Source organism: Lentibacillus songyuanensis (genome assembly GCF_039548255.1).
GTDB classification, from domain to species: Bacteria; Bacillota; Bacilli; order Bacillales; family Amphibacillaceae; genus Lentibacillus_C; species Lentibacillus_C songyuanensis.
The window spans coordinates 1-57,013 of sequence record NZ_JBCLVH010000013.1 but is presented as its reverse complement, the minus strand read 5'-3'; the positions used below and the strand labels follow the sequence as shown (position 1 = coordinate 57,013).

The following is a 57,013-nucleotide window of genomic DNA, read 5'->3' as shown; positions in this document are numbered from 1 at the left end:
GGTGCTTGGAACCATGGCTTCATGACATCTTGTGTTACTAACTTACTATCATACGGTCCGACAATTGCAGGCATGTGATAATCGGCCGTTGTTTCGTTTCCCTGTTCAATATATTGGAACTCAGCATGATAATCCATAGCCTTAAATACACCACCCGCTACACTAAACCCGATAAAAATAAACAAACTAAATAAAATGATTTCGAGCCAGAATGTGCGTTTACTTGCCACCGATTGATCAATTTGTCGAATCAGATAGATCAAACCAGCTACAAAACTGATCGATAAGATGGCCTCGGCAATGGACACCGTTGTTACATGAATATACAACCAATGACTTTGCAATGATGATATTAATGGCGAAATATCTGTTGGAAAGATACTCGCATAGGCAATCACTATCAGCGCAAGTGGTAGAGCAAATAAGCCCAGAACGGTTAATTTGTAAATAAAGTAAAGAATGACAAACGCTAAGACAAGCCCCATTCCAAAAAACGTGACAAATTCGAACATGTTACTAACAGGGACATGTCCACTAGCAATCCATCGGCTTACAAAATAAACAAGCTGAGATGCAAAACCAATTAAGGTCAACGTAATTCCGATTTTTCCAGCGATACCTTGATTATGCTTTTCCTTATCCTGCTTAATCGTTGCCCCAAAGAAAACAGTAGCAATCAAATACAGGAAAAATGCGGTATATAATGCTGTGCCACTAATCTTTAAATAATCCATAGAAATCCTCCTCTATAACGAAAAGTCTCAAACCAATAAACCGAATCGGCGAGGCGTTAGCAATTCACAATAAACACTCCGGGATGCCCTTGCTTATGGATTCCGCCGCTTAACGGCCCCGCTATACTTTTTTTAATCCAGTTCGTTATCATTATCTAGTTCTTGTTGGTCAATTACCATATTAATATTGGTTCCTTCAATAGCTTTTTCAATATCTTTCTTGATCCCAAACCAGTTTTTGTTTGTATGGGCGGCTACAAGTAATCCATTGTCGTTTGGATGAATCCAGATTCTTCGATGTTGCCAATACATTCCCTGAACCACGCCAAGCAAAAAGATAATCGCGCCAAAAACAAAAAATGGAATAGTATAATCTTTTTTCACATCAATTCCACTAACATCGTGAAGTTCATAGTCAGCTAACCCAAGCTTGTATTGATTTTCCTTTGTCATCGGATCATTTTTTCCGATGCCAACAAAGCTTTTTTCTGCTTTGTCACTACCCGGTGAATAAATTGATAATTCAAAAGCCGGATTTCTTGGATATTTAGATTTTGACTTTGCTTGACCGTCTTCCTCAAAATAATCTGGGTAATACTCATCAACGACAACCTTAGTTCCGTTATCCAATTTATACTCTGGCTTTGGGGAATCCAAATCAATTTTAAACTGACCAAGCACACCCTTAAGGTCATATGCTTCTACACCCAACTGATATTGAGAATCCTCTCCAGATGCTGAAATACTTCCATCTAAACTAACAAAACTCGTTTCTGCCTTATCACTATCGGGCGGATAAACAAAAAACACAAATGCTGGATTTTTTGGTTTATCACTGTGTGAGTCTGGTTCGCCCCCCTCTAAATAATAATCAGGATAGTATTGTTTAACGAGCACACGATAACCATTATCAAGCTCGTACATTTCTTTTTGATTACTTAAATCAATTGTAAAAGTTCCAAGCGTTTTATTATTCTTACCAGCCGTATGCAGCCCAAATGTTAAATTTTTAAATTCTATATCTTTGGTATCTGATTTTAAAATATTAAACGACATACTGGTAAATTCATTTTGCTGATAACCAGATTGATACAACGTATATTTATCAAATTTCAATGGCTGATTCATTCGAATCTCGCCTTCAGTAACTTTTTCTAAATCTGGTTCCTCGCCTGGAATCGAATCGCCTGTTTTTTTGTAAATAACTGCATTAGTTTGATAGTTCTTTGCGACGTCACCTTGCTTTTCGAGAGCATCCCTGAATTTACCGTTAGCTTCTTTTGGATCCCATGTTTCAAGAATGAAATCTTTGTTCTCAATATAGTATTCCCCATTCGTTGATGGAATAACGGTACGCTCACCTTCTCGAACCCATACATAATCATCTGAGAATAATATAGGGGTCATCCGTAAAATGGCTGCTAATAGAATGATGATTAGACCAATATGATTCACATATGGACCCCAACGGGAAAAACGTCCTTTTTCTGCTAGAATATGACCATTTTCATCACGGACTTTATAGCGTTGTTTTTTTAGCGCTGCTTTTAATTTTTCCTTTTCTTCTGGGGTTACACTTTCCGTTTCACTGTATAAGCGCTGTCGGCTTAAAAACGTTTTATGCCGTTTTGCTTTTTGCCGTTTTAAGGCTTTATAAAGCGGCACAAAACGATCTAAACTACAAATAACTAACGAAACACCAATTAACGCGATTAAAATCATGTACCACCAGGAACTGTATAAATGATGGAAACCAAGCTGATAATAAATTTTACCTAATATTCCGTACGTAGATTCATAATAAACCGCTGGATCGCGCGAAACAGCATTTTCTGGTATGTATTGTTCCTGGGGGAAAAGTGTTCCCAAAGCCGAGGCAACAAGCGCCAAACAGATTAACCATACCCCAACCTTAACTGACGAGAAAAAACTCCATATTTTATCAATAATTGACTTATTATACGTCTGGGATCTTCGAGCGCTTCCATCATAACGCATATTAAGTAACTTTTGGTTGTCGTTACCGTCAATGTGTTGATTTCCTTCAATCGGTTTGCCGCATGCTTCACAAAGCACGGTGCCTTCCGGATTGATGTGCCCGCATTCGCATTTTATGTCATTTACACTCATAGAAATATCCCTCACATTACTTATTTGGGCTCAATTTTTTTCAAGTGACCCTCTAGTTTATCCAATGTCAATGCCCCTTCAACTGTGTCGACCACCTTGCCATCCGGGTTGATGAAATACGTACTGGGGATCGGCCCAACGCCATATTGGTCCAGCACTTGGCTTTTGTCGTCGTGAAGTACTGGGAATGTCAAATCATATTTATCGATAAACTTGTCGATGACGATTTGTGTCGCATCCAGGCTGACAGCTACAATTTCTACTCCTTTTTCCTTGTATTTGGGATACAACTTTTCCATGTAGGGCATCTCCGCTTTACATGGGTCACAGTACGTAGCCCAAAAATTAAGCATTACGCCTTTTCCTTCCAAATCACTAAGCTGAATTGATTTTAAATCATTGTTTTCGTTCACTTGATTTAATTTAAAATCAGCGGCATGACTGCCTGTCGTCACCTTCGCTTCATCTTTTGTTAAATTAGTAACCAAGGCATAGGCCACCGCAACCAATAATATCGCTAAAATAACTGATCTAAATATTAAACGGTTACGCTTTTTCTTTTGTTTGTCCGGCCTTTTTTTATTATCTGCCATAGTAGCTCACTCCCCACGTTATTATAACATGTCAAGTCCATGTTAAATTTGACTATTATTCAACAATTTCAGTGGCGGATTGACGCATCATTTTTACTTCATGAGGTGTCAACGGTCTGAATTCACCGGATTTTAATCCTTTTAATGTCAACATCCCATATCGCTCTCGCTTTAATTTCATCACCGGATAGCCAAGCTGTTCCATCATGCGCCGGATATGGCGGTTTTTTCCTTCACGCAACGTCATTTCGATGACTGTTGTATTAGCTTCCTTATCGGTTGACAAAAGTTTATATCCAATAATTTTTAGTTTATCCTCATCTACTCTAATTCCATTTCGAAGCCGGTTCATTTCTTTTTTAGTGGGTATTCCTTTTACTTTGGCTACATAAACCTTGTCCACTCCATAGCGCGGATGCATCAATAAATTGGCAAACGCTCCATCATTCGTTAACAAAATGATCCCTGAGGAGTCATAATCCAGTCTGCCAATTGGAAAAATCCGTTCTTGCACATCTGGGAAAAAGTCGGTAACTACCTTTCTATTCTTGTCATCTTTCACACTTGATATAACGCCACGAGGTTTATATAGCAAATAATAAACGGGTACTTCTTTCTGCAAGGGCACTCCATTTACCTCAACCTCATCATGTGCTGACACTTTTGTACCAAGTTCTGTCACTATTTTTTTATTCACCTTTACTTTTCCATCAACAATAAGCTGCTCAGCTTTCCTCCTTGATGTTATGCCGCTTCTCGCAATTACTTTCTGCAAACGTTCTTCTGTATTCATTTCTATCACCAGGTTCCTTTAAATTTGATAATAATGTTATTGAATGTTCCCTAGCCATTTTACCTTGTAACGCCCATCAACACAATAATAGCGTTAACGAGTCGTTAACGCTACCATAAAGGTTTATCTCGCCTTAACGGGCAGTGAGACTCCCGCTCAAGATCTTGGGACAAAAAAAGATATGGGGGAGAAGTCTTGCCCGTTAAGGGTAAATTCTGTTTATCCAAATATAATAGTGACGATGATAATCGAAGCAATTATACCAATTAAGTCTGCGATCAGTCCAACCTTTAATGCATACCGCATTTTTTTAATTCCGACTGCACCGAAGTAAATTGTTAATATGTATAAGGTTGTATCCGTACTGCCTTGCATGGTGGATGCAAGCCGGCCAATAAATGAATCCGGTCCGTTTGCATCAATTAGTTCGGTTGTGATACTTAAGGCAGCGGTACCAGAGATCGGCCTAATGAGTGCAAGCGGTACAATATCGGCAGGAACCCCAATCATACTTAACAGCGGTGTTAATAAACCGATAAATGCATCTAAGGCTCCAGATGCTCGTAAGATAGCAATGGAAACAATCATTCCTACTAAAAAAGGAAGTAAAGAGAAGGCCATTTTGATTCCTTCTTTTCCTCCCTCAACGAATACTTCATAGGTTGGAACCCGCTTCCATGTTGCCACAATCAGAACGAACATAATAAAGCACGGGATGAGCCATGTACTCATTAACGTGATGACTGCCATCGTTATTCCCTCCTCACACTTCGATGGTAAAATATCCGATCCACGATTACAGCGCCAAGTGAAGATATGAGTGTTGCAATAATTGTTGTTCCAACGATTTCCGTTGGTGCTGCTGACTGATAATGCATCCGAATCGCAATAACTGTTGTCGGGATGATGGTTAAACTTGATGTGTTTAACGCTAAAAATGTAATCATCGACCTTGACGCTTCATCTGTCCCACTTAATTGCTTCATTTGTTCCATCGCTTTGAGCCCCATGGGAGTTGCTGCATTCCCCAGTCCAAAAATATTTGCTGTGATATTAGATAAAATGTAGCCCATTGCCGGATGGTCTTTTGGTATTTCGGGAAATAATTTAGACACAAACGGCCGGAATAACTGTGCTAATTTTTGCAGGATTCCTGCCTTTTCCGCTACTTTCATCATACCGAGCCAAAATACCATTACACTGATTAGACCGATAGAAATGGTGACCGCTTCTTCTGCACTTTCAAACAGTGCTTTATTTACCTCTTCCATTTTTCCAGTTATCATCGCGTAAAAAATCCCGATGATAGCCATTGATGCCCAAATGATATTAACCATATTAATCTAACCCTACCATTTGTTTTAGTACGGATATTGTATCGGTCAGCAACGTGTCCTTGGACGCTTGCCGTTTTCTATTTAATACAGATACCTCACCTAGTGGTTTCTGGTCTAAATAAATGACAGTTTTGCCAATTTGTTCCTGGCTTGCCTGCAATGGTTGCTTTAATAAATATGTCTTCATCCCAATGTGTTCTTGTTCATGTGCATCCAAGGGATAAAGCACATCGTGCGGGACATAGCCTGTAGCTGTTTGATTGGAATTCTTCAGCTGGTATGTCTTTTCTCCCTTGTCCAGAACGGATGTCATATGGTATTTATCAAACGCCCAATCATACATTCCGATATGGTCCTGCCAATCATCCGGGTCATTTAGAGTCACTGCTATTAGTTCCATATCGTCTTTACGAGCTGCTGATACAAGGGTTCGCCCAGCAACTTTCGTAAACCCTGTCTTCCCGCCGATGCAATAATCATAATACGAAGTTAATAGTTTATTTTTATTGCGCCAGGCATATTCTTTGGTGTCCGCTTTGTAAGTAGTTGTACCAGTAATCTCTCTAAATTCGCTGTTATTCATCGCATAGCGCATAAGCAGTGCCATATCATATGCAGTGGAATAGTGCGTTTTGGAATCCAATCCATGGGGGTTATCGAAATGGCTGTTTGTCATTCCTAACCAACTCGCCTTTTCATTCATTAAATAACTAAATCCTTCCACACTGCCACCGACATGTTCTGCGATCGCTACTGCTGCGTCATTGCCGGAACGAAGTATTAATCCGTAGACAAGATCCTTTAACTTGATCTTTTCTCCCTGCTCCAAATAGATTGATGACCCCTCGGCATAGGCGGCCCGTTTGGAAACCGTTACCGTCTCGTCCATTTTTCCGGACTCAATGGCAATCATGGCGGTCATGATTTTAGTAATACTGGCAATGGGCCGTTGTTGATTGGCGTCTTTTTCATAAAGCACTCTGCCTGATGATTGTTCCATTAAAATAGCCTGATCCGCAGACGTACTAGGCTTGGCCTGTCCATTATCAGGAAATACAAGCATGCATACGAAAAGAAACATCATCATTACAAATATCCAACGCATCATGGGGATCCTCCCGTTGTTTTTGTGTCTATACAGTCTATGCTGGGCAAACTGTAATATGATAAAAAAAACCCCTGCATTCAATTATGCAAAGGTTCATTCAGGCTTGGATTGATACGTATCTATCCCTGTGTGAAAGTTTTCAAAAAATAAATCTGCTTCATGCTCAACGGCATCTTGATCAACCTCTTGAGGTAATGGCGGTAATTCATCGAGTGAGGTTAACCCAAAATAGGTTAAAAAATCCTTGCTCGTGCCAAATAATATTGGCCTTCCCACCCCATCACGCCGACCAACTTCTTCAATTAGTGATCTGGACAGTAAGGTTTGTACTGGACGATCACTTTTTACACCGCGAATATCCTCAATTTCCGTTCTGGTTATCGGCTGTCTATAGGCGATAATTGCTAGTGTTTCCAGTGCCGCTTGTGACATTCTGGATGATTGAGGTGTTTCTAGCAGCTTTTTAAAATATTCACTATGCTCCGGTTTAGTTGTTAAATGAAACAACTGATGTGATCGCATAATCATAATCCCGCGGTCGGTGTTTTCATATTCGTAAGTTAATTCCTCCAATATATGCTCAATGGTTGTTGGATCAACTTCCAGTATGTGTGCGAGCTGTTTTACGGTTATGCCGTCATCACCGCTGGCAAACAACAGCCCTTCAACAATTGCTTTTAATTCTGACATGCTTACCACTCTTTCTCAATATAAAATGAAACACATTCAGCGCGATTGACGGGCTAATTATTCCCACCTTCTTTTTTATATCCGTACGCTTAGATGTAGAGGGATTACTGCCCATTATACGCGAGAAAATACATATAATTCTGCAAGCTGTTTTTCTTGCTTACAGTATACTTGTTTGTCTTTCATTAATTCCAGTATAGCGATAAAGGTTACAACAATATGTGAACGCGAACGATAGGTAAACAGATCATCAAAAAGAACGCCATCCCGTTTACGTTTGACCACTTGGATTACCTCTTCCATTCGTTGTTCAAGAGAAATATCAATGCGACTTATTTTGGTTTCCAGTGGTTCTTTCCACTTTTTACGTTCTAGCATGTTATTTAATGCACCGAGCATATCGTAAATGGAAACATCGCCTTGTACCACCGGCTGCTTGTTATCGATATCGGTAAACTGGACGGGTGAACGGGTGAAAATTTGGTTCGAATCCTTTTCTTTTTCTTTTAATGTTTCCGCGGCTTGCTTATATTTTCGATAGGCAATCAAGCGATCCATCAATTCATCTCGTGGATCCTCTTCATACGTATCGTCCTCTATGTCAATTTCCTGTTTTGGCAACAGCATCTGGCTCTTGATTGCTAATAAGGTGCTAGCCATCACCAAGTATTCACTAGCCACATTTAATTCTAACTGCTGCATGGTGTGGATATACTCCATATACTGCTCTGTGATCTGTGCTACAGGTATATCATATATATTTATCTCGTACTGATTAATTAAATGCAATAATAAATCGAGCGGTCCCTCGAACGAATCAATTTTCACCTGATACGCCTGATTCATCGTAATCCCTCACCTCCCATAATATAGTGAAACAGGTGTTACCAATCTAAAAAAATAATGAATCTGTCATATGCGCCTATACATTATCCCGATGATCTACATACGTTATTAACGTAAGATAAATGTTGACTAAAGACATTTATTCTCAAGTTCAAAAGGAGGAATTTCATTATGGGTGCAGGTTATGGCGGTGGATTTGCGTTAATCGTCGTATTGTTCATTTTACTCATCATCGTTGGTGCTGCTTGGTTATAGAATGATAGCCTTGCATGCATAAGCCATCAATCGTTTATAAACAATGAATGGCGACAAAGAGCCAACCCGATCATAAAGGGTTGGCTCTTTACGTTGATCATGTCGATGGTCGATTCCAGTTAGTAATAAGAAACGATTACATGAGACGACTTCACATGCTTAATCATTATCGCCTTCATCATCGTCTGAATTACACTTATTATAAAAGTTCTGGATGCGTTCATCTGCACAGACGGCATATTTATCCTGATACATCATATTGATTTCGTTGATCATTTTCTTACCGATCCCGGAATTTCGATGGGATGGATTAACCGATATGTGCTGGACAACCGCATTAAGATCATTCTCAATTCTTATACCAATTGCACCGAGCACATCATCTTCTTTTTTCCATAGAAAAAGATGCCAATCGGGATTTGTGTCATATTCTTTTATGGTCTGTTGCAATTTCTTTACATCTTTTTCATGTGGCATAAAAGAAAGTAAACCCATTGCAATTTTTTCCAAATTCTTCTTATAACGAATTAACATAAATACCCCTCATTATGATAAAGTTCAAGCACAGAAAGAAAACCTATCATCCGACAAAATAAAAATTTTGATTCTGTTGTATAATACTATTAATGTGCATGAACTACATCGTATTGTCAACTGTTATGGGTATACCGTATTAAAAAACAAACACAACCCAATAGATGACGCCCCATACCAGACCGATTACAAGTAACAATGTAAATAAAATCCAATTCTTTTTACGCTGATTCAACACGTTTCATCCTTTAAATCATCATTGACAAATTTTTACTTTACTATACCAGTCCAGCATGTAAAATTTTTGAACATTCTTTTTTTATTCCTATTCATTTGAATGTTGCGCCTGGCGACAGATAGTTTGGACAATGGTATAACCATCTGATTGTTTACCATTTAACCGGAATGGAATCATATTAATCAAACCCAACCAAATATTAAACAAAACGAATGCGCGGACGGGCCCATATGAAAAGCCTACCAAACAAAAAACAACCGTGGCAGCAATTCCATTACCGATGGGACCACATAAGCTAATCCAAATGATTTCCATTGGTTTGTATGGTTTATCTCGTTTATTGTAAGCTAAGCCACCTAAAAAAAATAATGTATGAATTGAAAACTGTATTTGTTTATAGGATAATGCTGCAATCTTTTTCCCTGATCCGAGCGATAGTATGATAGAATCAGCTTTTGCCCATTTTGCCCCAAATACATGCCCTAGTTCATGTACAAATGTGCTGATTGGCGCAATAATAAATATGAGCAGCAGCACAACATAAATGTCCATACCTCACATCCTACAGCTTTCCAATTTAGAACGTTAGAAGTCCAATTTATTCTTCAAAAACATTAACTTCTTTCATAACATCTCCATTTTTCATTGCTTTTGCATATTCAATACCGGAAGTTACTTGACCGAAAACAGTATGCACTCCATTCAAGTGTGGCTGTGCTTCATGAACAATGAAAAACTGGCAGCTTCCTGTATCTTTACCGGCATGTGCCATTGATAACGACCCTTCGACATGTTGATGCGGGTTTCCTTCTGTTTCGCATTTAATGGTATAACCAGCGTTTCCTGTCCCATTTCCATTTGGGCATCCACCTTGGCTGACAAATCCAGGAATCACTCGATGAAAAGTTAACCCATCATAAAATGATTCGTTTGCCAATTTTTCAAAGTTCGCTACCGTACCCGGAGCTTCCTCTGGATATAATTCAAATTCAATTTTATTCCCATTTTCCATCAAAATATAGCCTTTTTTAGCCATCACTCTATCCCCTTTACATTTAAATCATAGTTAATCTTATCATTAATTTGCTGTTTTTAAAAGAATTATAGCAAAACATGCCTATTTCGATGATTATCCAGGCCTTATTCTTGTTAATTGACGCTATTCATAGGATAAATCGAACTTTACAACATCCTGATAGGTCTCTCTGGCAACAACAAGTTTTGCGGTTTCATTCTCGACAAACACAACAGCGGGTTTCGGAAATCGATTATAATGATTAGCCATGGAGTATCCATAGGCTCCCGTTGAAAAAACGGCTAAAACATCACCATCGTCAATGTCCGGAACTGGCAAATCCCAAATAAGCATATCACCGGATTCACAGCATTTACCAGCAATCGAAACCGTCTGTGTTGAGGAAAGCTCTGCCTTATTGGCAATAATCCCTTCGTATTTTGCCTGGTACAACGCTGGACGTAAATTATCCGTCATTCCCCCGTCAACTGATAGGTATTGTCGAACACCCGGGATCTGCTTCATTGCACCAACTGAATATAACGTAATCCCTGCGTTCCCAGCGATTGCACGGCCTGGTTCAAGCCAAATTTCTGGAAGAGGAATGGACGAATCTTCACAAAGCCGTTTGACCGTACAAACGAGATCTTCCACATACAAATGTAATGGAAGCGGGTTATCCGCTTTGGTGTAACGGATGCCAAAGCCTCCACCGAGGTTTAACACCTCCGGAATGTAGCCAAATTGTTTGTTCCATTTCGTAATTTCTTCAAATAAACGTTCCGCTGCAACCAAAAAGCGATCCGTTTCCACGATTTGGGAGCCGATATGGCAATGCAATCCTTTAAATCGAATATGCTCGTGATGATGCAGCAGTGCAAAAGCACGATCCGCTTGTCCATTTTGTAAATTAAAACCAAATTTGGAGTCTTCATTTCCTGTCAAAATATACTGATGGGTTTCCGCTTCAATACCAGGTGTTACCCGCATAAGCACATCCATTTTTTTATTGTGTTTTTTTAATAGCGTATCCAGTAGTTCAATATCATGAAAATTATCAACAACGATACAGCCAATCTCATGCGTAATGGCCATTTCAATTTCATTCCTGCTTTTGTTATTTCCATGCAGATGAATCCGGTCCATCGGAAATCCTGCCTGTAAAGCGGTATATAGCTCCCCCTCTGAAACAACGTCCAGGCTTAGGTTCTCCTGCTTAACAACTTGGAGCATGGCAATAGAGGAAAATGCTTTACTCGCATAGGCTACTTGTGCCTTGACCCCCATCTCGGCAAATGTCTGTACAAATGCACGGCAGTTTTCACGAATTAGGGAAACATCATATACATATAAAGGGGTGCCATATTCGTTGGCTAAATCAATTGCATCAATTCCCCCGATTATTAAATGTCCTTGTTCTGTTGTAAATGGGTGATTATCAATTATCATGCACGTCCTCCGTCCTTTTCAAATCCAAAAACACGATAAGTACAGGCGTCCATCACACGCCGGTTAAAAAGCGTAAAACTGATGGACGCCAGCCATTCAGGATTAAAAATTTTAACTTTATGAAAAGAACTTTATCACAATAAAGCGAAAATGAAAAGGAAATCGCAGAAAAAGTTTGCTTACCCGTCATTCTTTTCGATATGGACTGGTTGACGATACGTATTACGCGGATGTACAATGCTTGGCCGTTCATTTTCAAACGGCATTGGGATTCGCAATAGAATATGCATTATTGCCTTGGCATTAAACGGGATAAATGGCCAGAAATAAGGTGTTTTTAACGACTTGAGGCTTACCAGGAATAAGATGAACACGGTAACCCCAACCACGAATCCGTATAAGCCAAAAAATGCTACAGCAAGTACTAAAAAAATACGCGTTATTTTATTGGCAACGCTTAATTCATAGCTTGGTGTGACATAATCTCCGATTGCACTTATAGAGATATATAAAATTGCTTCCGGACTGAGCATCCCCACATCAATCGCAATTTCTCCAATTAGTACGGCCGCGATTAACCCCATTGCTGTTGATAATGGGGTGGGCGTATGAATCGCTGCCATTCGGAGGAATTCTATCCCTAACGCACCTAAAATAATTTGCACAACCATCGGGATATTTCCTTCATCATTCGGTCCGATAAAAGCTAATGACTTCGGCAATAGTGTCGGATCCATGGTCAATAACAACCACATTGGCAGAAGAAAAATAGCCGCAAAAATAGCCAGGAATCTTGCCCATCGTATAAATGTCCCAACCGCGGGCCGCTGTCGATACTCTTCTGCGTGTTGTACATGGTGAAAATAAGTAGTAGGAAAAATAATCACACTTGGTGATGTATCCACCGTGACGAGCACATGTCCTTCCAGCACATGATGACAGGCAACATCTGGACGTTCCGTATAGCGAACCATTGGATATGGATTCCATTTATTTTTGATCATGAATTCTTCCAATGTTTTATCGGCCATGGACATGCCGTCGATTTCCACGTCACGAATCTCATTCTTGATTAAATCTACTAGGTCCATGTCAGCTACATCCTGCAAATACGTAACACACACGTCCATTTTTGAACGTTCTCCAATTTTTAACATTTCATTACGAAGTCGCTCATCCCGAATTCGTCGTCTGGTTAGTGATGTGTTTTCAATAATGTTTTCGGTATAACCATCTCGTGAACCGCGCACTACATGTTCTGTGTCCGGTTCCTCGGGGGTACGTCCAGGATAGTGACGTACATCGATAACAAAGGCATCATTGTAACCATCAATGAAGATAACAATTAACCCGGACAGCATTTGATCTACTGCCTCATCCATTGATTTAATTCGTTCTACCTGTTGATGAATCAAGCGATTTTCGATAATCTCTTGGGCCTTTTTTCGGCTAATCTCATTATCATTTATTTCAACAAGCACTTTTAAAATTTGAACGATGACGGAAGAGTCGACTAGTCCATTCAAATAGTAGAGCTGAACTTTTGTTTTTAATACAGTAACTTCCCGAAATCCTACATCAAATGAAACATTAATCCCAACATGTTTCTCCATATATTTTTCTGTATCATGTATATTTGATGAAATAGGACTTTTGTTCTCTTTGGTATTTGACATTTCTTTACACTCCCTACTTACTTGCCTATCTTACAAAAATCAACCACTGGAACAACGAACCGGTAACCTTGCCGAATACGATCGCCATCAGCAGCCATAATAAATACGGTTCTAATCCAATTCGCTTGGAAAGAAGCGGAAACACATTCAATACTTCTGTCAATGCAGCAGCAAGCATGCCGTTAAAAATACCATGAAATACGCCCCAGATCACTAAGATAATCAACGGCTGACTCCATGACATATTGGTAAATGATAAATAGGTACCAAGTAGAAGACCAGCAATAATACATGCACTATAAGCAGGAATAAGCGTGTCTGTTTTACTAAGCTGGACAAGTCTGGGGATGATTCCCAGTACAGTTATGAAGCCAACAAACCCTCCGCCAACACCAAGCCCACTGGCAAAGCCAATGATAATCTCAGCGATAATTTGCAATCCATGACTAATCATTCAACTTATTTTCGTAATGCATGACGTATTGATGCAGGTCCTGCTGATAATTAAACAGTTCAATTTCCAGTGGGCTCGGTTCTTCATTAAACCGTTTTTTAAACCAATGGTTAAAAAACAATAGCATCCCTACCCCAAGACCAAAGGAATAAGGTACCTGAATCCAAAGTGGATATTCACTATGTTTTCCGGTTAGCAAATAGTGTAGTTTTTGCTGCACTTCTTGCATGCTGACATCATAATGGAAGTTCATGATCGTCATAGCTGTCCCAACGAACAGAATAAGCCAGACGAACGAAGCTAATAAGACAGACGGTTTCTTTTTTTTCTTAACAATCCAAATGATGGTTTGAGCCGGTCCGACCAGCTGGAACTCTATATCGGGAAAAGACTTTCGTAGATGATCAATAATAATAAAACCATCAATAATGACGATGTTTCGATCTTTTTCGGTAATACGATACAGGCTTGTCTCTTCCATCTCTTGCTTATGTTCGGAAGATGTTGACAAATATGCAATTTCCTTTAACAAAATCGTCTTGGCTTTTGTTTTTTCCAGCTTCTTTTTCATGCGAATATACACAATATCTGTCATATGTATCACCCCACAAAGGTAGTATTCGTCATTAGCGTATTTTTATAACAAAAAAGAGGTGAGGATATAACGAAACCTTGTATAAATGACGAATGACTATAAGATGGGAAGTTTAGAACATTACTTTTTCGAGTGAAGTGTCATACGTAGTTGATGGAAACTGCGACGTAGTGAATATTGATTTCCGACTAGATGTGCTGATGCCGGACTAGTATAGCCTGTTTACTGACTGAAAGATTATTAGCATTTCTTCAGTTAAAGAATTCTATTGTCACAAGCTATACTGTAGGATAATACACGCTGTTCATAATATGCCGACACTTGAATACAGTGTCTTTTCACAATCGTATTGTGAGACCTTCAGACATGTGTTGTTCTCAGCAGGAATCAACTACCCTACGATCCAATGCTCTAATTATTAAATAATTAAGAGATGAGCGCATATAATTATAGGTGGCACCAACCCTAGCGAAGGAAATACACGGAGACTCCTGTGGGACAAGTGGCCAGAGTGAGACCCCGCAGTGTGTCACAAACAAGGATGGAAGGCTAAGTGCACGACGTCCTGTCGTAACGCCTTCATGACCAACATCATGTTGGCCCGAGGCTCACGGGTCACCCACGGAAAGCGTAGTGTATTTCCGTAGCGGTAAGATAACTACTATCCGAAGTTATGTCGCAGTTTATGCATAATCAGCATCAAAGTATCCCTATACTTAGTACTTAAAAATCCACATCGAGATACTTCCTTGCTAAAGTTTATACGTTCCTAAGTGTAAAAAGAAAAATCCGAACGAATTCAAGTTCCAATTGAAGAAACTTGAATCATCGTTCGGATTTCTCTACTATAACGAAAACACTTTTGTTCCGGCTGTTTGCTGCTAACCCATTTTATCCTTCATATCATGTAAAATCCTTTTTTCTAATCTTGATACCTGTACCTGCGATATTCCCAATCTCTCCGCTACTTCTGATTGAGTCTGGTCTTTGTAATATCGCAAATAGACAATCAGCCGCTCGCGTTCTGTTAAACCCCGAATCGCTTCTTGCAGTGAAATTTTATCAAACCATCGGTTATCTGGATCGGCGATTTGATCTAACAGTGTGATGGGATCGCCATCGTTTTCAAATACAGTTTCATGAATCGAGTGTGGCGATTTTCCGGCTTCCTCGGCATGAACCACATCTTCAGCTGGAATATCCAATGCTTCCGCAATTTCATGAACAGTTGGTGATCTGCCCAACCGTTTTGTCAGCTCATCTTTCTTCTTGCGGATCTTATTCCCTGTTTCTTTAAGCGTCCTGCTTACTTTGATACTGCCATCATCACGAATAAATCGCTGAATTTCACCTATGATCATGGGAACAGCATATGTTGAAAATCGGACATCATAAGATAAATCAAATTTATCAATCGATTTGATCAATCCAATGCTGCCAATTTGAAATAAATCATCTGGATCATAGCCACGATTGATAAAACGCTGCACAACGGACCAGACAAGCCGCATATTCTTTTCCACGAGTAAATCTCTCGCATCTTGATCGCCTTGCTGACTTTTATAAATATACTCCTTTACTTGCTCATCGGTTAAAGCGTCTTTACGATTAGAATGCTTAACATTTACATCCATTGGCAAGTCCCTATTTACTTACCGTTCTATTTTTTGTTAATTGCTTGGTCATGTGGACAGATGTGCCTGCTCCCGCTTCCGAAATCACTTTAACCGAGTCCATAAAGTTTTCAATAATCGTAAATCCCATTCCAGAGCGTTCCAATTCCGGTTTTGATGTGAATAAAGGTTGTCTGGCCTCTTCCACATCACCGATTCCTATGCCATCGTCTTTGATCGTCAGGTCCAGTTCATCATCACGCAGGATACATGTAATATGAACTTGATGGTCTGGTTCATTATTATAGCCGTGAATGATAGCATTGGTGACAGCTTCAGATACGACCGTTTTAATTTCAGTCAATTCATCCATTGTCGGATCAATCTGTGTAACAAATGCGGCAACCGTCACCCGTGCAAACGATTCATTTTCACTAATACTGGAAAATGTAACATTCATTTCATTATTCATGACGCCACCCCTAACGTAACTAATGCATACTGCTCGTTTTCCTCTAAACGGACGATTTTAAACATACCAGACATTTCAAACAACCGATTTACTGCTGGCGAAACGGAACATACGACCATTTCACCACCCAGTTGAAGTACCTCTTTATATCGTCCTAAAATAACCCCAAGCCCGGAGCTATCCATAAATGAAACAGCTTCAAGATTCAGTACCACATGTTTCACATCGTTTTTATACAACATTTCCTTCCATTCATTACGAAGATTCTCTGTTTCGTGATGATCAAGTTCGCCTGCTAATCGGACAATCAACACGTCTTCTTTTACATCAAACATTGTCTTCAAACTCAATTTTGTGTCTCCTCCTCACAATACGTTGTACCTGTTCATTTCAACAGAAGATGAGCCAATTCCTGCACCCCGACAAAAGAAGAAGAAATCCGACAAAAATATACAATACTCACAAGGAATACCAAAAGCGCAGGCATTTGGAGTGCTGCGCTTGACCGACATGTTCGGTTAACTTGATTTGGTCATTTCCCCGATCGATCGTTTAAATAATGTAAAGAAGGATGCGGGTTTAATATCTTCCTTTACTGTTAATGTAGTTTTCGATAAGACCTTTTTTCCGTCCTTAACAATCAACGTCCCTACCTTATCCCCTTTTTCCAGTGGCAGGCTGACAGAATCCATTTTGACCAATGTGGTAATGTTTTTCGGCTCTTCACCCTTTTTGTGGAGCGTACTAATCGATTCGGATGCAACAACATCTACTTCTCGTTCATCTGCTTTTAGCATATTGAGTTTGGTAATCGGCTGCCCTTTTTCAAATAATTTTTTCGTGCCAAACTGATTAAACGCATAATCGAGCATTTTCGTAACGGTCGCATTTCGTTCTTTCGTTGTCTTTGCCCCCATGACAACGGAAATCACGCGCATATCATTCTTTTGGGCAGTTGCCGTTAAACAGTATTTCGCCTCGTTCGTATAACCTGTTTTCAGCCCATCGACACCAGGGTAAAATTTCACTAGCTTGTTTGTGTTAACTAACCAGAACTCATCCTCGGTACCTTTTCGCAAGTAATCTTCATAGATCGAGGTATAATCTGTGATTTTTTCGTATTTTAATAGTTCTTTTGCCATAACAGCCATGTCGTTTGCTGTACTATAATGGTCGTCAGCTGGTAAACCAGTACAATTATTAAAATGGGTGTTTTTCAGCCCCAGCTCTTTCGCTTTTTTATTCATCCTTTTCACAAATGCTTCTTCACTGCCAGCAATTCGTTCCGCCATGGCAACACTTGCATCATTTCCAGAAGCAATGGAGATACCTTTTAATAAATCATTCAAAGACATTTCTTCGCCAGCCTCTAAAAAGATTTGTGACCCGCCCATGGAAGCGGCTTTTTCACTAACCCGAACTTTCTCATCCAATTTCAGATTGCCTTTATCCAACTCCTCCATGATGATTAATAGGGTCATAATTTTCGTCATACTCGCTGGTGGAAGCTCCTCTTGTGCATTCTTATCAAATAGCACTTTTCCTGTGTCACGCTCAATCAGGATGGCCGATTTTGCATCAGGAGCAAGGTCTACTGTATCCTTTGATTCATCCGTACTCTTCTCCTCGGCAAATACAGATATTGTTGAGACCCATAACAAAGAAAAAACCATACTAATAAGTAAACCATATTTTTTCATAACCTTACCTCCAAGAGTCAATATAGATCTAGGATTGACAGGATTTATGGTTTTTATAACTTAAAAAACAGCAAATATACATATTACTCCATTCCCTAGTGGAAAATCGGTTAGGTCGAAATGCATGAAAAAAGCACACTGCCAAATCGTGTGCTTTTTTCTAAAAACTTATTCCGTAATTACATCATATATCAGCGTCGGGGCTTTTGAAGGTTTGTCGGCAATCGTAATACTGTTGTACAGTTTTTCTTTGACATCATCAATCACATCCTGATTGGTATGGATTGTCAGCAAGGATTCGCCTGCTCGTACCGGATCACCAACTTTTTTATGGAGTACTAACCCAACAGCAAGATCAATCACCGAATCCTTCGTTGCTCGTCCAGCACCAAGCATCATTGCTGCTGTTCCAATATCATCAGCGACAATATTCTGAATGGTGCCGGATGTTTTGGCGGTTAACTCTATTTTTTGGGCAGCCTGAGGGAGTAACGAAGGCTGATCAACGACATTTGCATCGCCACCCTGAGAAGCAAGGAAAGTTTTAAAATGCTCCAACGCCTTACCATTTTCTATATTTTGCTTCAGTTTTTCCCGGGCATCGTCAAGACTAGCTGCTTGGTTAGCAAGGACGACCATTTGACTTCCCAATGTTAAACATAATTCGGTTAAATCTTCCGGTCCCTTGCCTCTTAGTGTATCAATCGCTTCTTGAACTTCCAGCGCATTTCCAATCGCCTGTCCTAACGGCTGACTCATGTCTGAAATAACAGCCATCGTTTTCCTGCCGACATGATTCCCGATTGAGACCATCTGATGGGCCAGTTCCCGGGCATCCTCCAGTTTCTTCATAAATGCACCTGCACCAGTTTTTACATCCAGTACAATTGCATCGGCTCCGGAAGCAATTTTTTTACTCATAATGGAGCTGGCAATCAATGGGATCGAATCGACGGTGGCGGTCACATCTCGTAAACTATACAGTTTTTTGTCGGCGGGGGTTAAGTTGCCTGTTTGTCCCACAACGGCTACTTTATTTCGATTGACTAATTTGATAAATTCATCACTTGTTAATTCAACATGAAATCCTGGTATAGCCTCTAATTTATCAATTGTCCCACCGGTATGGCCTAACCCTCGTCCACTCATTTTTGCTACAGGTACGCCAAGCGACGCAACAAGCGGGGCGAGAATTAATGTGGTGGTATCACCTACCCCGCCAGTCGAATGCTTATCGACCTTGATTCCAGAAATTGCGGATAAATCTATTTGATCACCTGAATCAACCATGGCAGACGTTAACATGGCACATTCGGCTGGAGTCATTTCTTGATAATAAATTGCCATGAGCAAGGCACTAACCTGGTAATCCGGGATCTCTCCTTTAGTATAACCATCAACAAAAAAGCGTATCTCGTCCTTAGTTAATTTTTTGCCATCGCGTTTTTTCTCGATAATATCGTACATTCTCATAGCGTATTACTCTTCCTTCCTTTCGGGTAATGTGCGAACAATTTCTTTGACAAACTGCAGAAAATCTTCGCGTACTTTTGCCGTTGTCTCGATTACTTCATCATGGGTTAATGGTTGATCAAGAATTCCAGCGGCCATATTAGAAATGCAGGAAATTCCCAGCACCCGTAATCCTGCATGTCCAGCAGCAATTACTTCTGGAACCGTTGACATCCCAACTGCATCCCCGCCTAACACTCGCAGCATCCTAATTTCAGCTGGCGTTTCATACGTTGGACCAGTATTTCCCACATAGACCCCTTGTTGGATAGAGATCCCCAGGCTATTCGCACATGCCTTCGCATGCTCAATATAGCTTCGATCATAAACGGCAGACATATCCGGAAAGCGCGGCCCCAATTCCTCGTCGTTTGGGCCAATTAATGGATTTGTCCCCATATTATTGATGTGGTCGGTGAGTAACATAAGATCTCCTGGAGAAAAGCTTTCATTGATCCCTCCAGAAGCATTCGTCACCAGCAATGATGTAATGCCAAGCTCCTTCATCACCCGAACAGGAAACGTAACCTGGTGCATCGAATAGCCTTCGTAAAAATGGAATCGACCTTGCATGGCCATAACTTGTTTCCCTTCCAATGTACCAATAACCAGTTGTCCTTTATGCCCTGCCACAGTGGACACAGGAAAATGTGGTATATCACCATATGAAATCGTGATCGGTTTTTCGATATTTTCGGCCAACACCCCTAAACCAGAGCCTAGGATCAGGCCAATGGACGGCTTGGCAGACAGTTGTTCTTGAATAAATGTGCTTGCTTCTTGTATTTCGGTATGTTTCATCTACATACATCCTTTCTTCAAGGTGATAAACGTACTATGTATCAGGCATTGGAAATCCAATATAGAAAGACTTCCAATGCAAGTTATGTTACGAAATATCGGATAAAAAGCTTTTTCCGTGCTCAGGCATTTTAACAGCAAAATTATTGGCAATTGTGGCGCCAATATCAGCAAATGTATCCCGCAATGGCAAGTGTTTCCCTGTTTCGCTGCCGGTATGGTAAACAAGTAATGGCACATATTCACGGGTATGATCGGTTCCATGATGGATTGGATCATTCCCATGGTCTGCTGTGATAATCAGTAAATCATCCTCGGTTAATTTATCCAGCACTTCCGGAAGTCTGGCATCATATGCCTCCAATGCCTCCCCGTATCCTTTTGGATCACGGCGATGGCCATATTTGGCATCGAAATCCACCAGGTTTAAAAAACTAATCCCGGTAAAATCCTTATCCATGGTTTCCACTATTTTGGTCATGCCATCATCATTATCCTTCGTCCGAATGGCCTCGGTAACTCCCTCACCATCATAAATATCGGATATCTTGCCAAGCGCGATGACATCATATCCGCTGTCCTTTAGTTCGTTCATCACGGTACGGCCGAATGGTTTTAACGCATAATCATGCCGATTTGGGGTGCGTTCAAATGTTCCTGGCTTGCCGACAAATGGCCTGGCAATTACCCGTCCAACCATATACCGTTCATCCAATGTCAGTTCACGGGCAATTTCACAAATTTGATAAAGTTCATCAAGTGGAACAATCTCCTCGTGGGTTGCGATCTGTAACACCGAGTCGGCTGAAGTATAAACGATAAGTGCTCCCGTTTCCAAATGCTCTTTGCCAAGCTCTTCAATAATCGCAGTACCGGAAGCAGGCTTGTTTCCAATAATTTTTCGTCCCGTTTTTTGTTCAAGTTCAGTGATTAATTCAGGGGGGAAACCATCCGGAAACGTACGAAATGGCTGTTGAATGTTTAACCCCATAATTTCCCAGTGTCCAGTCATCGTATCTTTTCCGTTGGATGCCTCTTGCATTTTTGTATAAGAAGCTAATGGTGCAGCTGCTTTTTCCACCCCATCAATTTCCCGAATATTACTTAGTCCTAATTTACCCATATTTGGCATGTTAAGCCCATGCATACGTTCGGCAATATGGCCATATGTATCGGCACCTTCATCGCCAAATTTGGCAGCATCCGGTGCTTCACCGATCCCTACCGAATCCATCACAATTAAAAAAACGCGTTTAAATTTCTTCATGATCAAACCTCCCGATATTATCTTCCCTATTTGCATATTTTCTATGTTCATTCAGGCAATAATATGGTCTCGAATTTCTTGAATCATCCGTTTTAGACGTATGATGTCAGACAACTACGGCCAATCATTATGCCCTTGGGTGATACAGATTGTATACATCTTTCAATCTAGTTTTTGTCACATGCGTATAAATTTGCGTGGTTGAAATATCTGCATGGCCGAGCATTTCCTGGACTGAACGCAAATCGGCTCCATTCTCTAATAAATGCGTAGCAAATGAGTGCCGTAATGTATGCGGCGTTAATTTCTTCGTAATACCAGCATCCCTTGCTGCCCCTTTAAGAATCTTCCAAAAGCCTTGCCGGGTTAATGGTCGGCCATGCTGATTCACGAATAATGTCTTGGTGTCATTCTGTTTCGTTAATCTGCCACGGGCATGTTGCAGATATTCCTCAATGGCATTTCCGGCAACATCGCCGAGCGGTACAATCCGCTCCTTCTCCCCTTTTCCCAAGCACCGAACAAAACCCATGGTTAGATGCAAATCACTGACTTGAAGGCTAATTAGTTCCGTTACCCGCAACCCAGTCGCATACAGTAACTCCAGCATCGCCTTATTCCGGATCTTCAATGGCGTATTGCCACTTATGGAAAGTAATGATTCCATATCAGCCGGTGATAAAACATCCGGAAGTTTACGTTCTTGCCTGGGTGATTCAATATGTAAACAAGCATCATGGGTTACGAGCTGTTCTCCAATCAGAAAACGATGAAACAAGCGAATAGACGACAATGTTCTGGCAATAGTGGCGGCAGATTTACTACTATCCTTTAGTGTGTAAAGAAACCCCATCACGTCACGACGCTGTACTTGCTCCCATGTAGACCTTCCCGCATCCGTTTTAATGTAAGACAAATACTGATGTAAGTCACGCTTATAGGATGTTAACGTATTTTCCGACAATCCTCGTTCTATTTTCAAATAATGAAAGAAATCGTTCATTTGCGATTCTAGCATGACTATTACTCTCCTAATCGAAAAAATAAATTCAATCGATCAATGAAACCGTCATCTGTTTGATATACTTTGACAGCTGGTCCGTCAGGTGCATCATAACGATGGATCTGTTCATATTCCGTATGCATCACACGAAGTCCAAAATAAAATAAAAATGTACACCCAATAAAAATGATGAAAATTTTTAATGTATCCCATATCATTTGCTTCATAAGGCATGTCCCCTTTTAAGTAAAGCTTACCTAATTAAAAGATATGCCAAAAAAGCGGAACAATATACATCGAAGCATAAATAAAACAAAAAGGAGTACATTCAAACATCAGATAACCCAATCTTTCCATGCAGGTTACATCTTCAAAATACGCTATTTTCCCTAATTTGTAAATTAGAGTGACTGTATTTGTATAAATAGAATGAAACTGACGATACTTGTTTTTATAGTCTGAAATTCGAGGTGTTTGGAGATGAATAAAGAGAACTTTTCCATTGTGGGTAAGGATGTGCAACGAATCGATGCAGCAGATAAAGCATTCGGTCGAGTGAAATACACCGGAGATGTTTCGATCCCGGGCATCTTACATGCCAATTTACATACAAGTGAATATGCCCATGCAACAATCAAATCTATTGATACAGCTGAAGCTTGGAACGTTACCGGTGTACAAGCTGTATTAACTGGGGAAGATTTGCCGCTGCTTGTCGGCCCCCTGCTTGCTGATCGTCCAATCCTGGCCCGAAAAAAAGTTAGATACTACGGTGAACCGGTAGCAATGGTGGTTGCCGACACCTATCAGCATGCCAAACAAGCAGCCAACTTGATTCAAGTAATCTATGAGGAATTACCTGTCGTCAACTCTCCAAGTGAAGCGGTTCTACCTCATTCACCCTTAATTCACGAGGACTTAGGCACGTATAAGGTTCAAGTAGAAGGTGTGCACGCGATTCCGAATACCAATATTGCCAATCTGACGAAAATCCGAAAAGGAAATATGGATACTGGCTGGAGTGAAAGCGATGTAACCATTGAAACGAGCGTATCCTTCTCACCTTCTGACCATGCTGCGCTGGAAACAAGAGTTGCTCGCGTCGAAATCCTGCCTGATGAACGAATAATGATTTATTCTTCAACACAGGGACCTTTTTATATAAAAAAATTATTCACCCAGTTTTTCAACATTGATGCTGGGAAAATTTCTGTTCATACACCAATGCTTGGCGGTGCTTTCGGTGGAAAAGGAACCGTACAACTGGAATTCCTGGCCTATGTAGCTTCCCGTGCTGTTGGTGGGAAAATGGTAAAAGTTCAAAACACACGAGAAGAAGATTTGATCACTTCTCCCGTCCACATTGGACTTGAGGCAACGGTAAAACTTGGGGCCTCCAGCGACGGAAAATTAAAGGCAGCCACTTACGAATTTTTATTTGATAGTGGAGCTTACTCAGACATGGGTGCCGGAATGAGCAAGGCTGGTGCCGTTGACTGTACCGGGCCATATCGAATTGATAATGTAACATGTGAATCTCATTGTGTTTATACCAATCATCCATATGCGACATCATTTCGGGGGTTTGGTCATAATGAACTGACATTTCTCATGGAACGGGCAATGGATCTGCTTGCGGCAAAACTAAAAATAGATCCGCTTGAACTCCGGCTCAGGAATGCGATCAAACCAGGTGACACAACACCAACGCAAACACATTTAAATGCGAGTAATGTCGGTGATGTATCCTCCTGTTTAAAGAAATTACGACATCTCATTAAGTGGGATGAAGGACAAAGGTTTACGACCGAAGATGGTAAAATACGGGCAAAAGGAATGACTTCGTTTTGGAAAACATCCAGCACCCCGCCAAATGCAACAGCAGGTGTCATTATCACCTTTAACCGTGATGGAAGTGTCAATTTAAACTGTGCTGCCGTCGAACTTGGTCAAGGGACAAAGACAGTACTTGCACAAATCCTGGCGGAACGATTAAAAATGGATATGAAAAAAATTCACGTAACCATGGAAGTTAACACCCAATATGATCCCCATCAGTGGAAAACCGTAGCCAGCAGTACAACCTATCTAGCTGGACGCGCGGTAATTACAGCAGCTGAAGATGTGATCAAACAATTGAAAAACACGGCATCGATTGCATTGAAGTGCACACCTGCCGACCTTGAGGTGGCAAACGGAACTATCTTTCTCAAGGACAGCCCTGAATACGGAATAAAAATCAAGGATGTGGCGATAGCTTATAAATACCCCAATGGTAACTCGGTTGGCGGTTTGGTTATTGGTGAAGGGTCTCATGTTGTCCGACATTTGACACCATTAGATCCGGAAACCGGCTTTGGAAAACCGGGGCCGCAATGGTCGGTTGGTGCACAAGCGGTTGAGATCGAATTTGACCCTACGGATTGCACATACAAGCTGATCAAGGCTGCAACGGTACTTGATGCTGGAAAAGTTATCAACCCAAATTTAGCAATTGGACAAATGCGTGGTGGCATGTACCTCGGTTTGAGCTGGGCATCAAGAGAATCGTTTACCTTTGATGATGATGGAAAAGTGCTCAATCCCAAACTCAGGTCCTACGATATATTGCGGTCTAGTGAAGTTCCGGAATACCTTGTTGATTTCGTGGAAACGCCGCTTGTTGACGGGCCATACGGTGCACGGGGAATTGGTGAATATGGTGTCATCGGCATGGCCGGTGCACTCGCCAATAGTCTGTCACTTGCCTGCGATACGAACATCAATCAGCTTCCTCTTATACCGGAAACGATTTGGCGAAAACGAGGTGGAAGCAAATGATTGCCTTTGACTTTGAATATTATAAACCAACAACGATACAAGATGCTGTCACCTTATATAACGATGTGCGGGCAAGCGGGAAAATCCCTCACTATTATGGAGGCGGCACCGAATTTATTAGCCGAGCCCGTTTGAATGAAATCCATGCAGATGTGGTGATTGATTTGAAGGGGATCCCTGAATGCAATGAATTCCAGGCAAATGAAGATCAATTCATTATTGGTTCAGCTGTTACCCTGACATCAATCGCCGATTCAACCTTTTTTCCTTTGCTGACAGATGTGTCACGGGCAATTGCCCATCGGACTGCCCGCAATAAGATAACGATCGGCGGCAATCTTTCTAGTCATCTCATTTATCGGGAAGCACTTCTTCCTTTTTTGCTTGTGGACAGTAAGGTTGTGATCGCTAAAAAGGGAGGAATCGAAACGGTCTCCATTCATACAATTTATCAGAACGGCATGCAATTGAATGATGGAGAGTTTCTCATCCAAATTATCACAAACACAAAACTTACGAACTATCCATACTGGAATTGTAAAAAAACGAAACATTCGAAAGTGAATTACCCGATTATCTCCCTTGCCTCGCTGGAAGTAGACGGAAACTTGAGAGTCGCATTTAGTGGTGTCTGTGATTTTCCTTTTCGCATCGAGCAATTAGAAACCGTATTAAATGATACCACCAAATCGGTGCAAACAAGAATTCAACAGATGCTGGACCATTTCCCAAGTGCAACACTTGATGATATGTACGCATCACGGGAATACCGAGAATTTGTACTGACACAGGAATTAACAAAATTACTGCAAAACAAGAAAGGGGCATCCTGATCATGAATGGTACACAAGGAAATTTGATCACATTACATGTTAATGGCCAACAGAAAGATATCTATGTACGTAATGCGGAAACACTCTTGTTTACATTACGCGAGCAATTGGGATTGATGGGCGCAAAACCCGGGTGTGGTAACGGTGATTGCGGCGCATGCACCATTCTCGTTGACGGCGTCCCAGTCAATTCCTGCCATGTACTCGCCGTAGAGGTGACCAATCATCAAATCACAACGATTGAAGGGCTGCTTGATCAATCCATGCAGCAGGCCTTTATTAAAAATTGGGCCATTCAATGCGGTTATTGCACACCAGGTTACGTGTTAAATAGTTATGCGCTGGTTGAAACCTTTCCGGATGCAGATGATGCCATGATTGATGAATGGCTGGAATCTAATATTTGCAGGTGTACCGGATATCAAGAAATAAAAGAAACAGTGACAAATATGTTGCATGTGAGGCAACAACAAAATGGCTAATATATGGGAGATCATTGATGAAATCGCTCATTCACGGGAGCAAAGTGTGTTAGCAACGATCATTCAAGTAGAAGGTTCTGCATATCAAAAGGAAGGCACATCCATGCTGTTTTTGGCAAATGGACAGCAAATAGGAATTATTAGTGCGGGCTGTCTGGAAGCCGACTTAGCCATCCGCGCGATGAAACTACTGATAGAGCCGTCAGTCCAATACCAAACATTTGTCTATGATACAAGTGCTGAAGATGACTTATCCTGGGGACGCGGCCCCGGATGCAATGGAAAAATTCACATCCTGCTGGAAAGAGTAGATGCTGCACAACGCCACAATCTGTTTACGTTACAAGCATATCTCCATCGCGGGATTCCAGTTGTCATGATGAAGATTTTTGGAAAAATCCCTTCGACTATCTGTACGTTCTACATGACGCAGGATCAGCAAATTTTTGGTTGTCGTGATGTTTTATCACATCCGTTACGAAAAATAGCACAGCGTGAAAATAAATCACGCCTCCAATATGTCGAAAGCTTAGATCGAAGCGTCTATATTCATCATTTTGAGCCGCAACCAAGGTTATTTATTTTTGGAGCTGGCCCTGATATTACACCATTGGTTGCTTTTGCCTTACAGACAGACTTTGCGGTTACCATTTGGGACTGGCGATCGACAAGGTTGGACAATAAAGTTTTTTCTCATGCAGACTTGATGACCAACCCATCAATTCCAGAAACTATGCATGCACTGGATTTCCGACCAAGCGATTCCGTTATGATTATGACGCATGATTTTCAAAAAGACAAAGAACTGCTTACGTATTTACTGCCCAAAAGTCAACAGATAAATTATTTCGGCATTCTGGGACCACGCAAACGTACTACCAAACTTTTACAGGGAAGATCCATCCCAGACCACCTTCATTCCCCAGCAGGACTTACAATCGGAGCTAAAGGACCGGAAGAAATTGCTATTAGTATTATCGCCGATATTATTAGAAATAGAAAGGAAAAATCGTATGGAAAGAAACATATCATCAACGGAGAGCAAAATAGTAGCGATTTATTTAGCGGCAGGCAAAAGTAAGCGATTTGGTAAAAATAAACTGCAACAGCCACTTGGGAATGTTTCACTTGGTAGTGTTGCTCTGCGTACTGCCTTACAATCAACGCTTGACAGGATAGTCGTGGTTATCGATACAGCGGACGAACTCGATTGGATCCCGACCGGGTTATTTTCAACGTATCAAATAAAATGGTTTCACACAACGTGTATGGATACCGCTAGAGGACAATCGTATTCGCTGAAATGTGGTCTGCAATTCGCGGAAAAACTTCAAGCTACAGCTGTCATGGTCATATTAGCTGATCAACCATTTATTTCCGTAGATATGATTAATAAACTAATTGAACAGCATACAATCCACCCTGACACAATGTTTGTAGCCGCCACTTTTTCCAATGTGCCATGTCCCCCTATTTTGTTTACCAGTAGCATGTTTCCTAAACTTTTCCAATTGAAAGGTGACAACGGGGCCCGTCAATTGCTACAACATGAATCGGAAAAAGGTCAATTTGTTCCTTTTTCCGATTCACTGGCATTTTTCGATATCGACACGGTTACGGATTACCAAAAAATCAGGAACTCTCTCTTGCATTAAGGGCAGTCCCTTTACTCAATGGATGATTTAATCAAATGTAGAGTTTGAGCAGCTTGGTGAATTTCATGATCAAGCTGCTTTAACTGTTGTTGTGTACCTGTGGGTAATGCGAGAGCGAGCTCGGGAGCAGCTTCTTTTAATTGTTGCAGCTGCTGTGTCGCCTGCTGCAGGCACTGTTCGGCAGCTTGAAGCTGAACCTGCTGCGGGTTGGCCGCCTGTGCTTGTCGAACCGCTTGGTGCGCCTGTTGCAAGGCGTTATGTGTTGCTTGAAAAATCTGTTGCAATTGTTGCTGGTTTGGAGCTGACTGCTGTTTGTTTTGCATTTCGGTATGTAAAGCCGATAGCTGGTGCTGCATAAGTTGTTGCTTCTGATAACGTTCGGCTACGGTTTGTTTTGGTTGCAAAGTGATCCACTCCTGTTGCGTTATTATCCGTATTATTTGTGATTATTTCGGTTTTATCCTACTCTTAACGAAATAAAACCCCTGCTACAAACGGATATCAACTGCATGACAAGATTCGATTCTATTCGGTTTCAAAGAATGGAAGTCACAAAGGCATTGCAACGAAAACTGCAAAACTTTTAACCCAAAGCAAAAAACCGCCCAATTACTTGGACAGTTCCACTCATTGTTAGCCGTTATGGAATTTCTGCATACCATTTGTATGTAGAAATATCAGGACATGACATCTTATACGGACTTAACGGTAATCTTCTGACATTGTTTGCAAATTCCATGAAACGTTAAACGATGGTCCTTTACTTGGAATCCCCAATCGTTCTCAACTATTTTCTCAACATCGCCTAATAAATCATCAACAATCTCCTCGACCGATCCACATTCAATGCAGACAAGATGATGATGAAAATGCTCAGCACCCTCTTTTCGCAGGTCATAACGAGATACACCATCACCAAAATTTATTTTATCGACAATTTTCAATTCAGATAATAACTCTAACGTACGATAAACGGTAGCAAGTCCAATTTCCGGTGCCTTTTCCTTAACCAATAGATAAATATCTTCTGCGCTGAGATGGTCTTCTTCACGCTCCAATAGTACCCTGACAGTAGCTTCCCGTTGCGGAGTTAGCTTATAGCTTTGTGCATGGAGTTGTTTTTTAATATGCTCAATACGATGTTCCATTGCCATGCAGAATCCCCCCTCTTCCCCCAATCACATTATATGCATTTTGAAAAGCCATGTCAATTTATAATTATTTTAAATTGCCATCAATAATGATTATTATATAATAGCTATTATTGTTTGTAAAGAGCTTTGACTACTGATTCGAACGCTTCATTACTGACAAAGGCTTCCATTCCGGCCGCAATAACACAAAGGCCTAATAACAGAGCGAAGATGGTCACATATTTGCCAAATGGGGGCAGAATTGACTGGGATAATCGGCTCGAGAATAATTTATTTATTAAAGTTAGCGAAAAAATCATGGATATACTTCCGGCTACGATGTAAATTGGGATGATCAACAAATTTTGAGGAGCAATCGCAAGTGTTGCAAGTGCCAATCCTTTTAAACCAAGCTGGTTGACAATAAAGCCAACAGAAAAACCCACAACCAGTCCCTTTAAAAACAGCAATATCCATACGATTGGCAACCCTATCACGGATAAGCCCAGAATGAATAAAAGTAATAAATATTTGGTGTGGTAAAAAAAGCTTTCTTTTAAAATGGCCATCGAGCCAACTTGTTCCTTATCCATAATATTACCAAAAAAACGCTCTAAATAAAAAAATAAGTCCTGCTTTTGGACGAAATTCATGCTGTTTACGATAATGGCACCAAAAACAATTCCGGTCAAAAATAAAATTATCATAAATAGGTATATTGCTGCATGTTCCCTTATGTGGTTTACTGTCAATGTTTTCTTTTGGTACATATAGGAATCCTCCATTTCAGATTTGCATAGCGGGAAAATTTATCTCAGGCAGGATAGAAATCTTGTCCCATTGTCACCTGTGACAAAGTAAAACAACCCGTTTTTATACAATGTCTATAATTCAAATCTATGAAGAATTCCTGTTAAAAATACCAAAATTACTTTATTCCAGTTGTTTTTTGTTTCGAAGCAATCTGTAACGGCCTTGCCAGCTCCAGTACCCATTGACGTTTCACTTTATTACTCTGACTGTGCAATCCGCCCATATCTTCCGCCGCCGCCAGCTTGAATCGTCATGTTTCCCTCTCGCATTTGAATAATAGAAGCTGCTAGTTTTTCCGGGATGATTTCTTGTAACTCTTCTGATGTAGCATGGTGAATAACATACATTTCTGTGTGAAACCGATCTAATAGTTTTTGGAATGTCTTTGGACCAAGTTTTGGTAAATATTCTAGTGGCACTTGATACAAATACGGTGGTCGATTTCGCGTAACAGACGTAGCATCCGCGAGCTCCTGGATACGATCAAATACCCCATTAACAATTTTTTTTGAACCGCAGTGCGGACATTGCTTCGTTTGATAGGCAACTTGCGCCTCACAATTGCTGCATACGGTTGTGTGATATTTTCCTAATTGCGGATTCATGCCAAAGTTCTTCGTAATCATTCGCCCATTCACCCCATGCAGGGCCCAATAAAATTCACGAAACGAGGGCTCGTCCATTTTTATTTCCTGATATTCTCTGGCAATTTTTGCTAACGAATGCGCATCCGAGTTGGAAACAAACGTGTAATTCTGTAATTCACTAATTTGATCTGCCATATCCGTATCGGAACTCAGTCCTAGTTCAATACCGTCAATTAAATCGGGATCAAATACTTCTGTCAGCGACTGACGCACCCCTTTGCCATACATGCTTTTAAACGGGGTAAACACATGGGCTGGAATAAAAATGCCTCCCAATTCCTTTACCTTATACTGCAACGCTTTAGCTGTTCCATAATAGCGTTGGGAGCTTAGTGTAATATTCTTCATTTTTGTCGTTAGCCATTCAGAAAATCGTTCCATTTTTTCTAGAGTTGGGAGAAAACAGAGAACGTGAATCGGACCTTTGCAATTTTCATCATAAATTTCAATTTCTGATCCCAAAATAAGTGTTACCTTTTCAAAGCGAATCCCGCCATTGTCCAGTTCAAAGGCGGCACCATTTTCGATTAATTGTTTAATTTCCTGCTGAACAGCCGGTGCATGGCTATCAATTACACCGACCAATTGGATCCCTTTATTTCTGCTTGCCTCTTTTAATATATTTGTTAACGTCAGTGTTTTCGCACCAGTTATTTTCACGGCTTTATCATACATATCCCGGCCGATATGGATATGCATATCGGCAAAATACGTTTGCAACATCGGTTACATCATCTCCAACATTTCTAAATAAAGTATCGCATAGTTTGTTTTCGCATCATGTATGCGGTGATCGTTGACATATTGTTTTGCTTCGTCCAAGGTTAATTCGATGAGTTCAACAAATTCATCATCATCTCCAGCCGCTTTTTTTGTTAGGGGCTCTAAATGATCGGTTAGATAGAGGTACATTAACTCGTCAGCAAATCCTGGAGAAGTATAAAAAGAAGTGACAAATTGTAACGAGTTCGTTGTAAACCCTGTTTCTTCTTCTAATTCCCTTACCGCCGTTACTTCTGGTTTCTCTCCAGGTTCCAGCTTACCTGCCGGAATTTCCACCAATGATTTTTCAAGCGGTTTCCGATATTGTTCTACCATCATAATTTTTTTGTCTTTGGTAACCGGAATAATCCCCACCGCTCCAGGGTGTTTGATCAACTCCCGTTTAGCGGTCTTCCCATCCGGTAAGGTTACTTCATCCACTTGTAGCTTAACCACTTTGCCGTCATATATCTGCTTTGATTGAATGGTTTTCTCTTCAAATTTTTTCATGTGATCATCCTTATCTAAATATGCTATTCCCTATTTTAACACAACTGAAAAACTTGAGTTTACAGACGGCTATTTTTACAATGGGAATAGGCTATCGGAAACGGAGGGTATGGAAATGAAAAAAAATCAACTTGGAACATCCGATTTATATATATCCGATTTAACACTCGGCTGTATGTCACTGGGCACGGATAGCACACAAGCACAAACCATTATGGAACACGCTTTGGCCGCCGGAATAAATCATCTCGACACTGCCGATTTGTACGATTTTGGGCTGAATGAGGAAATTGTTGGTAAAGCGATCAAAGGAAAACGGGAACAAATTATTTTGACATCAAAAGTAGGCAATCATTTTAATCGCGACACAAAGGATTGGTTCTGGGATCCGTCCAAAGCACACATTAAAGAAGGCTTGAAAGATAGTTTACGACGATTGAATACAGACTATATCGATTTTTATATGCTACATGGCGGAACTTTGGATGATCCCATTGACGAATCCATCGAAGCATTTGAAGACTTAAAACAAGAGGGGCTTATTCGCGCCTATGGCATATCTTCTATCCGTCCAAATGTGATTAGGGAATATGTCAAACGTTCTAATATTGATGGAGTCATGATGCAATATAGTATGCTCGATCGCCGTCCAGAGGAAGAAACATTGGACTTGCTGGCAGAAAAGCAAATCAGTGTCCTTGCCCGTGGACCATTAGCTAAAGGAATTTTAAGTAATAATGGCAGAAAGCAGATCGAACGCAAATCGCAGGACGGCTACTTGGATTATACGTATGAGGAATTGGTTCATATTTATGATGAAATAAAAGACATCATTGGAGTAGAAACATCGTTCAATACCGTCGCCCTTCAATACGTACTCCAGCATCCAGCGGTGGCAAGTGCTGTGTTTGGAGCCAGTTCTGAGGAACAGCTTGCTGAAAATGCTGCAATTAATGAGGCAGCAGCCTTAACAGATGAAAAATATCGAGCATTACAAGCTATTACGAAACCGGCACAATATACGAACCATCGTTAATCTTCCTGTAGATGGATCGCCATGTTTTCATGGCGATCCTATTTTTTATTCGTAAAGAAAGCATAAAAATAACGAGGCTTTTCCTGCTTAAAAATGAGGCGCCAGAGTCGAATTCCATTGGGAAAACTTGCGGCACCAACTGCTGGGATTAAAGTAAAAAGGTAACTCACAGCTATACAGCGCCATAAGACAATTTTTTTAATTTGTCACTAACAAATGAATTTCATTTTTGGATGGATCCTTGACAACGTATATCTCATTTTCCCGTTTTACGGATACTCCCAAGTGTCTTAGGCTATTCACCCTTTCCTCCCTACTTTCGTTATTCGCAAAAATAAGCGAATACCAATTGAGTCCAACACTATTTTCGGAAGGGGCCGATGCATCTTCCCCGTTCCATATATTCATGCCAATATGGTGATGATAGTTTCCGGTTGAGGTAAACAATGCCCCCGGATAGTGTGTCACAACCCGGAAACCAAGTCCATTCACATAGAACGTTTCTGTATTTTTGAGATTTGCAACATGCAGGTGGATATGCCCTATAACAGTCTCTTCAGGCAATCCGTTATATTCCTGATCACTATCTGCAAGCAGACTGCTGGCATCAAGCGGCTCAGTCGACATAATTACCTGCCCATCCGACCAGTCCCATTCATTCGATAACCGATCATGATATACTTCTATCCCATTACCATCAGGGTCATTAAGGTATAATGCTTCACTTACTAAATGATCGGACGCACCAAGCTGCACGCCTGCCTTGGCGACATGCCTCAAAAAACTGGAAAGATCAGCGCGTGAGGGAAGCAAAATAGCAAAATGAAACAATCCGGTTGTCCGTCCCTCTTTCGGCACTACATTTTCCGGTTGCTCTAATGTCAAAAGAGCCGTTTTACCATCTGCTGTTAATACAGCTTTCCTTTTTGTTTGATCCAGAATACGAAATCCAATGATATGTTGATAAAAAGACAGTGATTTTTCCAGATCTGTTACATTTATACTCACTTCACCTACATATGTCGTTTTTTCAAAAAAATTCTTTTCCAATCAGTTTCATCCCTTCACCCAAGGTTTTTAATTATTATTATATACTAAGTTACTTTATGTAAGTATAATAGCATAATTGTTGATTATAAACAAGTTTCTACTGATTTATGTTTTATTTTCATTATAGCCAATGACCTATTCTCGCAAAACTTGATTCAGTGGGGGTTTTTGCTCCCTAGTGCAGGCGAAGACATAAGAATGTGGCGTTCTTAGCTTGCCAATTCATCTGCACTTTAATAAAGAAATTATGCCTAAGTTCTCAAGCATCTGAGTTATAACACCTTTGTGACCTTCATCGGGCAAGTGGAGGGCAGAAACAGACTTTGTCATGTTGTTGACTCTCACTTACCTTCCTTAAAACTCTCCGTGAAGCGTAGTAGGATAAATCATTTTTTTAACTCCATAACACTAGCGATCAAACTAATAAACCCACCAACGGCCAGAATGATCGGGACAAATGACAAGCTTGATATCGAATCCTTCGTCACGAGGCCATAAACACCATAACTACATATGAGAAGACTAGCGATTAATCCTAGCCATGTTTTCATTTTTCTATTCATTGCAGGCACCTCCCAAAAAATTCCATAGGGTTAAATTATGGCCGCATACCCCACGGTTCCAACTGCCCTATGACCATTTTTTCCTCTTTTTGTATAACAGCGTTAATTACACCATCTGCTATTTCCTCATGAGTTAGCCACCTGGAATAATTCCCTTCTACAACAAAGCCCAGTTGAATGGTATGATATTGGCACATAGATGGGACTGATAACCGAGATTTAATGGATGCTAGATTTTGACTACTTCCTTTAATGTGGAAAAAATGATAGTTTTTTTGTTGCTGATCCCTGATTTCGTTTAAAATGACGGGTATCGTCTGAGGAGCATCCCGATGTACCCATGCAACTACTGTATCAATTGCTCCATGATAGTTTAGGGCATGTTTAATGTGCTCGCTTAACGCTTCCGTATTTTTATAATCCAAGGAAAGGAGATCGACACTTACATTATTTGGCTCATCAGGTTGAAGACGATTTAATCTTTCTTTATTTCGCGCCACTACGGTAGTATGTACTGAATGCTGAATAAGCCACTTGGAAACATTCGTCAGCATACCTGTTCCCCCAATGATAAGTGCATGCATGTCTACTTGGCTCCTTTTAAAGTAGTTTAAAATTCAACATAGAACGGGTGAACTTGCGTATCTAAACAGTATTCAATCCTCTGCCTGAAATTTTTCAACGTAACCATTTCTAACGCTGTATTAATCGGAAAAAAGCCAACCTCCAAACTTTCTGGACTAGTAGTAGGTACTCCGCCAATGGGGACGCCTAAAAACAATGTATTGCAAATTGATTTTTTTACGTTTTGAAAAACTCCGCAAAATTTAGTAATCTCGGTATCGATTCCTGACTCTTCTTTTGTTTCCCTGATAGCAGCGTCCTTTAATGATTCGCCCTCTTCTACCTGACCACCAGGCATTTCCCAGCCTCTACGGGGGCCTTTAATTAATAGAATTTCACGTTGGCTGTTTAGCACAATGGTTGCTGCTGAAACGATATGTTTAGGTTGTGTCATATCATTAACCTCTTTTCATTTTTTAATTTAAAATCTCCAGCAACTCCTATTTTCTTGTTCCAATTTCAGTTGCCAATCTACATGATCATTTCATTACAATACCATGTCAGGGCTTTTTTCTCTATTGTCAAAACAAGTTGTTCTTTTCCTTTTATGTATGATGCGATATCATGAGGGAATCGTTGAGTCAATGCCTCCTTTAAATCCCCATATTGTTTAGCGACATCGGGATGCATGCGTAAATAATCCCGAAATGCGAGATGTCGTTTGATATCAGGATGGTCACGCTCATAGATGTGAACATGATGAGTTCGATTATCTCCACCTTTCTGAAAGTATCGCCGCCCTGGCAGTCCATTTTCTCCCTTTACTTCATACCCGATCTGCTTCATTGCATCGTTAAATAAAGCAACATTATTAATATCCTTTACAACTGGCATGATATCAATAATTGGCTTAGCCTTTAATCCCATTATCGATGTACTCCCAATATGGTGAATGTCAACAATTTCAGAACCAAAAATCTCCTCCAGTATGTTCGCTTCTTTTGTAAATTTAGTAGGCCAGTCCTCATTATAGGGTGTTATCTTAACCTGTCTCAATTCTGCTCGCTCCTTTTAAAGAATGTTCTCGCTCGAATGAAATCCAGTAAAAATTTTCTATCTTCCTCAAAGGAAAGGTCCAATTTTTCTATCTCATCAGCCGATTTCCAGTCTACTTCAAAAATTAAATGATCCGGATCTTCAATTGCTAAGCAGCCGCCAATCTTTTCAACTTCAAAATAGTGCACACCCTGATACCCCCTCCATACTTTCTTTGATAAACAACGGTTTCATAACGCCTGCTTCATAGCCTGTCTCTTCCTTAATCTCCCTAATACAACAGGCTTCATAAGTTTCGTTGTGATTCTTTTCCCCTGATGGAATGGTCCATAATTTCTTTTCTCCGGGTAATCCTTGCTTGACCATAAGTATTTTACCTAGCTCGCTGATACAGACCCCTGCAGCACCATACCATTGTTTCATTTACTCTCCCCCCATCATTTCTCAGCTAACCAAATTGTCCACCGATCTTTTTTTATAACTGGATCATCTGGTATCGATTGGTTTAAAGTCGATTTGTTCATTCATACAGGCCGCAATGCTGCCCTGAGTGCTTTATATCTTTTTAACACAATTTTCATTTTAACATAAACAAGCCAATACTTCTTTCAAATGGTTGAAAATTAAAAAAGTGGTATCAGAAATAGAATCCGATACCACTTTTCATTTTATATCAATTATCTTTCGTATGTCATTGGTAACAAGCCAATTGGATTTTATTCCACAATGGTAACTTCTACCGTTCGCCTCCCCCAGTTATTCGCTTGATCCTCATTAGTAACATGGACATCTATCCTATTTCCATTAATAGCACCGCCGGTATCTGCGGCCACAGCATACCCGTAGCCCTCCACATAAACTTTTGAACCAAGTGGAATAACATTAGGATCAACCGCAATTACTCTGGCATTCGGATCCTCCCTTAAATCTAACCCAGTTGCAGTAACCCCGGAACATCCATCGCAATAAGCGGTATAAGCAGTTGCTTCAACAGATAATGTTCTTCCGTCTGCGTGTGTTTGTTGTTCCTCTTTTTGAGGTTTACTTGTTTCTTTGCTGGCTGTCGCAACATCATTTGACTCCGTTCCTACGTCTTGATCTGTTGTATTCGTTGTTTCCTCTGCACTTTGCTGTGTTGTTTTCGGTCCATTTACAATCAATTTCTGTCCAATAGTAATTAAATCCGACGGAAGATCATTCCATGCTTTCAACTTCCGGACCGTCACACCATCTCCATATGTTTCACTAATCTCACTTAGTGTATCGCCTTTTTGTACTATGTAATACTCTATGTCACTTTCATGAAGTTTCAATACATGTTTCGGATAAATAAAGGTAGATTTCAACCCATTTATATTCATCAAGTCTTCCACGGTTGTATCGTGGTTGATTGCTATATCCCAAAGCGTGTCTCCCTTTTGTACCTCATACTCAGCCGCAGATACATTCATTGCAGAAAAGCTGAATATCATTAACCCCGCAAACAACGCTAGTAATTTTTTCATTATGTTGTCCCCCTTTTAATTACATCGTACGACCGGATCTCTCCATTTATGGTTACAGCTTGTTTTTAAAAAGGTTACAAATTGTGGACAACATTACAATTGGAATACATTAAACTGAATTGGTTCTATCCGCTTTATCCCTTGTATATAATATGCAGAGCCGCTCCATTCCTAAAAAGAAAATACCACAGTTAAATCAACTGTGGTATTCGCATACATATTTACCTTGATATTACGGGCGTGCGTAAGGCCGCTGTCATCAAGGGCGTGATTGATACTATTCTTTTCTTTTGGAAGCATTTGCTCTGCAGATCTGATTCCACATTATGAGGAATGTGTCATGATATGCTGCGTGCAATTATGCAGTTCTAACTTCCATCCATCTTTATTTTTTTGCAGTATAGTCAGTGAACAATTGCCAAGTGATGCTTCTACATCATCGTCAGGAAGCAATTCTCTAAGCAGATGTTTAATAAAAGAGCCATGACTGACGATTAATATATTTTTTCCATTATGTTTATGGAGGATTTCGCTCAAGATAGATCTGCCTCTAGTCATAATACTATTATTACTTTCCCTCTCTAGATCCAGCTCTCGCCAATCGACACCCCACTTTGCAACCCGTTCCGCTTCCGTTGTACCCTCAATTAATCCGCCGCTAACTTCACGCAGCCTGGGATCGAAATGAATCGTTATGTCGTTCATTTTGTTTGCAATTGTTTCAGCGGTTTCTTTAGCTCTAGCCAAATCACTAGCATACATTACGTCCCAATCCTCTGTTTGCAGACGCTCAGCAAGTGTTGCTGCTTGGCTGCGTCCCTCGTTATTCAACGGGACATCCGCACTTCCTTGTGCCTTCCCCTCCTGATTCCAATCTGTTACGCCATGGCGTACAAATCCAATTTTTATCATTTTTTCACGTCCGATCTTCATGTTATTTACAGGTAGGATCCTTGCTCTCCTATTCTGCGTGTGTGTCGTTCACTCTTTCATCATTTTATCATAGTATTCGCTCACCAGTGATCCATTTCGGAATCGTTCAACTTACTAAAAGTTATTTGGAACAACTGTCAGCTTTTCTCCTTGTATTCTACAAATTTCCATTGAATAAAGAACATCCATTCGCATATAATAGATATACGAACGTTAGTTTCCTTCAGGGGAGGATTTGTATGAAACGTGTGATTTTTTTAGTGGATATGCAAACATTCTATGCTTCCGTGGAAAAAGCGGAAAACCCACAATGGCAAGACCAACCAGTCATTGTATCAGGAGACCCAGAACGGCGGAGCGGGATTATTCTAGCGGCCTGCCCTATTGCTAAAAAATATGGAGTGAAAACGGCTGAAGCATTATGGGAAGCACAAAATAAATGTCCTGAAGCTATTGTGGTCAGGCCACGGATGCAGCGATATATCGATGTGTCGTGTCAAATCACTGAAATATTGGAGCATTATACAGACCTCGTTGAAGTATATTCTGTTGATGAACAATTTTTAGATGTGACGGGAAGCCAAAAGCTATTTGGTGATCCTTTCACCATTGCCCGTAAGATCCAAAAAGAAATTATGGAAGAAACAGGCGTCTATGCGCGGATTGGGATTGGACCGAATAAACTATTGGCGAAAATCGCTTGTGATGCCTTTGCTAAGAAAAATAACGATGGGATTTTTCAGTTGGATCAATCCAATATGAAAGAAACAATGTGGAAGCTCCCGATTGGTAAGATGTTCGGAATCGGGAGCCGAATGGAACAGCACCTGCAGCGGATGGGCATTCACATTATTGGGCAGCTGGCAACTTTTTCTGCGGAGGCATTAACCAAACGCTGGGGCATCAATGGGCAGGTTCTCTGGCAAACTGCGAACGGGATTGACTACTCTCCGGTAACAACAAAGACACATGACCGTCAAAAAGCGGTTGGCCATCATATGACACTGCCCCGAGATTATGAAACCTTCGATGAAATAAAAGTAATTTTACTGGAATTGAGTGAAGAAGTTGCCAGACGAGCCCGTACCAGCGGTTATCGCGGCAACACCGTGTCGGTCGGCATTCAGGGGATGAACGTTACCTTTCCGACCGGTTTCCACCGCCAGGTAAAACTTGCAACGCCAACTAATTTTGGCATGGATATTTTTCAATCGGCATTGTATTTATTTCGTATGCACTGGGATCGACAGCCCGTTCGCAGTGCTGGAATTACCTTATCACAACTGCAGCCAGCCAACCCTTTGCAATTAAGTTTTTTCGATCTTTCCTTGAAAAAGGAACAACTTGCTAAAGCAATGGACATGATTCACGCAAAATATGGACCAACCGCTATCGTTCGAGCAGCGTCTCTAACAAATGCCGGGCAAGCGTTTGATCGGGCCGAGAAGATTGGCGGGCATTATAAGTAAAATGAAAGGGTGGAATGTAAAATGAAACCAAACAAATTAACTCCTGGCCAGAATTTAATGTGGGAATCCAGCCGGATGATGCTGCCAGAGCATAAGGCACGGATTCGCCAACATCAAAAAGAACTAACCAAACGAACAAAGCCAATGATCGACGAACAGCAAATGACTTTGTTTTCCCAAACAATTTCCGACGCCATGAAACAGGATCTTGATTTGCGGATTCAGCTTTTTCATCCCTATCATGATCGCTATGTGACAGGGAAAATCCAAAAGATTATCCCTGGACAACAATTGAAATTAGTCTCAGCGGAGGACAGTGAGTGGATTGATATGGTGGAAATTATTGATATTACAATCCTTACACCTTATCAATAAAGTGAAACTTCAGTAGAGGTTTCACCTCAACATCCTAAGCGGAAGTCTTACTGCCCGTTAAGAGTGGGATAAATTTTTAGTGACAGGGACAATGCCATTGCATTCCGATCAATCTGTAGCCTTTTTCCAAAATTTAAGACATTCATGTTGAAATAATTCATTTTCTTCTAGGAACGGATAATGATTACTGTTACGGAAGACGACGAACTTAGAATTCGGAATCAAATCATTCATTTCGATAGAATAACGCAGCGGACATTGCACATCATGAGTTCCGCATAAGATCAGGGTCGAGGAAATAGCCCAGTCACACACGGATTAACTATTGCCTTCTTAGATCGAGTTCCAACCACTTCATAATACTATTTTAGTTTTCATCATTCCCTGCAAATGTAGCGACATCCCTTATCGAAGCCATGATATAAACCACTTACTATTTGAATTATGGGGTTAAAAATGTAACCCATTACATAAATGATATATCGTTCTGATTAATATCTATTTTTTATCTTTACTTTCTCATCGAATGTAATCAATTTTTTAATACTATCCTCAAAACTGGGATACTGTCCCTAACATTTGCTCATGAATCACATATAGTAATAGTACACGATTGGGAGGTGATAATTAATGAGTGAGGCTGTTGGTTATGGTGGTGGATTCGCCCTGATAGTAGTGTTGTTTATCCTATTAATTATTGTAGGTACAGCCTATGTCGGCGGAGGATATGGATATTAAAAAATAAATGAACATGAATGAAATTAAATCGAAGGAGGAATTTTAAATGGGATTCGGATGTTGTGGAGGATGTGGCGGATACGGATATGGCGCTGCGCCTGTCGGTAATACTGGTGGCGGTGGTTTTGCGCTGATCGTTGTACTGTTTATCCTTCTTATTATCGTTGGCGCATGCTGGTGCTAATCCAGTAGCGTTCATGCATGCCAAAAAATACAAAGGTATTGCAGGCTGTCAGATTACTGGCAGTCTGTTTATCTTTGATGAAAAATTAATTATTCCCCCATTCCGATTAATACAATACCCCCCTAATGTATAATGCGTAAATATAAAAACTTACACAAATAGCGGAATACCCCCTGCTTGTCTATTTTGACTAACTGTATTTGGTTTATTTTTACAATAAATAGACATTTGTCAGCTTGTTTTCTTCCATATGAATAAACATCTAATCATTATACCCCCTTTTCTTCATACTATACACTAATACAATACCGGGGAACGGTATATATAAACTATCTAAAAACCGAAGGAAGTACATACTATTACAATGTTTTCTAATAAACCGTAAAAAGTAAGGTTACGGGGGTATTTGTAATGAAACGTACTGGCGAGCTGCGATTAAAACTATAGTAGTAGATAACAACAAGACAGATATTTGTTTTAAAGAATTAATCGAATACTGAAAAAGAATAACCTTCATTAGGCATTCAATTTCTGCAATGAAGGTTATTCCTAATGGTTTATCGGGATTACTTCTCGTTTGTCGCTTCCATCACCAAGAACAATCCATCAAAATAGGAGTCGACATGCTTCAGCGATAGATCAGTCTGCTTAAGCAAGACCAACGTATCACGATTTAAGTGACAGCCATCGCAAATTTTCTTCCAAACTGGAGTTAACCAATCCTGTGCTTTTCCTAATAGCGTTTGCTTCATGCGAACATGTTCAAATAGTAAAATGCGCGCATTAGGTTTGCTGACGCGTACTATTTCGTTTATTGCTTGCTCGGGATCTAGAATCGTACAAAAAACAAGTGTTGCAACAACAGTATCAAACGTATTATCGGCAAACGGGAGTTCTTCTGCCTGGGCTAGATGGGTTCTGATTGGTACGAGTGCGGCTCTCTTTCGCGCTAAGGATTGCTGCTCCATTAATGGATTTGGATCCACTGCATCTACTTGTTGTGCCTGATAATAGTATGGAAAGTTCAGTCCTGTTCCCGCACCAATTTCCAATACGCTTCCTGTAGCAGTACCGACTAAATCTTGGCGAATTCTTCTGAAACGGGTACGTTCAAAAGGCAGCATCGCGATATCATATAGACGTGGGAACCATTTATCCATAACTTCACCTCGGAATTTATTTCTTGTTCATTTGCCGTTGGTTCTCTGTAGTTTTACCTAATAAAATTAGGCTGCTAGAAACAAAAAAAACTGCCAGTATTTTAAATCCACGAAGGATTTTTTTCCAGCTCAAACAAGGCATTACTTTAATCCTTTAACCTGAATTCGTTCATAATCGGCAATCCAGTGGCTATCCTGAAACATCGTATCCCACAAATCATATTCCACACCGGCAATTATTTTTTGAATCGTTTTATGATCCAATCCGCTGAACATTGATTTACCAAACATCTCGATCCAATTTCTCAAACCATTGCTACTTTCCAATGGCGTCGGACGTTCAAAGTGTCTGGCATATGTAACCTTAAAACCGGCATTTTCCATTAATGTCGTATATTCGCCGATACTTGGAAAATACCAAGGGAAATGTTCTCGGGTGTAGGCTAAACCTAACATGGCAAACTGCTTTTCGATGGAGTCCGTAATTTTGTTTACATTTCCTTTTGCGCCGAACTCAGCTACGAAACGTCCGCCCTTTTTAAGACTTCGATAAATGGATTGCAGTGCCTGCTCAGGCGTTTTTATCCAATGTATTGTCGCATTGGAAAATACTGCGTCAAATTTTTCATCAAATGGTAATTCTATAGCATTGCCGACTTGAAATGTGATGGATGGATATTTAGCCTGCGCCTGGCTGATCATATTTTCTGATGTATCAATTCCAATAACCTGAACACCCAGATCATGAAGGGTTTTTGCTAAATCTCCAGTTCCACATCCGAGATCGAGAATAGACTCTCCCTTGTTTGGCTCCAATATGTCGATGACGTCATTTCCATATTTGGAAACGAATCCGTGCTTTTTATCGTAAAGACTTGCATCCCATGGATCATTTATTATTTCAGAGTTATTCATTCACGAACGCTCCCTCACATGCATTCTACTCGTCTACTATTCCAAAGAACTGCTCAAATTTACGTTCTTGCCGACAGCTTGGACAGCGTTTCGGCAATTGAAATCCCTTTTCTTTAAAAAATTTTTGTTCACCGCTTGTAAATGGAAAGCGTTCGCCACATTCCCAGCATTTCAACCATAAATCATGTGGCGCAGACCCTTGTAACAGCTCGTCCAATTCCTTCTGCCTTTCTAATGCTTCGCTACGATCAACCTGTTTCCCGGAGTTTAATATGTTAATTATATTCCGGCCGCCTTGCGCAATAATCTCATCTGCAGCGCGCAATATAGTCAGAATTTCATTTTCCGGTAATGATTCGATTGTTGATTCCATTTTGATTGTCCTTTCTTTAGAAAAGTAGCAAGCCCATTCCAATTAAATTTACTATTATTATATACTTTTCTACTCAAACCTAACAAGAAAATGAAAATAGAACCATAGCATTGACTTTCACTATGGTTCTGATATTTTAGTTGCATTTGCATTTATTTTGATTTATTTACATACTGACGCTTATTATCGGTTATACCTGCAAAACAGATGGTTGCTGGATCCTGAGCGATATCCAATTCCACATCATTCGTTGGTAAGATTTCCGAAAAAATGGCTTCATATTCAGGAACAGTTAGCTCCGTTCGTTCAGAAAATAGCTTTTCATGCTGCGTTATATAAAGGTTTTTCCGATAATTTGCTTCCAAAATTCCACTGAAGAACTCTCCTACTGCCCCCGAGCCATAACTATATAAACCGATTCTGGATCCAGCCTCCAAGTCCTCTTTTTGTTCCAGTAACGATAACAAACTCAAATACAATGACCCCGTATAAATATTGCCAACCATCCGGTTATACGAGGTACTAATTTGATAGTTGTCCATCAACCGCTCCTGATCCGCTTGGCTTCCTTCATCCAAAATGGTGCGTAATGCCTTTTTTCCCATCTTTGTGTATGGTAAATGATAACAGATTGCTTCATAATCATGAAGTTTCAGGCCAGTTTTTTCTTTGTACTGTTCCCAAACGTCATTGAAAAACGCAATGTACTGTTCGTTGGAAAATTTTCCATCCACAAACGCGATGTCAGAGTTAATTGGTCGCCAGAAATCCATGATGTCGGAAGTATGGTAGGCATGATGCTGTTCAAGTGTCATGATTTTCGGATTCGCACTGATCAATAGTGCCACCGCTCCTGCCCCTTGGGTTGCTTCACCGGATGTGTTCAAGCCATATCTTGCAATATCTGAGCCTAGTACCAATACCTTACTATCTGGATTTAAGGCAATATGACCCTTTGCCATTTGTATCCCGGCAGTTGCCCCATAACAAGCCTGTTTTACTTCAATCGCTCGGGCACTTGAAGGAAGCCCTAATAAGTTATGGACATAAACTGCCGCCGATTTGGAGTTATCGATCCCTGACTCGGTCCCAAAGATAACAAAATCAATCGCTTCTTTATCCGCATCATCCAATATTTCCAGTGCCGCATTGGCTGCAAGCGAAACAGCATCCTGAGTAAGGGATGGAATCGCCATCTTTTCCTGACCAATTCCGATTGTAAATTTCTCCGGTTCTACATTTCTGCTGACAGCTAGTTTGTTCATGTCTACATATAAATGTGGTGTATAAAAGCCGATCTTATCAATTCCGATTTTCAATGTTCTTCTCCCCTGCTTTATAGAAAATTTACTAATCATGTGTCAGGGAAATAAATTTCCAAGCCACATTGTAATAGTGATTGTTTTCACATATTAATATATCTTTTAGTCAACATTATATATGATAATATAATTGAGTGGGGAAGACAATGAAAAGGTTAACGTTACTATAAACGAGTATTTCATCGATATGAATATCTTTCAAACAATACAAAATTGGAAGAAATATCGCAACATCTAAATCTCCATTTTAAACAAAACATGCTATAAAGTTATGTAACAATAGATTGACTTCATATGAGGGGTGGCGTACCTTTTTTCCTTTTTTGGATGATTCCAAGAAGGGAGGTGACGCCTATGGACATTAATTGTTTAACGCTTATGATATCCTTTAGGATGTTAATAGCGTTTATGATGTCCGATAAAAACGATAAAAAATAACCCCTCATATGCTTGACACGCGTTAGGGGTTATTAAACCTAAATACGCCGTCCCTCTTGATGGGGTTCGGTCTATTATTGTACCGTAGACGTTACAGCGTCTACGGTTTTTATTATTGTATGACTATTCATATATAGTATATCCTATTTTTTTAAAAAAGAAAACACATACTTTTGTATTTTGGATTAGGTATGTTTTTTTGCAGATGTCTCTGGTGGGAATCCACTAAAGGTGCTTCTCTTTTTTAAGCTACGGGAAAAAGATTTTGTCGTTGTTCATACATCGATTTTGTATATTTTATCAGCGATTCAAAGTCATTTATCAGCGGTTTCGCGGCTTTTATCAGCGACTCAATCCCCCACTACAACTGGTACCAAGCAATTAAGTTTGTTTCACCTAAACTTATTGCTACAATAAATGCGAAACGTTATCAAGAAAAGAGGTAATTGCTATGGCAACTATAAATATTCCTGTATCGGTCTTAAATCTAGCTCCCATTCGCCAGGGTGGCGGCGCAAAGGAAGCGATCGATGATATGGTCGATTTGGCACAGGCTACCGATAAGATGGGCTATACACGATATTGGATAGCGGAGCATCATAATACATCCACATTAGTAAGTTCTGCTACCTCCATTTTGATTAAACATGCGCTGGAACATACGGAGCATATTCGTGTTGGATCCGGCGGAGTCATGCTGCCGAACCATGCGCCTTTGGTTGTTGCGGAACAATTCGGAACGATGGCTACCATCTATCCAGATCGTCTGGACTTAGGACTGGGACGGGCGCCTGGAACGGATCAGTTAACCGCTAGCGCATTAAGACGGTCAAATAGCGATACAGTCTATACATTTCCGAATGATATCCAATCGCTACTTACCTATTTCGGGCCGGAAGAAAGCCAAGGATTCGTCAAAGCATATCCGGGTGTGGACACCAATATCCCAATCTATATTCTTGGATCTTCCCCAAACTCCGCTCATTTAGCAGCTGAACTGGGATTGCCGTATGTATTTGCTTCCCATTTTGCTCCTAGATTTATGGAGGATGCCATTTCGATTTATCGCGAGCACTTCCAACCATCGGAATACTTGGATGAGCCATATATGATGGTGTGCCTCAATGTCATTGCGGATGAAACAGATCAAGAGGCGAAATTTGAAGGCACAACCTTACAGCAATTTGCATTAAATGTTATTCGTGGAGCAAAAACACCACTCAGTCCACCAGTCGAAAACATGGATGAGCTCTGGAGTTCACAAGAGAAACAAGCAGCTATGTCCATGTCCAGTATGACGTTAATGGGCAGTAAAGATACGATTCGAGAACAGCTAACCAGTTTCCAGGAGAAATATAACGTGGATGAACTCATGGCCGTATCGTATATTTATGACAAGGATAAGCAAAAACGTTCGTATGAGATTTTGAAAGAAGTGGTGGATGGAGAATAAAGTGGGACGCTGCTGGCGTTGACTATGCCCAACGAAATTAAGCCTCCCACCGTTTAGGCTCATTTTCACAATGTTTTATTTGATTTAATCCCGCCTTAACTGGCAGTAAGACTCCCACTTCAAGATTTTGAGGTGAAACAAAAAAAGATAAGTGGGGGGTCAACTGCCCGTAAAGGTCCGATTCTGTTCGGGCCTGCACGATGCAGGTCACAAAGGCGTTGCAACTGGACGTTGCGAACTTAGCCTTTGTTCCTTGCACCGCTTCATGTTGCGGCATGAAGCGGCTTTTTAAAACGCGTCTAGTCCGGCAATTTTTACTGTCACTTGAATGTCCTGTATCTCCCTATTTTTTGTCCAGTGTACTTTTGTATGAGCTGGATAAAATGGGATCAGATGCACCTGTCCTTTATAATAGGGCGTAAACGTGCTATTCCAATTTATCTTCTTGATTTTGTTTTTAGGAAATTCGAGACGATGACCACGATTAAGCCTAATACAATTAAAGGTTTGGAAAAGTATGTGTAGGATTCAGTGGTATCTGTCCCATGGTTAAATGCAAAGCCAAGAGCGAAGAGAAATATTCCAATAGTAAATATCCATTTACTTGTTTTATTATGCTTGCCCATCTTTAATACCACCATCTTACTCTCTAATTGGTAAAATTCTTCATCGTTTCTAAAATGGTAATTCATCATCAGTTATGTCAAATTTGGCATTTCGATTTAGTCTCTTTATCATCTGGTCCGTCATAGGCGTAAAAGTCCGAATCCGTATGAAAGTCTTGGCCATTTTCCATTTCTTCCCATGTTACACCAAATGGTGCGCCGCCAGAGGTATAGCCAGTAATAAAGGCAAACGTTTCATCGCTAAAATCATCCCATTCTTCAGCCATTTGCTCCTGTTTACGTCGTTCCTTACGTTTTTCCGCTTCTCGCTGCTTTTGCACCTCATTGTCTTTTAACTGCTGTTTGTACGCTTCACTAAAGGTGTAACCGAGCATCTCCAATACAAAGTTTATTTACACCAAAGCGATTGCTGTAGCCTTTTACAAGGTACTTTGGAATCCAGTGTTCGGCTGATTGCAAACGCTGTGGTTGTTTCATTAGCTTTTGTCTTGGTGTGTGTAGTTTCTTTTTCTTACGTTTCCCTATTTTTATATCTCTCCTTGTAAACCATTCTAAAACGTACGCAGAGAAAATACAAAAATAATTACGGGGAATGCTGTAATGCGTACCCTAAGGATTTATTTCTTTTGTTCCGACATGATTGCAACCATCAATGTCGCAAACGAAATCATTAGAACAAGTGTCTCGAATACAGACATGCCGCATCTCCCTTTCTGTTTGACTTAAAGGGGTTGTGCTGTTTTATCCATTTCTGTATCACATGTCTTAATCATGAAGCATATTTACCATATCGTTTTTGATAACCTTTTCATGAATTATTATATTTAATGATATGGGTGAATCAGCTTGTCCTATTCCATTTTTTTAAATGATACAAAAAAGACGAAGCATCAATTCGAATCTTCGTCAACGTAAATACATTTATGTAACGGCGGGCAACCTAAAACCAGCCAAATTTTAATAAACAATTCCAGACGTGGCTGGGATGCATTATTGAAAATTTTGCTTATGTTTGGCGGCTTCATATTCAATTGGTCGGCAATATCTTTTATGTAGATATTTTTACTTTTCGCTATTTCTTTAAATCGATTTTTAATGACTGGCTGCTTTGTGTGTTTCAGAAAAGGATTAAGGCTGTCAAATTGGTTAATTTGTTCAATTTTTTCCATGATACAGCCAACAACAAACTCCTCCATTTGGTAATCATCGCTTCGATTTTTGTCACGGTGTCGATTAATCAGGTTTTCCAGCGATGTTATTTCCTTTAATTGGTCGTACGTTTCATCTTTCAGTTTTATTGTCACGGTTTTCATGTATAAATCACCTCACAGTTGGAAAAATGGATAATGGAAAGGGTGACGAAAATGATCAAGCATAATGATAAAGAAGATGTTATTGACGTTATTCACGAAACATTTGACAAAGGGAGAAAAGGCTAAAAATCTGGACAACCTCTCCTGAACAAATGATGTCCTGATTGGGATCCAATTGAATGGTCAATCGGATCCCGTTCTGTTTGCATCTTTATTTATTACATATTCTGTGCACACATAAAAAATACATTTTGTTCAAGCTTTCATTTTTGCCGGAAAACAGTTTGATTACTGCAGTATGCGCTTCTAATCCATGAAAGTCATGAATATCTCCTTCAGCCTTTTTGTTCCATTCGAGCGTCTAACTTTCAATTTTTCCATTAATAGATCTTAATCAAAAAACAGTTCCAAATGCTCGTTCAATTTCATCTAATCCTTTTATCACCATCTCGTCATCCTCTACCATCAACCCAGATATAACACCGTGAAAAGGTGCTAATTTACGATAGAACCGCTGTCTTATCTTAAATGTTTCATCAACACCGCAGCGCGAATAATATGGCGTTAACTGTGGCCATACATCATAAGCTGGATCGCCAAATCCACTGTCCCCAAAATCGATAACACCGATTGTGTCAGTCTCTTTATTGACAAGAATGTGTTCTTGAGTCAGATCACCATGAAGAAGGACAGGTTCAAACCCAAAATTCTGCTTATTAGTTAAAAAGATATTGATTTCATTATCTACTGCAGTAGCTGTAGACTTTGAAAGGAGTGGTAACACACCCACACGAATTCGCTCCGTAAATGTACGTAACCCTATCTCCCATCCATCAGGGCCGGATTCACTCCCGTCTCCTGTCCAGCGGAACCATGGCACCTTTTCCGTCTGGAACACACTTTTAGGGACAGTGTGAAGTTCATTGAGGAACTGACCAATTTCAGGAAAAATGTGATTCATTTCCGTCCCTTGAACTATATTAGAAAATGGAACGCCTTCGATTTTCGGATATCCAATAGCTGAAACAGCCAGGTTATCCCTAGCCGGACCAATCCATTTGATATCAGGTATCTGAGTAGAGTACAAATACGGTTTGATTGCGTGTAGTAGTTGTATTTCTGTCTTCATTCGACGGGCCACTGTAGTTCGCTTGGGGATTCGAAAAACAACGCTCTTATTCACTGAAAAAGCCTTACTGTCCCAGCCTTCCCCAAGAGGCGAAATCTTCTTAATGACCAAATCGGGAAAAAGGAAACTTAGAAAATCTCTTGTCTTCTCAAGTGACTCATTTCCCATGTTCTACAACTCCTTGTTAATGCTGTGTACAATTTCACTGCGAAACGATTTGAAACAAGTGGTATTTTAGTATGAACGCTATGATAATCGTTTCTGCATGTGATAATCCGTCATTTCATAACCCATCTTCTTATAAAGGGCCATGGCTCTTTTGTTATGCGCGAAAACGTGTAAGCGTATTTGTTTAATCCCTTCTGACTTTGCATAATCGTCAAGGGCTTCCATTGTTGCTTTTCCTAGCCCTTTTCCACGTTGTTTCTCATCAAGTTCGATATCATAGATAAAAATTTGTTTTTCCTGATTTTTTATCCGGATGTGCAACCACAAATTTCCTATTTGTTCTTCCTCATGCAAAACAGAAAAAAGAACATGGTCTTTCGTTGCTAACCCTTCAGGTAATAATTGATTGAATTCATCTTGCGCCTTTTTAATTGCTTCATCTTCCTCCCAATTTCCAGCTTTTACATGTTCATTCGCGTATTCTTTTAAATGGTGTTGATAATATTGTTTAAATGTTTCCTTGTTCATGGGCAGTAATTTTACGGTCATGTAGGAATCTCCTTTTCTAATTCATTATCGGATCAAAATTGCTATTTTGTTTAGCACTTAACGCTTTATTGCGTCGATAATTAATGATGGAAAGACCAGTTTATCTCCTTTATTTCTTGGATCATATTTTTTTGAACGAAAGATAACACCATCCCTTCCATGCCACTCGTTGTAATGGAATTTCCCTTCTTCATCACAATATTCAAGTAGAACAACTTCAAACCCAGCAGCTTCAAACAGTTTCTTTAACGTTTTATAATTATGTACTATTTTGTGACTAGCTGCGGGATGCTCACTTGGACCGGGTCCACCCACCTTAACTATATTTTGGTAGGCTTCATCTGGAAAAAAGGCATCAGGAACAGCACATCGAATATATCCAGAATGTGTCAAAAATTTATAACATATCTTTGCAGCTTATACTTCTTCTCCATATGTAAGATGTTCCCAAACATATTCGGCTAATATTGCAGTAATCGAATAATAATCGAATGTCTCCTTCCACGTGTTTATATTTAACAAATTAATTGCTTCCTCTTGTGTATGTATCCAACCCGGATTGTTATTATACTTCCCAGCCCCAATCACCAGCTTTATCTGTTCTTGGTTTATAGTCAACGGCTCACCTCTTATGGAATATTTCCCATTCGTTAAACGGCACTTTTGTCACTATTTTGGATGATCATCTTTCTCGATCGTCCTGTGTACACTGAACGATCTGTTGCTCCCCGTTCTTCTCAAAAAACGTATAGGTTTTCATGCCGATTTTTTCTGCAACCTTTTGTGATGAAATATTTCTTAGAGTAGTATAAGAAAATATCTTCGTGTATCCTAAGACATGAAACGCATATTCCTTACAAGCAAAAGCTGCTTCTGTTGCATATCCTTTATTCCAATATTCTTTAATAATGTGAAAGCCGATTTCCGGTACGGTTTCGCCTTTAATGGTTTGCATTGTGATCCCACAATCACCTATGAATTTATCGCCGTCTTTTAAAATCACTGCCCACAATCCATGGTTATATCTCTTATAATTTTCCATGTTCCACTGTATCCAATTGCGAACTTCTTCTTCACTAAAGGGATGAGGATAATATTGCATAGATTCCGAATCAGAAAGCACCCTTGATAATTCGTCTTTATCTTCCATTAACAACTGTCGGAGGTATAAGCGTTTTGTTTCCATAACCTTCAAAATTATTCCCCTACCTTTTAGTTGAGAATTGCTAGAGCCGATAAGATGATTTTTTTACAAAATATATGTGGATCCTGATCCCAGAAGTAAATCGCCCATTTATTCAACATAAAATTCATCTTATTGCCTTGGTTTTTTGGCCGTTTTTGCTGCGTTTAAATCTCATCTTTAAAAATTAAGTTATGGAAAACCCTGTTAATCATAAAATTCCATATGCGGCTTTTCTTGTTTATAATAATCCAACCTATCTTGAAGGGTACCCGTATGAAATTCAAATTTATGACCATCTGGATCAGTAAAATAGATAGACTTCTTGTCCCTTTCATCCCTTGGCCGGCCGGATAAAATATTTACGCCCGAATCCATTAATTCCTGGTACACGCTCTCAAATTTTGCTTCATCAATTGAAAAGGCGATATGCGTGTAGGATTGGCTTATTTCATTACGAGGAATATCCTTCTCTACATTAAGTGCCAGCCACATACCATTTAAATCAAAATATGCCGTATTTCTCCCTTTAATCAGAAGTTTTGCATCAAATACCTTTTGGTAAAAAGCAATAGACCTTTCCAAATCAGAAACCGAAAATAAAAAATGATTAAGACCATTTATGGACATCTACACCACCTCCAAATATTGGTTACATATCCCAATCTCGAATCCATTGTTCTGGTAGTCTTATCTTTGCTTTTTTTAAAGCGACAAAGTACTGTCCCTGATGAATACCTTCATGTTGTACCGCTGTGTTTAACAATTCTTCTATAGATAAATATTCTTCGCCTACCTTAATACATTGATTACTTGCTTGGGAAAATGCAAAAGCTAATTCATTCATGGACCTTACTAATTGCTCAATCAAACTAATTCCTACTGGGAGAAGGTCACCTGGAAATTCAACCATACCAGTCCAAATTCCATCTCTGTAAACATTCCTAACACGAATGATATGAATGAATAATTTTCTAAGTGATCCTAATTCTTCAACCAACCGATCGTCCCATTTATTTTCCGGAATTTCTCTTGCCAAAGCGTTGGTCATATTAGCGGCATATAGAAAACCACGTGTATCCATAACTACCCCCTTTAAATTAACACTTTATTACTTCAATTTTATGCCTTAAGAAATTTCCTTTCATTTATCCGTAAACTAATCAAAATGGCTATATGTCATTCTCCTCCCTGCACTTAAACGTGATTTATGTACCCTTTAAATCTTAAGCAAAATTTTCCCCGTATAGTTTCGACTTTCCATTAATCTATGCGCAAGTGAGGCATCACGTAATTTGAATATTTGGGCGATAGGAATAGAGACTTTGTTCGCAGTGAACAGGTCCAAAACATGCGCCGCAACAGGAGCTAATCTGGCCGGATCGTGCTTTCTGGTTGTTCCTAAGCTAAACCCTTTGATATTTCTGCAGCTGCTATGCACGTCACTTGTTTTAAAAGTACCAGCCTTTCCACTGCTATTGCCAAATTGAACCAGTGTACCATATAATGCTAAACACGCTAAACTCTTGCTGGTAACTTCCCCAGCAACGGAGTCAAAGATGATATTTGCCCCTTTCATATTTGTTTGGTCTAGAGCTACATTCGCAAACGTTTCATACGTGCAAACCATATCAGCACCCAATCTTCTCACATATTCTTGCTTATCCACGTTACCTACCGTTGCAATTATTTTTTGTACACCAGCCAATTTTGCTAATTGTACAAGCATCGATCCCACACCACCTGCAGCACTATGTATAACAATGGTATCTGATTTTTTCACTTGCCCAATTTCATATAGTAAAATATACGATAAAATGGATACGGTTGGCATGGTTGCAGCCTGTTCAAATGAGAGTTTATCTGGAATTTTAAATACTAGCTGTTCATTGGCCACAACATAGTCGGCATACGAGCCATTTTTCGGGAAAGCTATCACGCGATCGCCTTTTGAAAAAGTGGAATTAACAGGGACCTCTGCAATTGTTCCCGCAGCATCTAGTCCAAGCACAAATGGAAAATTACCGACACCTTTATTGCCCGTCCGTTTTTTAATATCGGCATAATTGACACTTGTATAGGATACTTTTATTAAGACTTCGTTTTGACCTATTACGGGTATTTCCATGTCTTTGTATGAAAGTACACGCGCATCACCAAATTCATTTTGACTGACAGCTTTCATTTCCAAATTATTTATAATTTGTATATCGTACATGATTAATTAATTATTTGATAATTTGACGAGCTATTAAACTATTTCAAAAGCTATAGAGTCTCTAGCCATTTATATATTGGTTTAATATGATGCCGAATATGGTCAAATGTGATCACCATTACTTTTTACGGATATTCCAAAATCGATTATTACGGCGCAACAAGTTCCACCTTTATTCTATCAGGATCCTCAAAATAAACGGCATAATGGTCTTTCCCCCCAGCGAATGGATAGTTATCCGTATATAACATATTAATGCCTATATCCTCCAATTTTTTGGTTATTGCATCGACGTGTTGACGCGATTCCGCGTAAAATGCTAGATGATTAAGTCCGACTCGGCACCTATGGTATGGAACATCCAGAAATTGTTCTTCCGTTTGTACAAATACAATATAGGTATCTTCTAATTTCCAGCTTCGTCCATTTTCCCATTCCTGAAAAGCGTTATATCCTAATTCTTCAAGGAACCATCCCCAAAATTCTATTGATCTGTTTAAATCTGAAACGTATATCTCAATATGATGCAGTAAACCCTTGGACATGAAATACACCCCTTTTAATTGATTTTACGTGCCAAACTGTTAATCAAATTTCTCCCATATATCACCTTTTTGCTTAATACCGTTCGCTTACCCAAGCTGCATCTTCAAGGAAATCCTTTCTGGAAAATAAACGTGTAGAAACTAATTGGCGATATGATGTGATCGTTCCATCGTGAGAAACAATATAAATTTTTTCTTTTGATTGTTGTTTACACCACCTAAGAAATTTTCCTCCAAGAATCCTGAACTCCTGATCAGCCATTGTATTTATTCCATTGTTCCATAGATTATCAGATGAATGCTGATCTATGGAACAAGTAGGTAATACACACTTCACTTTTTCTTTTCTTATTATTTCATCACACGGAAGCGTGATTTTCCCCGCTTTTTGTGGAAACATTCTTGGCGAAACAACTGGAGTTACTATTAAATCAGCATTAGAATCCCCGGCCCAATAATAGGCTGTCTCTAACGTTCTCCTTGTAGGACTAATGATAACGATGTCTCCGTTATCTAAAGGAAGGTTATGCCTTAATAATAATGCCTGCTCCCTGCCTGCTTCAGTCAATGAGGGATTCTCCATATATAAACTGTCTGGTGGATTTAGTGTGTGTTGTCCCTGTCCATGCCTAACAAAAATTAATTCCATATTTCCTCCAAAAATGTGCTGTTTGTTAAATTATTTTATGACTGATGCCTTTTCTGCATTCGTTGTAAATATTCTTCTGATTTTCCTTTAGGGATACTGAGGGTTGCCCAATTCTCATTTTTTATTAATTCATCATCGACTTTCCCCGTCAAAATTAATTCCGATCTTTGATGAACTAACTATAGCTTAAAGGTTCTTTTTCAATTACGGTCTGCCTTAATTGAATGACAGGTTCGAATACATCAAATTTTAATGCCAGCTACCATCATGGATAGCGTAAATTCATAAACTAACCGCGTGCCAAAACTGTTAATGAGCTATGCCTCCAACTGTCTATTTTATGTGCACCATTTATTAATAAATTTTCTCAGCATCCGTGGGTAAATTCTTAATGTGTTTTTGATAATTCGTCATATTTTTATCATCTTTATGCGGGTAAGAAAACTTACAAGATACCGCGGTCTTATTAGCTAAAGTTCGAAATAGATGACAGGCTGCAAAAATGGAATCCCACATATGCTCATAATTCCCATCACTATAAGTCTTTTTGTACATCTCCCAGTAATCTTCGGGAAGATAATGCTTAAAATACTTCCCCATTTTCCCTGTTGATACTTCAAAGTGATTGTTCATTCCCATCCACCATGACACCATTTTATCGAGTTCAGCTCTGATCACATGTTCAAACATTTGCATAGCATAAGGCAGTTCATCCCGCCAGATTCCTTTTGCAACGTTTTGCTGGCACCACCAAAAGTTATTACAGCAGCTCATGAACATCGATTCCGCAGGCCTTGTTACATGGTAATCTGTATCGGTTGGTTTAGGAATAGCCGGCAAACAGTTGTCCTTATCTAATAATGGCACTGTCAGTTTGTCATGCCCATAGCCTTCGATCATATTCTCTTTTGTTTCAATGTGAAGATCGATTCGATTCCCATCAGTAAATAGCAGTGAATGACCCCACCTTACCATCCTATCAGAATGCTTGAAGATGGGGCTTCCTGTTTCACAGACCCCTGCATCTTA

The 57,013-nt window shown here is 40.0% G+C and carries 67 protein-coding genes and 1 pseudogene (1 of these 68 cut by a window edge); 12 read left to right on the top strand and 56 right to left on the bottom strand.

Features of this window, described 5'->3' with window-relative positions; all coding sequences use genetic code 11:
- From ccsB to WMZ97_RS13525, 9 genes are all read right to left on the bottom strand, one after another.
- A protein-coding gene (ccsB, locus tag WMZ97_RS13565) for a c-type cytochrome biogenesis protein CcsB (protein WP_343272627.1) crosses the window boundary here: on the bottom strand, positions 1–734 show its 5' portion. The gene continues 454 nt to the left of window position 1, outside the view; 734 of the gene's 1,188 nt are visible here — the first part of the coding sequence; it begins with the start codon at positions 732–734; its stop codon lies off the left edge, out of view.
- Positions 735–866: 132 nt separating this feature from the next.
- Positions 867–2,864, bottom strand: a complete 1,998-nt coding sequence (gene resB / locus WMZ97_RS13560) for a cytochrome c biogenesis protein ResB (RefSeq protein ID WP_343272626.1) — start codon at positions 2,862–2,864, stop codon at positions 867–869.
- Positions 2,865–2,884: 20 nt separating this feature from the next.
- Complete coding sequence (gene resA / locus WMZ97_RS13555) at positions 2,885–3,457, bottom strand: thiol-disulfide oxidoreductase ResA (protein ID WP_343272625.1); 573 nt, start codon at positions 3,455–3,457, stop codon at positions 2,885–2,887.
- A 55-nt stretch (positions 3,458–3,512) separates the two neighbouring features.
- A complete protein-coding gene (locus WMZ97_RS13550) occupies positions 3,513–4,250 on the bottom strand; it encodes a pseudouridine synthase (RefSeq protein ID WP_343272624.1) in 738 nt (245 codons plus the stop codon).
- A 219-nt stretch (positions 4,251–4,469) separates the two neighbouring features.
- A complete protein-coding gene (locus tag WMZ97_RS13545; RefSeq protein WP_343272623.1) occupies positions 4,470–5,000 on the bottom strand; it encodes a spore maturation protein in 531 nt (176 codons plus the stop codon).
- Positions 5,001–5,002: 2 nt separating this feature from the next.
- The gene (locus WMZ97_RS13540) at positions 5,003–5,587 is read right to left on the bottom strand and encodes a nucleoside recognition domain-containing protein (protein ID WP_343272622.1); all 585 of its coding nucleotides are present in this window, start codon (positions 5,585–5,587) and stop codon (positions 5,003–5,005) included.
- A gap of 1 nt (position 5,588) precedes the next feature.
- On the bottom strand, positions 5,589–6,692 hold the full coding sequence (locus WMZ97_RS13535) for a D-alanyl-D-alanine carboxypeptidase family protein (protein ID WP_405027693.1): 1,104 nt from the start codon (positions 6,690–6,692) through the stop codon (positions 5,589–5,591).
- Between the two features lie 96 nt (positions 6,693–6,788).
- Positions 6,789–7,385: an SMC-Scp complex subunit ScpB gene (gene scpB, locus WMZ97_RS13530; protein ID WP_343272620.1), complete on the bottom strand. Its 597-nt coding sequence runs from the start codon at positions 7,383–7,385 to the stop codon at positions 6,789–6,791.
- A 114-nt stretch (positions 7,386–7,499) separates the two neighbouring features.
- Positions 7,500–8,231: a segregation/condensation protein A gene (locus WMZ97_RS13525; RefSeq protein ID WP_343272619.1), complete on the bottom strand. Its 732-nt coding sequence runs from the start codon at positions 8,229–8,231 to the stop codon at positions 7,500–7,502.
- Positions 8,232–8,402: 171 nt separating this feature from the next.
- Here WMZ97_RS13525 and WMZ97_RS13520 point away from each other — a divergent pair, with 171 nt between their 5' ends.
- Positions 8,403–8,486, top strand: coding sequence for a YjcZ family sporulation protein (locus WMZ97_RS13520; protein WP_064503397.1), 84 nt, complete (start codon positions 8,403–8,405; stop codon positions 8,484–8,486).
- A gap of 159 nt (positions 8,487–8,645) precedes the next feature.
- Here the strand turns inward: WMZ97_RS13520 and WMZ97_RS13515 are convergent, their stop codons facing one another.
- The 16 genes from WMZ97_RS13515 to WMZ97_RS13440 form a co-directional block, all read right to left on the bottom strand.
- On the bottom strand, positions 8,646–9,020 hold the full coding sequence (locus WMZ97_RS13515) for a GNAT family N-acetyltransferase (protein WP_343272618.1): 375 nt from the start codon (positions 9,018–9,020) through the stop codon (positions 8,646–8,648).
- A 325-nt stretch (positions 9,021–9,345) separates the two neighbouring features.
- Entirely contained in the window at positions 9,346–9,810 is a 465-nt protein-coding gene (locus tag WMZ97_RS13510) for a site-2 protease family protein (protein ID WP_343272617.1), read from the bottom strand.
- A gap of 46 nt (positions 9,811–9,856) precedes the next feature.
- The gene (locus tag WMZ97_RS13505; protein ID WP_343272616.1) at positions 9,857–10,294 is read right to left on the bottom strand and encodes a peptidylprolyl isomerase; all 438 of its coding nucleotides are present in this window, start codon (positions 10,292–10,294) and stop codon (positions 9,857–9,859) included.
- Positions 10,295–10,417: 123 nt separating this feature from the next.
- The gene (lysA, locus tag WMZ97_RS13500; protein ID WP_343272615.1) at positions 10,418–11,722 is read right to left on the bottom strand and encodes a diaminopimelate decarboxylase; all 1,305 of its coding nucleotides are present in this window, start codon (positions 11,720–11,722) and stop codon (positions 10,418–10,420) included.
- Between the two features lie 179 nt (positions 11,723–11,901).
- On the bottom strand, positions 11,902–13,398 hold the full coding sequence (locus tag WMZ97_RS13495; protein WP_343272614.1) for a spore germination protein: 1,497 nt from the start codon (positions 13,396–13,398) through the stop codon (positions 11,902–11,904).
- A 25-nt stretch (positions 13,399–13,423) separates the two neighbouring features.
- On the bottom strand, positions 13,424–13,852 hold the full coding sequence (locus WMZ97_RS13490; RefSeq protein ID WP_343272613.1) for a stage V sporulation protein AB: 429 nt from the start codon (positions 13,850–13,852) through the stop codon (positions 13,424–13,426).
- Positions 13,845–14,447 carry a stage V sporulation protein AA gene (locus WMZ97_RS13485; RefSeq protein ID WP_343272612.1) on the bottom strand — a complete coding sequence of 201 codons (603 nt, stop codon included), beginning with the start codon at positions 14,445–14,447 and terminating at the stop codon, positions 13,845–13,847. The genes WMZ97_RS13490 and WMZ97_RS13485 overlap by 8 nt, the downstream gene beginning before the upstream one ends.
- 881 nt (positions 14,448–15,328) lie before the next feature.
- On the bottom strand, positions 15,329–16,081 hold the full coding sequence (gene sigF / locus WMZ97_RS13480) for an RNA polymerase sporulation sigma factor SigF (RefSeq protein ID WP_343272611.1): 753 nt from the start codon (positions 16,079–16,081) through the stop codon (positions 15,329–15,331).
- 10 nt (positions 16,082–16,091) lie between these two features.
- The gene (gene spoIIAB / locus WMZ97_RS13475; protein WP_343272610.1) at positions 16,092–16,532 is read right to left on the bottom strand and encodes an anti-sigma F factor; all 441 of its coding nucleotides are present in this window, start codon (positions 16,530–16,532) and stop codon (positions 16,092–16,094) included.
- On the bottom strand, positions 16,529–16,867 hold the full coding sequence (spoIIAA, locus tag WMZ97_RS13470; protein ID WP_405027692.1) for an anti-sigma F factor antagonist: 339 nt from the start codon (positions 16,865–16,867) through the stop codon (positions 16,529–16,531). Before spoIIAA ends, spoIIAB begins: the two co-directional genes overlap by 4 nt.
- 183 nt (positions 16,868–17,050) lie before the next feature.
- Positions 17,051–18,232: a D-alanyl-D-alanine carboxypeptidase family protein gene (locus WMZ97_RS13465; protein WP_343272608.1), complete on the bottom strand. Its 1,182-nt coding sequence runs from the start codon at positions 18,230–18,232 to the stop codon at positions 17,051–17,053.
- A gap of 168 nt (positions 18,233–18,400) precedes the next feature.
- Entirely contained in the window at positions 18,401–19,705 is a 1,305-nt protein-coding gene (locus tag WMZ97_RS13460; protein ID WP_343272607.1) for a pyrimidine-nucleoside phosphorylase, read from the bottom strand.
- Positions 19,706–19,711: 6 nt separating this feature from the next.
- Positions 19,712–20,545 (bottom strand): purine-nucleoside phosphorylase, encoded by an 834-nt coding sequence (locus WMZ97_RS13455; RefSeq protein WP_343272606.1) that lies wholly within the window; start codon positions 20,543–20,545, stop codon positions 19,712–19,714.
- Between the two features lie 88 nt (positions 20,546–20,633).
- On the bottom strand, positions 20,634–21,812 hold the full coding sequence (gene deoB, locus WMZ97_RS13450; protein WP_343272605.1) for a phosphopentomutase: 1,179 nt from the start codon (positions 21,810–21,812) through the stop codon (positions 20,634–20,636).
- A 127-nt stretch (positions 21,813–21,939) separates the two neighbouring features.
- Entirely contained in the window at positions 21,940–22,830 is an 891-nt protein-coding gene (gene xerD / locus WMZ97_RS13445; RefSeq protein ID WP_343272604.1) for a site-specific tyrosine recombinase XerD, read from the bottom strand.
- Between the two features lie 5 nt (positions 22,831–22,835).
- Complete coding sequence (locus tag WMZ97_RS13440; RefSeq protein ID WP_343272603.1) at positions 22,836–23,042, bottom strand: YqzK family protein; 207 nt, start codon at positions 23,040–23,042, stop codon at positions 22,836–22,838.
- Between the two features lie 253 nt (positions 23,043–23,295).
- Here WMZ97_RS13440 and WMZ97_RS13435 point away from each other — a divergent pair, with 253 nt between their 5' ends.
- The 5 genes from WMZ97_RS13435 to WMZ97_RS13415 are packed head-to-tail and all read left to right on the top strand — an operon-like array spanning position 23,296 to position 28,605.
- Positions 23,296–25,635 carry a xanthine dehydrogenase family protein molybdopterin-binding subunit gene (locus WMZ97_RS13435; protein WP_343272602.1) on the top strand — a complete coding sequence of 780 codons (2,340 nt, stop codon included), beginning with the start codon at positions 23,296–23,298 and terminating at the stop codon, positions 25,633–25,635.
- On the top strand, positions 25,632–26,468 hold the full coding sequence (locus tag WMZ97_RS13430) for an FAD binding domain-containing protein (RefSeq protein WP_343272601.1): 837 nt from the start codon (positions 25,632–25,634) through the stop codon (positions 26,466–26,468). The genes WMZ97_RS13435 and WMZ97_RS13430 overlap by 4 nt, the downstream gene beginning before the upstream one ends.
- 2 nt (positions 26,469–26,470) lie before the next feature.
- Entirely contained in the window at positions 26,471–26,950 is a 480-nt protein-coding gene (locus WMZ97_RS13425; protein WP_343272600.1) for a (2Fe-2S)-binding protein, read from the top strand.
- Entirely contained in the window at positions 26,943–28,031 is a 1,089-nt protein-coding gene (locus tag WMZ97_RS13420) for an XdhC family protein (protein WP_343272599.1), read from the top strand. Before WMZ97_RS13425 ends, WMZ97_RS13420 begins: the two co-directional genes overlap by 8 nt.
- A complete protein-coding gene (locus WMZ97_RS13415; RefSeq protein WP_343272598.1) occupies positions 27,964–28,605 on the top strand; it encodes an NTP transferase domain-containing protein in 642 nt (213 codons plus the stop codon). Before WMZ97_RS13420 ends, WMZ97_RS13415 begins: the two co-directional genes overlap by 68 nt.
- Before the next feature lie 11 nt (positions 28,606–28,616).
- Here WMZ97_RS13415 and WMZ97_RS13410 read toward each other — a convergent pair whose 3' ends face one another.
- From WMZ97_RS13410 to WMZ97_RS13390, 5 genes are all read right to left on the bottom strand, one after another.
- A complete protein-coding gene (locus WMZ97_RS13410; RefSeq protein WP_343272597.1) occupies positions 28,617–29,009 on the bottom strand; it encodes a hypothetical protein in 393 nt (130 codons plus the stop codon).
- Between the two features lie 288 nt (positions 29,010–29,297).
- A complete protein-coding gene (fur, locus tag WMZ97_RS13405; protein WP_343272674.1) occupies positions 29,298–29,753 on the bottom strand; it encodes a ferric iron uptake transcriptional regulator in 456 nt (151 codons plus the stop codon).
- Positions 29,754–29,866: 113 nt separating this feature from the next.
- Positions 29,867–30,508 carry a stage II sporulation protein M gene (gene spoIIM, locus WMZ97_RS13400; RefSeq protein ID WP_343272596.1) on the bottom strand — a complete coding sequence of 214 codons (642 nt, stop codon included), beginning with the start codon at positions 30,506–30,508 and terminating at the stop codon, positions 29,867–29,869.
- Between the two features lie 240 nt (positions 30,509–30,748).
- Positions 30,749–31,921: an endonuclease Q family protein gene (locus WMZ97_RS13395; RefSeq protein WP_343272595.1), complete on the bottom strand. Its 1,173-nt coding sequence runs from the start codon at positions 31,919–31,921 to the stop codon at positions 30,749–30,751.
- 3 nt (positions 31,922–31,924) lie between these two features.
- Complete coding sequence (locus tag WMZ97_RS13390; RefSeq protein WP_343272594.1) at positions 31,925–32,470, bottom strand: NUDIX hydrolase; 546 nt, start codon at positions 32,468–32,470, stop codon at positions 31,925–31,927.
- A 115-nt stretch (positions 32,471–32,585) separates the two neighbouring features.
- Here WMZ97_RS13390 and WMZ97_RS13385 point away from each other — a divergent pair, with 115 nt between their 5' ends.
- Complete coding sequence (locus tag WMZ97_RS13385; RefSeq protein WP_343272593.1) at positions 32,586–33,506, top strand: aldo/keto reductase; 921 nt, start codon at positions 32,586–32,588, stop codon at positions 33,504–33,506.
- A 198-nt stretch (positions 33,507–33,704) separates the two neighbouring features.
- Here WMZ97_RS13385 and WMZ97_RS13380 read toward each other — a convergent pair whose 3' ends face one another.
- The 9 genes from WMZ97_RS13380 to WMZ97_RS13340 all read right to left on the bottom strand — a co-directional run bounded on the left by WMZ97_RS13380 (position 33,705) and on the right by WMZ97_RS13340 (position 39,156).
- Entirely contained in the window at positions 33,705–34,556 is an 852-nt protein-coding gene (locus WMZ97_RS13380; protein WP_343272592.1) for a VOC family protein, read from the bottom strand.
- A gap of 386 nt (positions 34,557–34,942) precedes the next feature.
- A complete protein-coding gene (locus WMZ97_RS13375) occupies positions 34,943–35,119 on the bottom strand; it encodes a hypothetical protein (protein ID WP_343272591.1) in 177 nt (58 codons plus the stop codon).
- A gap of 35 nt (positions 35,120–35,154) precedes the next feature.
- Positions 35,155–35,703 (bottom strand): Rossmann-fold NAD(P)-binding domain-containing protein, encoded by a 549-nt coding sequence (locus WMZ97_RS13370; RefSeq protein ID WP_343272590.1) that lies wholly within the window; start codon positions 35,701–35,703, stop codon positions 35,155–35,157.
- 26 nt (positions 35,704–35,729) lie between these two features.
- On the bottom strand, positions 35,730–36,137 hold the full coding sequence (locus tag WMZ97_RS13365; RefSeq protein WP_343272589.1) for an NUDIX hydrolase: 408 nt from the start codon (positions 36,135–36,137) through the stop codon (positions 35,730–35,732).
- A 77-nt stretch (positions 36,138–36,214) separates the two neighbouring features.
- Positions 36,215–36,739, bottom strand: a complete 525-nt coding sequence (locus tag WMZ97_RS13360; RefSeq protein WP_343272588.1) for a GrpB family protein — start codon at positions 36,737–36,739, stop codon at positions 36,215–36,217.
- Positions 36,736–36,927 carry an NUDIX hydrolase gene (locus tag WMZ97_RS13355; RefSeq protein ID WP_343272587.1) on the bottom strand — a complete coding sequence of 64 codons (192 nt, stop codon included), beginning with the start codon at positions 36,925–36,927 and terminating at the stop codon, positions 36,736–36,738. The genes WMZ97_RS13360 and WMZ97_RS13355 overlap by 4 nt, the downstream gene beginning before the upstream one ends.
- Positions 36,914–37,162, bottom strand: a complete 249-nt coding sequence (locus WMZ97_RS13350) for an NUDIX hydrolase (protein WP_343272586.1) — start codon at positions 37,160–37,162, stop codon at positions 36,914–36,916. The genes WMZ97_RS13355 and WMZ97_RS13350 overlap by 14 nt, the downstream gene beginning before the upstream one ends.
- A gap of 293 nt (positions 37,163–37,455) precedes the next feature.
- On the bottom strand, positions 37,456–38,244 hold the full coding sequence (locus WMZ97_RS13345) for a LysM peptidoglycan-binding and 3D domain-containing protein (RefSeq protein ID WP_343272585.1): 789 nt from the start codon (positions 38,242–38,244) through the stop codon (positions 37,456–37,458).
- Positions 38,245–38,568: 324 nt separating this feature from the next.
- On the bottom strand, positions 38,569–39,156 hold the full coding sequence (locus WMZ97_RS13340) for a histidine phosphatase family protein (RefSeq protein WP_343272584.1): 588 nt from the start codon (positions 39,154–39,156) through the stop codon (positions 38,569–38,571).
- A 260-nt stretch (positions 39,157–39,416) separates the two neighbouring features.
- Between WMZ97_RS13340 and WMZ97_RS13335 the strand changes: the two genes are divergently transcribed.
- The 4 genes from WMZ97_RS13335 (at position 39,417) to WMZ97_RS13315 (ending at position 41,943) form a co-directional block, all read left to right on the top strand.
- Positions 39,417–40,646, top strand: a complete 1,230-nt coding sequence (locus WMZ97_RS13335) for a DNA polymerase IV (protein ID WP_343272583.1) — start codon at positions 39,417–39,419, stop codon at positions 40,644–40,646.
- Positions 40,647–40,667: 21 nt separating this feature from the next.
- On the top strand, positions 40,668–41,021 hold the full coding sequence (locus WMZ97_RS13330; RefSeq protein WP_343272582.1) for a YolD-like family protein: 354 nt from the start codon (positions 40,668–40,670) through the stop codon (positions 41,019–41,021).
- 630 nt (positions 41,022–41,651) lie between these two features.
- A complete protein-coding gene (locus WMZ97_RS13320) occupies positions 41,652–41,759 on the top strand; it encodes a YjcZ family sporulation protein (protein ID WP_343272581.1) in 108 nt (35 codons plus the stop codon).
- Between the two features lie 46 nt (positions 41,760–41,805).
- A complete protein-coding gene (locus WMZ97_RS13315) occupies positions 41,806–41,943 on the top strand; it encodes a YjcZ family sporulation protein (protein ID WP_343272580.1) in 138 nt (45 codons plus the stop codon).
- Positions 41,944–42,509: 566 nt separating this feature from the next.
- Here the strand turns inward: WMZ97_RS13315 and WMZ97_RS13310 are convergent.
- The 4 genes from WMZ97_RS13310 to WMZ97_RS13295 form a co-directional block, all read right to left on the bottom strand.
- Entirely contained in the window at positions 42,510–43,103 is a 594-nt protein-coding gene (locus WMZ97_RS13310; protein WP_343272579.1) for a class I SAM-dependent methyltransferase, read from the bottom strand.
- A 141-nt stretch (positions 43,104–43,244) separates the two neighbouring features.
- Positions 43,245–44,018 (bottom strand): class I SAM-dependent methyltransferase, encoded by a 774-nt coding sequence (locus WMZ97_RS13305; protein WP_343272578.1) that lies wholly within the window; start codon positions 44,016–44,018, stop codon positions 43,245–43,247.
- Positions 44,019–44,043: 25 nt separating this feature from the next.
- A complete protein-coding gene (locus tag WMZ97_RS13300; RefSeq protein ID WP_343272577.1) occupies positions 44,044–44,391 on the bottom strand; it encodes a zinc-ribbon domain-containing protein in 348 nt (115 codons plus the stop codon).
- 152 nt (positions 44,392–44,543) lie between these two features.
- Positions 44,544–45,710: a hydroxymethylglutaryl-CoA synthase gene (locus WMZ97_RS13295; RefSeq protein WP_343272576.1), complete on the bottom strand. Its 1,167-nt coding sequence runs from the start codon at positions 45,708–45,710 to the stop codon at positions 44,544–44,546.
- A gap of 892 nt (positions 45,711–46,602) precedes the next feature.
- Between WMZ97_RS13295 and WMZ97_RS13290 the strand changes: the two genes are divergently transcribed.
- A complete protein-coding gene (locus tag WMZ97_RS13290; RefSeq protein WP_343272575.1) occupies positions 46,603–47,604 on the top strand; it encodes an LLM class flavin-dependent oxidoreductase in 1,002 nt (333 codons plus the stop codon).
- Between the two features lie 703 nt (positions 47,605–48,307).
- On the opposite strand, the gene WMZ97_RS13285 is transcribed toward WMZ97_RS13290, so the two are convergent.
- The 13 genes and pseudogenes from WMZ97_RS13285 to WMZ97_RS13230 form a co-directional block, all read right to left on the bottom strand.
- On the bottom strand, positions 48,308–48,610 hold the full coding sequence (locus WMZ97_RS13285) for a hypothetical protein (protein ID WP_343272574.1): 303 nt from the start codon (positions 48,608–48,610) through the stop codon (positions 48,308–48,310).
- Between the two features lie 237 nt (positions 48,611–48,847).
- Positions 48,848–48,928 (bottom strand): putative holin-like toxin, encoded by an 81-nt coding sequence (locus WMZ97_RS21945; protein WP_405027691.1) that lies wholly within the window; start codon positions 48,926–48,928, stop codon positions 48,848–48,850.
- 192 nt (positions 48,929–49,120) lie between these two features.
- Entirely contained in the window at positions 49,121–49,543 is a 423-nt protein-coding gene (locus WMZ97_RS13280) for a helix-turn-helix domain-containing protein (protein ID WP_343272573.1), read from the bottom strand.
- 394 nt (positions 49,544–49,937) lie between these two features.
- Complete coding sequence (locus WMZ97_RS13275; protein WP_343272572.1) at positions 49,938–50,840, bottom strand: phosphotransferase family protein; 903 nt, start codon at positions 50,838–50,840, stop codon at positions 49,938–49,940.
- 78 nt (positions 50,841–50,918) lie between these two features.
- Positions 50,919–51,389: a GNAT family N-acetyltransferase gene (locus tag WMZ97_RS13270; RefSeq protein ID WP_343272571.1), complete on the bottom strand. Its 471-nt coding sequence runs from the start codon at positions 51,387–51,389 to the stop codon at positions 50,919–50,921.
- A gap of 57 nt (positions 51,390–51,446) precedes the next feature.
- Positions 51,447–52,007, bottom strand: a pseudogene (locus WMZ97_RS13265) (class I SAM-dependent methyltransferase).
- Positions 52,008–52,071: 64 nt separating this feature from the next.
- Positions 52,072–52,575 (bottom strand): GNAT family N-acetyltransferase, encoded by a 504-nt coding sequence (locus WMZ97_RS13260; protein ID WP_343272673.1) that lies wholly within the window; start codon positions 52,573–52,575, stop codon positions 52,072–52,074.
- A 204-nt stretch (positions 52,576–52,779) separates the two neighbouring features.
- A complete protein-coding gene (fosM, locus tag WMZ97_RS13255) occupies positions 52,780–53,202 on the bottom strand; it encodes a FosM family fosfomycin resistance protein (protein ID WP_343272570.1) in 423 nt (140 codons plus the stop codon).
- Between the two features lie 22 nt (positions 53,203–53,224).
- Positions 53,225–53,656, bottom strand: coding sequence for a DinB family protein (locus WMZ97_RS13250; protein ID WP_343272569.1), 432 nt, complete (start codon positions 53,654–53,656; stop codon positions 53,225–53,227).
- A gap of 135 nt (positions 53,657–53,791) precedes the next feature.
- Entirely contained in the window at positions 53,792–54,757 is a 966-nt protein-coding gene (locus tag WMZ97_RS13245) for a quinone oxidoreductase family protein (protein WP_343272672.1), read from the bottom strand.
- 182 nt (positions 54,758–54,939) lie between these two features.
- Positions 54,940–55,335 carry a VOC family protein gene (locus tag WMZ97_RS13240; protein ID WP_343272568.1) on the bottom strand — a complete coding sequence of 132 codons (396 nt, stop codon included), beginning with the start codon at positions 55,333–55,335 and terminating at the stop codon, positions 54,940–54,942.
- A 73-nt stretch (positions 55,336–55,408) separates the two neighbouring features.
- Positions 55,409–55,984 (bottom strand): histidine phosphatase family protein, encoded by a 576-nt coding sequence (locus WMZ97_RS13235; protein WP_343272567.1) that lies wholly within the window; start codon positions 55,982–55,984, stop codon positions 55,409–55,411.
- A 354-nt stretch (positions 55,985–56,338) separates the two neighbouring features.
- Positions 56,339–56,959 carry an aminoglycoside 6-adenylyltransferase gene (locus tag WMZ97_RS13230; RefSeq protein WP_343272566.1) on the bottom strand — a complete coding sequence of 207 codons (621 nt, stop codon included), beginning with the start codon at positions 56,957–56,959 and terminating at the stop codon, positions 56,339–56,341.
- Between the last annotated feature and the right edge of the window lie 54 nt (positions 56,960–57,013).

Excerpts from the sequence above, each read along its gene's own strand:
- spoIIAB (WP_343272610.1), bottom strand. The coding sequence starts at position 16,532 with ATGAATAATGAAATGAATGTTACATTTTCCAGTATTAGTGAAAATGAA.
- WMZ97_RS13460 (WP_343272607.1), bottom strand. The coding sequence starts at position 19,705 with ATGAGAATGTACGATATTATCGAGAAAAAACGCGATGGCAAAAAATTA.
- WMZ97_RS13375 (WP_343272591.1), bottom strand. The coding sequence starts at position 35,119 with ATGAATAGAAAAATGAAAACATGGCTAGGATTAATCGCTAGTCTTCTC.
- lysA (WP_343272615.1), bottom strand. The coding sequence starts at position 11,722 with ATGATAATTGATAATCACCCATTTACAACAGAACAAGGACATTTAATA.
- WMZ97_RS13505 (WP_343272616.1), bottom strand. The coding sequence starts at position 10,294 with ATGGCTAAAAAAGGCTATATTTTGATGGAAAATGGGAATAAAATTGAA.
- WMZ97_RS13330 (WP_343272582.1), top strand. The coding sequence starts at position 40,668 with ATGAAACCAAACAAATTAACTCCTGGCCAGAATTTAATGTGGGAATCC.
- WMZ97_RS13370 (WP_343272590.1), bottom strand. The coding sequence starts at position 35,703 with ATGCATGCACTTATCATTGGGGGAACAGGTATGCTGACGAATGTTTCC.
- WMZ97_RS13245 (WP_343272672.1), bottom strand. The coding sequence starts at position 54,757 with ATGAAAGCTGTCAGTCAAAATGAATTTGGTGATGCGCGTGTACTTTCA.
- spoIIM (WP_343272596.1), bottom strand. The coding sequence starts at position 30,508 with ATGTACCAAAAGAAAACATTGACAGTAAACCACATAAGGGAACATGCA.
- WMZ97_RS13395 (WP_343272595.1), bottom strand. The coding sequence starts at position 31,921 with ATGTTGCAAACGTATTTTGCCGATATGCATATCCATATCGGCCGGGAT.
- WMZ97_RS13335 (WP_343272583.1), top strand. The coding sequence starts at position 39,417 with ATGAAACGTGTGATTTTTTTAGTGGATATGCAAACATTCTATGCTTCC.
- WMZ97_RS13550 (WP_343272624.1), bottom strand. The coding sequence starts at position 4,250 with ATGAATACAGAAGAACGTTTGCAGAAAGTAATTGCGAGAAGCGGCATA.
- scpB (WP_343272620.1), bottom strand. The coding sequence starts at position 7,385 with ATGTCAGAATTAAAAGCAATTGTTGAAGGGCTGTTGTTTGCCAGCGGT.
- WMZ97_RS13540 (WP_343272622.1), bottom strand. The coding sequence starts at position 5,587 with ATGGTTAATATCATTTGGGCATCAATGGCTATCATCGGGATTTTTTAC.
- WMZ97_RS13320 (WP_343272581.1), top strand. The coding sequence starts at position 41,652 with ATGAGTGAGGCTGTTGGTTATGGTGGTGGATTCGCCCTGATAGTAGTG.
- WMZ97_RS13260 (WP_343272673.1), bottom strand. The coding sequence starts at position 52,575 with ATGGAAACAAAACGCTTATACCTCCGACAGTTGTTAATGGAAGATAAA.
- WMZ97_RS21945 (WP_405027691.1), bottom strand. The coding sequence starts at position 48,928 with ATGTCTGTATTCGAGACACTTGTTCTAATGATTTCGTTTGCGACATTG.
- WMZ97_RS13250 (WP_343272569.1), bottom strand. The coding sequence starts at position 53,656 with ATGGATACACGTGGTTTTCTATATGCCGCTAATATGACCAACGCTTTG.
- WMZ97_RS13420 (WP_343272599.1), top strand. The coding sequence starts at position 26,943 with ATGGCTAATATATGGGAGATCATTGATGAAATCGCTCATTCACGGGAG.
- WMZ97_RS13415 (WP_343272598.1), top strand. The coding sequence starts at position 27,964 with ATGGAAAGAAACATATCATCAACGGAGAGCAAAATAGTAGCGATTTAT.
- WMZ97_RS13230 (WP_343272566.1), bottom strand. The coding sequence starts at position 56,959 with ATGGTAAGGTGGGGTCATTCACTGCTATTTACTGATGGGAATCGAATC.
- WMZ97_RS13485 (WP_343272612.1), bottom strand. The coding sequence starts at position 14,447 with ATGACAGATATTGTGTATATTCGCATGAAAAAGAAGCTGGAAAAAACA.
- WMZ97_RS13290 (WP_343272575.1), top strand. The coding sequence starts at position 46,603 with ATGGCAACTATAAATATTCCTGTATCGGTCTTAAATCTAGCTCCCATT.
- WMZ97_RS13525 (WP_343272619.1), bottom strand. The coding sequence starts at position 8,231 with ATGAATCAGGCGTATCAGGTGAAAATTGATTCGTTCGAGGGACCGCTC.
- spoIIAA (WP_405027692.1), bottom strand. The coding sequence starts at position 16,867 with ATGTTTGATGTAAAAGAAGACGTGTTGATTGTCCGATTAGCAGGCGAA.
- WMZ97_RS13425 (WP_343272600.1), top strand. The coding sequence starts at position 26,471 with ATGAATGGTACACAAGGAAATTTGATCACATTACATGTTAATGGCCAA.
- WMZ97_RS13310 (WP_343272579.1), bottom strand. The coding sequence starts at position 43,103 with ATGGATAAATGGTTCCCACGTCTATATGATATCGCGATGCTGCCTTTT.
- WMZ97_RS13315 (WP_343272580.1), top strand. The coding sequence starts at position 41,806 with ATGGGATTCGGATGTTGTGGAGGATGTGGCGGATACGGATATGGCGCT.
- WMZ97_RS13390 (WP_343272594.1), bottom strand. The coding sequence starts at position 32,470 with ATGAAAAAATTTGAAGAGAAAACCATTCAATCAAAGCAGATATATGAC.
- WMZ97_RS13515 (WP_343272618.1), bottom strand. The coding sequence starts at position 9,020 with ATGTTAATTCGTTATAAGAAGAATTTGGAAAAAATTGCAATGGGTTTA.
- WMZ97_RS13385 (WP_343272593.1), top strand. The coding sequence starts at position 32,586 with ATGAAAAAAAATCAACTTGGAACATCCGATTTATATATATCCGATTTA.
- WMZ97_RS13545 (WP_343272623.1), bottom strand. The coding sequence starts at position 5,000 with ATGGCAGTCATCACGTTAATGAGTACATGGCTCATCCCGTGCTTTATT.
- fur (WP_343272674.1), bottom strand. The coding sequence starts at position 29,753 with ATGGAACATCGTATTGAGCATATTAAAAAACAACTCCATGCACAAAGC.
- WMZ97_RS13465 (WP_343272608.1), bottom strand. The coding sequence starts at position 18,232 with ATGAAAAAATATGGTTTACTTATTAGTATGGTTTTTTCTTTGTTATGG.
- WMZ97_RS13305 (WP_343272578.1), bottom strand. The coding sequence starts at position 44,018 with ATGAATAACTCTGAAATAATAAATGATCCATGGGATGCAAGTCTTTAC.
- WMZ97_RS13440 (WP_343272603.1), bottom strand. The coding sequence starts at position 23,042 with ATGAAGCAAATGATATGGGATACATTAAAAATTTTCATCATTTTTATT.
- WMZ97_RS13280 (WP_343272573.1), bottom strand. The coding sequence starts at position 49,543 with ATGAAAACCGTGACAATAAAACTGAAAGATGAAACGTACGACCAATTA.
- WMZ97_RS13455 (WP_343272606.1), bottom strand. The coding sequence starts at position 20,545 with ATGAAACATACCGAAATACAAGAAGCAAGCACATTTATTCAAGAACAA.
- sigF (WP_343272611.1), bottom strand. The coding sequence starts at position 16,081 with ATGGATGTAAATGTTAAGCATTCTAATCGTAAAGACGCTTTAACCGAT.
- fosM (WP_343272570.1), bottom strand. The coding sequence starts at position 53,202 with ATGTCCATAAATGGTCTTAATCATTTTTTATTTTCGGTTTCTGATTTG.
- resB (WP_343272626.1), bottom strand. The coding sequence starts at position 2,864 with ATGAGTGTAAATGACATAAAATGCGAATGCGGGCACATCAATCCGGAA.
- xerD (WP_343272604.1), bottom strand. The coding sequence starts at position 22,830 with ATGCTAGAATCGCAAATGAACGATTTCTTTCATTATTTGAAAATAGAA.
- WMZ97_RS13510 (WP_343272617.1), bottom strand. The coding sequence starts at position 9,810 with ATGGACATTTATGTTGTGCTGCTGCTCATATTTATTATTGCGCCAATC.
- WMZ97_RS13430 (WP_343272601.1), top strand. The coding sequence starts at position 25,632 with ATGATTGCCTTTGACTTTGAATATTATAAACCAACAACGATACAAGAT.
- WMZ97_RS13365 (WP_343272589.1), bottom strand. The coding sequence starts at position 36,137 with ATGACACAACCTAAACATATCGTTTCAGCAGCAACCATTGTGCTAAAC.
- resA (WP_343272625.1), bottom strand. The coding sequence starts at position 3,457 with ATGGCAGATAATAAAAAAAGGCCGGACAAACAAAAGAAAAAGCGTAAC.
- WMZ97_RS13240 (WP_343272568.1), bottom strand. The coding sequence starts at position 55,335 with ATGTCCAAGGGTTTACTGCATCATATTGAGATATACGTTTCAGATTTA.
- WMZ97_RS13345 (WP_343272585.1), bottom strand. The coding sequence starts at position 38,244 with ATGAAAAAATTACTAGCGTTGTTTGCGGGGTTAATGATATTCAGCTTT.
- WMZ97_RS13340 (WP_343272584.1), bottom strand. The coding sequence starts at position 39,156 with ATGATAAAAATTGGATTTGTACGCCATGGCGTAACAGATTGGAATCAG.
- deoB (WP_343272605.1), bottom strand. The coding sequence starts at position 21,812 with ATGAAGAAATTTAAACGCGTTTTTTTAATTGTGATGGATTCGGTAGGG.
- WMZ97_RS13350 (WP_343272586.1), bottom strand. The coding sequence starts at position 37,162 with ATGAAACAATGGTATGGTGCTGCAGGGGTCTGTATCAGCGAGCTAGGT.
- WMZ97_RS13300 (WP_343272577.1), bottom strand. The coding sequence starts at position 44,391 with ATGGAATCAACAATCGAATCATTACCGGAAAATGAAATTCTGACTATA.
- WMZ97_RS13535 (WP_405027693.1), bottom strand. The coding sequence starts at position 6,692 with ATGCGTTGGATATTTGTAATGATGATGTTTCTTTTCGTATGCATGCTT.
- WMZ97_RS13490 (WP_343272613.1), bottom strand. The coding sequence starts at position 13,852 with ATGATTAGTCATGGATTGCAAATTATCGCTGAGATTATCATTGGCTTT.
- WMZ97_RS13275 (WP_343272572.1), bottom strand. The coding sequence starts at position 50,840 with ATGGGAAATGAGTCACTTGAGAAGACAAGAGATTTTCTAAGTTTCCTT.
- WMZ97_RS13270 (WP_343272571.1), bottom strand. The coding sequence starts at position 51,389 with ATGACCGTAAAATTACTGCCCATGAACAAGGAAACATTTAAACAATAT.
- WMZ97_RS13435 (WP_343272602.1), top strand. The coding sequence starts at position 23,296 with ATGAATAAAGAGAACTTTTCCATTGTGGGTAAGGATGTGCAACGAATC.
- WMZ97_RS13235 (WP_343272567.1), bottom strand. The coding sequence starts at position 55,984 with ATGGAATTAATTTTTGTTAGGCATGGACAGGGACAACACACACTAAAT.
- WMZ97_RS13520 (WP_064503397.1), top strand. The coding sequence starts at position 8,403 with ATGGGTGCAGGTTATGGCGGTGGATTTGCGTTAATCGTCGTATTGTTC.
- WMZ97_RS13495 (WP_343272614.1), bottom strand. The coding sequence starts at position 13,398 with ATGTCAAATACCAAAGAGAACAAAAGTCCTATTTCATCAAATATACAT.